Origin of the sequence: Streptomyces sp. NPDC007157, from assembly GCF_040634235.1 — a bacterium.
Classification (GTDB): domain Bacteria; phylum Actinomycetota; class Actinomycetes; order Streptomycetales; family Streptomycetaceae; genus Streptomyces.
This window is the reverse complement of sequence record NZ_JBEYFE010000031.1, coordinates 56,503-111,182: the sequence shown is the minus strand read 5'-3', so window position 1 is coordinate 111,182 and position 54,680 is coordinate 56,503. Positions and strand designations below refer to the sequence as shown.

At 71.9% G+C, this 54,680-nt stretch carries 56 protein-coding genes and 2 pseudogenes (1 of these 58 running past the window's edge); 26 read left to right on the top strand and 32 right to left on the bottom strand.

The genetic code is table 11. From position 1 onward, the window contains the following. Positions 1 to 1,074, top strand: the end of a protein-coding gene (locus ABZ642_RS39270; protein ID WP_360494001.1) for a SpoIIE family protein phosphatase. Its footprint begins 1,308 nt before the window's first position; the window shows 1,074 of its 2,382 coding nt (coding positions 1,309-2,382); its start codon lies off the left edge, out of view; it ends in the stop codon at positions 1,072 to 1,074. On the opposite strand, the gene helR is transcribed toward ABZ642_RS39270, so the two are convergent. The 3 genes from helR to ABZ642_RS39255 form a co-directional block, all read right to left on the bottom strand. Further along, positions 1,071 to 3,245 carry an RNA polymerase recycling motor ATPase HelR gene (helR, locus tag ABZ642_RS39265; RefSeq protein ID WP_360493998.1) on the bottom strand — a complete coding sequence of 725 codons (2,175 nt, stop codon included), beginning with the start codon at positions 3,243 to 3,245 and terminating at the stop codon, positions 1,071 to 1,073. The two genes, ABZ642_RS39270 and helR, sit on opposite strands and share 4 nt — an antisense overlap. A 371-nt stretch (positions 3,246 to 3,616) precedes the next feature. Continuing rightward, a complete protein-coding gene (locus ABZ642_RS39260; RefSeq protein WP_360493995.1) occupies positions 3,617 to 4,900 on the bottom strand; it encodes a glycosyltransferase in 1,284 nt (427 codons plus the stop codon). A gap of 194 nt (positions 4,901 to 5,094) precedes the next feature. After that, a complete protein-coding gene (locus tag ABZ642_RS39255; protein WP_360493992.1) occupies positions 5,095 to 5,643 on the bottom strand; it encodes a sigma-70 family RNA polymerase sigma factor in 549 nt (182 codons plus the stop codon). A gap of 46 nt (positions 5,644 to 5,689) precedes the next feature. Here ABZ642_RS39255 and ABZ642_RS39250 point away from each other — a divergent pair, with 46 nt between their 5' ends. The 5 genes from ABZ642_RS39250 to ABZ642_RS39230 all read left to right on the top strand — a co-directional run bounded on the left by ABZ642_RS39250 (position 5,690) and on the right by ABZ642_RS39230 (position 11,225). After that, a complete protein-coding gene (locus tag ABZ642_RS39250; protein WP_360493989.1) occupies positions 5,690 to 7,087 on the top strand; it encodes a serine/threonine-protein kinase in 1,398 nt (465 codons plus the stop codon). Between the two features lie 126 nt (positions 7,088 to 7,213). After that, complete coding sequence (locus ABZ642_RS39245; protein WP_360493986.1) at positions 7,214 to 7,924, top strand: DUF4232 domain-containing protein; 711 nt, start codon at positions 7,214 to 7,216, stop codon at positions 7,922 to 7,924. 221 nt (positions 7,925 to 8,145) lie between these two features. Next, positions 8,146 to 9,399 (top strand): hypothetical protein, encoded by a 1,254-nt coding sequence (locus ABZ642_RS39240; protein ID WP_360493983.1) that lies wholly within the window; start codon positions 8,146 to 8,148, stop codon positions 9,397 to 9,399. Positions 9,400 to 9,457: 58 nt separating this feature from the next. Continuing rightward, on the top strand, positions 9,458 to 10,717 hold the full coding sequence (locus ABZ642_RS39235) for an arsenic transporter (RefSeq protein WP_360494046.1): 1,260 nt from the start codon (positions 9,458 to 9,460) through the stop codon (positions 10,715 to 10,717). Positions 10,718 to 10,733: 16 nt separating this feature from the next. Beyond that, positions 10,734 to 11,225 (top strand): universal stress protein, encoded by a 492-nt coding sequence (locus ABZ642_RS39230; RefSeq protein WP_360494043.1) that lies wholly within the window; start codon positions 10,734 to 10,736, stop codon positions 11,223 to 11,225. A 12-nt stretch (positions 11,226 to 11,237) separates the two neighbouring features. Here the strand turns inward: ABZ642_RS39230 and ABZ642_RS39225 are convergent, their stop codons facing one another. Further along, a complete protein-coding gene (locus ABZ642_RS39225; protein WP_360493980.1) occupies positions 11,238 to 13,103 on the bottom strand; it encodes a ricin-type beta-trefoil lectin domain protein in 1,866 nt (621 codons plus the stop codon). Positions 13,104 to 13,555: 452 nt separating this feature from the next. Beyond that, positions 13,556 to 14,452 carry a helix-turn-helix domain-containing protein gene (locus ABZ642_RS39220; protein WP_360493977.1) on the bottom strand — a complete coding sequence of 299 codons (897 nt, stop codon included), beginning with the start codon at positions 14,450 to 14,452 and terminating at the stop codon, positions 13,556 to 13,558. 69 nt (positions 14,453 to 14,521) lie between these two features. Here ABZ642_RS39220 and ABZ642_RS39215 point away from each other — a divergent pair, with 69 nt between their 5' ends. Then, the gene (locus ABZ642_RS39215) at positions 14,522 to 15,301 is read left to right on the top strand and encodes a phytanoyl-CoA dioxygenase family protein (protein ID WP_360493974.1); all 780 of its coding nucleotides are present in this window, start codon (positions 14,522 to 14,524) and stop codon (positions 15,299 to 15,301) included. 63 nt (positions 15,302 to 15,364) lie between these two features. Here ABZ642_RS39215 and ABZ642_RS39210 read toward each other — a convergent pair whose 3' ends face one another. From ABZ642_RS39210 to ABZ642_RS39200, 3 genes are all read right to left on the bottom strand, one after another. Continuing rightward, entirely contained in the window at positions 15,365 to 16,333 is a 969-nt protein-coding gene (locus ABZ642_RS39210) for an aldo/keto reductase (RefSeq protein WP_360493971.1), read from the bottom strand. Positions 16,334 to 16,427: 94 nt separating this feature from the next. Then, positions 16,428 to 16,961, bottom strand: coding sequence for a flavoprotein (locus ABZ642_RS39205; RefSeq protein ID WP_360493968.1), 534 nt, complete (start codon positions 16,959 to 16,961; stop codon positions 16,428 to 16,430). Positions 16,962 to 16,981: 20 nt separating this feature from the next. Continuing rightward, positions 16,982 to 17,440, bottom strand: coding sequence for a nuclear transport factor 2 family protein (locus ABZ642_RS39200; protein ID WP_360494040.1), 459 nt, complete (start codon positions 17,438 to 17,440; stop codon positions 16,982 to 16,984). Between the two features lie 94 nt (positions 17,441 to 17,534). Here ABZ642_RS39200 and ABZ642_RS39195 point away from each other — a divergent pair, with 94 nt between their 5' ends. Then, entirely contained in the window at positions 17,535 to 18,086 is a 552-nt protein-coding gene (locus ABZ642_RS39195; protein ID WP_360494037.1) for a TetR/AcrR family transcriptional regulator, read from the top strand. A gap of 215 nt (positions 18,087 to 18,301) precedes the next feature. Here ABZ642_RS39195 and ABZ642_RS39190 read toward each other — a convergent pair whose 3' ends face one another. Together ABZ642_RS39190 and ABZ642_RS39185 are read right to left on the bottom strand one after the other, a co-directional pair. Next, positions 18,302 to 18,502 carry a ferredoxin gene (locus ABZ642_RS39190; protein ID WP_360493965.1) on the bottom strand — a complete coding sequence of 67 codons (201 nt, stop codon included), beginning with the start codon at positions 18,500 to 18,502 and terminating at the stop codon, positions 18,302 to 18,304. 12 nt (positions 18,503 to 18,514) lie between these two features. Continuing rightward, on the bottom strand, positions 18,515 to 19,756 hold the full coding sequence (locus ABZ642_RS39185) for a cytochrome P450 (protein WP_360493962.1): 1,242 nt from the start codon (positions 19,754 to 19,756) through the stop codon (positions 18,515 to 18,517). Positions 19,757 to 20,049: 293 nt separating this feature from the next. On the opposite strand from ABZ642_RS39185, the gene ABZ642_RS39180 reads away from it, so the two are divergent. Continuing rightward, the gene (locus ABZ642_RS39180) at positions 20,050 to 20,682 is read left to right on the top strand and encodes a LysE family transporter (protein WP_360493959.1); all 633 of its coding nucleotides are present in this window, start codon (positions 20,050 to 20,052) and stop codon (positions 20,680 to 20,682) included. A gap of 24 nt (positions 20,683 to 20,706) precedes the next feature. Here ABZ642_RS39180 and ABZ642_RS39175 read toward each other — a convergent pair. Beyond that, a pseudogene (locus tag ABZ642_RS39175) lies at positions 20,707 to 20,884 on the bottom strand (ketosteroid isomerase); the annotation flags it as partial. Between the two features lie 159 nt (positions 20,885 to 21,043). Here ABZ642_RS39175 and ABZ642_RS39170 point away from each other — a divergent pair. Continuing rightward, positions 21,044 to 21,493 (top strand): nitroreductase family deazaflavin-dependent oxidoreductase, encoded by a 450-nt coding sequence (locus ABZ642_RS39170; RefSeq protein ID WP_360493957.1) that lies wholly within the window; start codon positions 21,044 to 21,046, stop codon positions 21,491 to 21,493. Positions 21,494 to 21,588: 95 nt separating this feature from the next. Here ABZ642_RS39170 and ABZ642_RS39165 read toward each other — a convergent pair whose 3' ends face one another. Then, positions 21,589 to 22,506, bottom strand: a complete 918-nt coding sequence (locus ABZ642_RS39165) for a cation diffusion facilitator family transporter (RefSeq protein WP_360494034.1) — start codon at positions 22,504 to 22,506, stop codon at positions 21,589 to 21,591. A 285-nt stretch (positions 22,507 to 22,791) separates the two neighbouring features. Between ABZ642_RS39165 and ABZ642_RS39160 the strand changes: the two genes are divergently transcribed. Both ABZ642_RS39160 and ABZ642_RS39155 read left to right on the top strand, forming a co-directional pair. Next, positions 22,792 to 23,808: a glutathione S-transferase C-terminal domain-containing protein gene (locus ABZ642_RS39160; protein WP_360493954.1), complete on the top strand. Its 1,017-nt coding sequence runs from the start codon at positions 22,792 to 22,794 to the stop codon at positions 23,806 to 23,808. Between the two features lie 16 nt (positions 23,809 to 23,824). Continuing rightward, positions 23,825 to 24,130 carry a DUF4235 domain-containing protein gene (locus tag ABZ642_RS39155; RefSeq protein WP_360493951.1) on the top strand — a complete coding sequence of 102 codons (306 nt, stop codon included), beginning with the start codon at positions 23,825 to 23,827 and terminating at the stop codon, positions 24,128 to 24,130. Positions 24,131 to 24,136: 6 nt separating this feature from the next. Here the strand turns inward: ABZ642_RS39155 and ABZ642_RS39150 are convergent, their stop codons facing one another. Then, positions 24,137 to 24,529, bottom strand: coding sequence for a VOC family protein (locus ABZ642_RS39150; protein WP_360493948.1), 393 nt, complete (start codon positions 24,527 to 24,529; stop codon positions 24,137 to 24,139). Positions 24,530 to 24,609: 80 nt separating this feature from the next. After that, positions 24,610 to 25,335: a TetR/AcrR family transcriptional regulator gene (locus ABZ642_RS39145; RefSeq protein WP_360493945.1), complete on the bottom strand. Its 726-nt coding sequence runs from the start codon at positions 25,333 to 25,335 to the stop codon at positions 24,610 to 24,612. A gap of 126 nt (positions 25,336 to 25,461) precedes the next feature. On the opposite strand from ABZ642_RS39145, the gene ABZ642_RS39140 reads away from it, so the two are divergent. From ABZ642_RS39140 to ABZ642_RS39125, 4 genes are all read left to right on the top strand, one after another. After that, complete coding sequence (locus ABZ642_RS39140) at positions 25,462 to 26,955, top strand: APC family permease (protein WP_360493942.1); 1,494 nt, start codon at positions 25,462 to 25,464, stop codon at positions 26,953 to 26,955. Positions 26,956 to 26,967: 12 nt separating this feature from the next. Beyond that, positions 26,968 to 28,605 (top strand): amidohydrolase, encoded by a 1,638-nt coding sequence (locus tag ABZ642_RS39135; RefSeq protein WP_360493939.1) that lies wholly within the window; start codon positions 26,968 to 26,970, stop codon positions 28,603 to 28,605. A gap of 178 nt (positions 28,606 to 28,783) precedes the next feature. Continuing rightward, entirely contained in the window at positions 28,784 to 29,101 is a 318-nt protein-coding gene (locus tag ABZ642_RS39130) for a hypothetical protein (protein ID WP_360493936.1), read from the top strand. A gap of 373 nt (positions 29,102 to 29,474) precedes the next feature. Continuing rightward, positions 29,475 to 31,205 carry a hypothetical protein gene (locus ABZ642_RS39125; protein WP_360493933.1) on the top strand — a complete coding sequence of 577 codons (1,731 nt, stop codon included), beginning with the start codon at positions 29,475 to 29,477 and terminating at the stop codon, positions 31,203 to 31,205. A 57-nt stretch (positions 31,206 to 31,262) separates the two neighbouring features. Here the strand turns inward: ABZ642_RS39125 and ABZ642_RS39120 are convergent, their stop codons facing one another. From ABZ642_RS39120 to ABZ642_RS39100, 5 genes are read right to left on the bottom strand one after another with little or no spacing between them, the layout of a single operon-like run. Continuing rightward, positions 31,263 to 32,513 carry a cytochrome P450 gene (locus tag ABZ642_RS39120; RefSeq protein ID WP_360493930.1) on the bottom strand — a complete coding sequence of 417 codons (1,251 nt, stop codon included), beginning with the start codon at positions 32,511 to 32,513 and terminating at the stop codon, positions 31,263 to 31,265. Further along, on the bottom strand, positions 32,510 to 33,115 hold the full coding sequence (locus tag ABZ642_RS39115; RefSeq protein WP_351697096.1) for an ATP/GTP-binding protein: 606 nt from the start codon (positions 33,113 to 33,115) through the stop codon (positions 32,510 to 32,512). Before ABZ642_RS39115 ends, ABZ642_RS39120 begins: the two co-directional genes overlap by 4 nt. Next, complete coding sequence (locus ABZ642_RS39110; protein WP_355709351.1) at positions 33,096 to 33,467, bottom strand: DUF742 domain-containing protein; 372 nt, start codon at positions 33,465 to 33,467, stop codon at positions 33,096 to 33,098. Before ABZ642_RS39110 ends, ABZ642_RS39115 begins: the two co-directional genes overlap by 20 nt. Continuing rightward, positions 33,464 to 33,874 carry a roadblock/LC7 domain-containing protein gene (locus ABZ642_RS39105; protein WP_046733906.1) on the bottom strand — a complete coding sequence of 137 codons (411 nt, stop codon included), beginning with the start codon at positions 33,872 to 33,874 and terminating at the stop codon, positions 33,464 to 33,466. Before ABZ642_RS39105 ends, ABZ642_RS39110 begins: the two co-directional genes overlap by 4 nt. A gap of 5 nt (positions 33,875 to 33,879) precedes the next feature. Beyond that, a complete protein-coding gene (locus ABZ642_RS39100) occupies positions 33,880 to 35,667 on the bottom strand; it encodes an ATP-binding protein (RefSeq protein ID WP_360493925.1) in 1,788 nt (595 codons plus the stop codon). 348 nt (positions 35,668 to 36,015) lie between these two features. On the opposite strand from ABZ642_RS39100, the gene ABZ642_RS39095 reads away from it, so the two are divergent. Beyond that, positions 36,016 to 36,378 (top strand): DUF1304 domain-containing protein, encoded by a 363-nt coding sequence (locus ABZ642_RS39095; RefSeq protein WP_360493922.1) that lies wholly within the window; start codon positions 36,016 to 36,018, stop codon positions 36,376 to 36,378. Positions 36,379 to 36,386: 8 nt separating this feature from the next. Continuing rightward, positions 36,387 to 36,950, top strand: a complete 564-nt coding sequence (locus ABZ642_RS39090; protein WP_360493919.1) for a TetR/AcrR family transcriptional regulator — start codon at positions 36,387 to 36,389, stop codon at positions 36,948 to 36,950. 4 nt (positions 36,951 to 36,954) lie between these two features. Here the strand turns inward: ABZ642_RS39090 and ABZ642_RS39085 are convergent, their stop codons facing one another. Then, positions 36,955 to 37,800 carry a hypothetical protein gene (locus ABZ642_RS39085; RefSeq protein ID WP_360493916.1) on the bottom strand — a complete coding sequence of 282 codons (846 nt, stop codon included), beginning with the start codon at positions 37,798 to 37,800 and terminating at the stop codon, positions 36,955 to 36,957. Between the two features lie 154 nt (positions 37,801 to 37,954). On the opposite strand from ABZ642_RS39085, the gene ABZ642_RS39080 reads away from it, so the two are divergent. Then, entirely contained in the window at positions 37,955 to 38,905 is a 951-nt protein-coding gene (locus tag ABZ642_RS39080; RefSeq protein WP_360493913.1) for an NADP-dependent oxidoreductase, read from the top strand. A gap of 28 nt (positions 38,906 to 38,933) precedes the next feature. Here the strand turns inward: ABZ642_RS39080 and ABZ642_RS39075 are convergent, their stop codons facing one another. Beyond that, a complete protein-coding gene (locus ABZ642_RS39075) occupies positions 38,934 to 40,040 on the bottom strand; it encodes an NAD(P)-dependent alcohol dehydrogenase (RefSeq protein ID WP_360493910.1) in 1,107 nt (368 codons plus the stop codon). A gap of 25 nt (positions 40,041 to 40,065) precedes the next feature. Next, a complete protein-coding gene (locus ABZ642_RS39070) occupies positions 40,066 to 41,523 on the bottom strand; it encodes an aldehyde dehydrogenase family protein (protein WP_360493907.1) in 1,458 nt (485 codons plus the stop codon). A 143-nt stretch (positions 41,524 to 41,666) separates the two neighbouring features. Here ABZ642_RS39070 and ABZ642_RS39065 point away from each other — a divergent pair, with 143 nt between their 5' ends. Both ABZ642_RS39065 and ABZ642_RS39060 read left to right on the top strand, forming a co-directional pair. After that, positions 41,667 to 42,095 carry a MarR family transcriptional regulator gene (locus ABZ642_RS39065; protein ID WP_360493904.1) on the top strand — a complete coding sequence of 143 codons (429 nt, stop codon included), beginning with the start codon at positions 41,667 to 41,669 and terminating at the stop codon, positions 42,093 to 42,095. A 174-nt stretch (positions 42,096 to 42,269) separates the two neighbouring features. Further along, positions 42,270 to 42,662, top strand: a complete 393-nt coding sequence (locus ABZ642_RS39060; protein WP_360493901.1) for an anti-sigma factor antagonist — start codon at positions 42,270 to 42,272, stop codon at positions 42,660 to 42,662. A 28-nt stretch (positions 42,663 to 42,690) separates the two neighbouring features. Here the strand turns inward: ABZ642_RS39060 and tuf are convergent, their stop codons facing one another. The 3 genes from tuf to ABZ642_RS39045 all read right to left on the bottom strand — a co-directional run bounded on the left by tuf (position 42,691) and on the right by ABZ642_RS39045 (position 45,682). Further along, positions 42,691 to 43,884, bottom strand: coding sequence for an elongation factor Tu (tuf, locus tag ABZ642_RS39055; RefSeq protein WP_360493898.1), 1,194 nt, complete (start codon positions 43,882 to 43,884; stop codon positions 42,691 to 42,693). A 65-nt stretch (positions 43,885 to 43,949) separates the two neighbouring features. Beyond that, positions 43,950 to 44,906: a ribose-phosphate pyrophosphokinase gene (locus tag ABZ642_RS39050; RefSeq protein ID WP_360493895.1), complete on the bottom strand. Its 957-nt coding sequence runs from the start codon at positions 44,904 to 44,906 to the stop codon at positions 43,950 to 43,952. A gap of 59 nt (positions 44,907 to 44,965) precedes the next feature. Continuing rightward, complete coding sequence (locus ABZ642_RS39045; RefSeq protein ID WP_360493893.1) at positions 44,966 to 45,682, bottom strand: SDR family oxidoreductase; 717 nt, start codon at positions 45,680 to 45,682, stop codon at positions 44,966 to 44,968. Between the two features lie 74 nt (positions 45,683 to 45,756). Between ABZ642_RS39045 and ABZ642_RS39040 the strand changes: the two genes are divergently transcribed. Further along, the gene (locus tag ABZ642_RS39040; RefSeq protein WP_360493890.1) at positions 45,757 to 46,572 is read left to right on the top strand and encodes a helix-turn-helix transcriptional regulator; all 816 of its coding nucleotides are present in this window, start codon (positions 45,757 to 45,759) and stop codon (positions 46,570 to 46,572) included. Positions 46,573 to 46,938: 366 nt separating this feature from the next. Continuing rightward, entirely contained in the window at positions 46,939 to 47,571 is a 633-nt protein-coding gene (locus tag ABZ642_RS39035; protein WP_360494031.1) for a DUF4230 domain-containing protein, read from the top strand. A gap of 14 nt (positions 47,572 to 47,585) precedes the next feature. Here ABZ642_RS39035 and ABZ642_RS39030 read toward each other — a convergent pair whose 3' ends face one another. Genes ABZ642_RS39030 through ABZ642_RS39005 form a run of 6 tightly spaced genes read right to left on the bottom strand, consistent with a single transcriptional unit; the run spans position 47,586 to position 51,310 of the window. Continuing rightward, a complete protein-coding gene (locus ABZ642_RS39030) occupies positions 47,586 to 49,337 on the bottom strand; it encodes a complex I subunit 5 family protein (protein ID WP_360493887.1) in 1,752 nt (583 codons plus the stop codon). Beyond that, positions 49,337 to 49,684: a sodium:proton antiporter gene (locus tag ABZ642_RS39025; RefSeq protein WP_360494028.1), complete on the bottom strand. Its 348-nt coding sequence runs from the start codon at positions 49,682 to 49,684 to the stop codon at positions 49,337 to 49,339. Before ABZ642_RS39025 ends, ABZ642_RS39030 begins: the two co-directional genes overlap by 1 nt. Positions 49,685 to 49,694: 10 nt before the next feature. Further along, the gene (locus tag ABZ642_RS39020) at positions 49,695 to 50,435 is read right to left on the bottom strand and encodes an MnhB domain-containing protein (RefSeq protein WP_360493884.1); all 741 of its coding nucleotides are present in this window, start codon (positions 50,433 to 50,435) and stop codon (positions 49,695 to 49,697) included. Then, on the bottom strand, positions 50,432 to 50,686 hold the full coding sequence (locus ABZ642_RS39015; RefSeq protein ID WP_360493882.1) for a hydrogenase subunit MbhD domain-containing protein: 255 nt from the start codon (positions 50,684 to 50,686) through the stop codon (positions 50,432 to 50,434). The genes ABZ642_RS39020 and ABZ642_RS39015 overlap by 4 nt, the downstream gene beginning before the upstream one ends. After that, a complete protein-coding gene (locus ABZ642_RS39010) occupies positions 50,679 to 51,131 on the bottom strand; it encodes a monovalent cation/H+ antiporter complex subunit F (protein WP_360493880.1) in 453 nt (150 codons plus the stop codon). Before ABZ642_RS39010 ends, ABZ642_RS39015 begins: the two co-directional genes overlap by 8 nt. Beyond that, complete coding sequence (locus ABZ642_RS39005; protein WP_360493877.1) at positions 51,128 to 51,310, bottom strand: hypothetical protein; 183 nt, start codon at positions 51,308 to 51,310, stop codon at positions 51,128 to 51,130. Before ABZ642_RS39005 ends, ABZ642_RS39010 begins: the two co-directional genes overlap by 4 nt. 325 nt (positions 51,311 to 51,635) lie before the next feature. On the opposite strand from ABZ642_RS39005, the gene ABZ642_RS39000 reads away from it, so the two are divergent. Together ABZ642_RS39000 and ABZ642_RS38995 are read left to right on the top strand one after the other, a co-directional pair. Continuing rightward, positions 51,636 to 52,355 (top strand): VanZ family protein, encoded by a 720-nt coding sequence (locus tag ABZ642_RS39000; RefSeq protein WP_360494025.1) that lies wholly within the window; start codon positions 51,636 to 51,638, stop codon positions 52,353 to 52,355. A gap of 196 nt (positions 52,356 to 52,551) precedes the next feature. Beyond that, positions 52,552 to 53,793, top strand: a complete 1,242-nt coding sequence (locus ABZ642_RS38995) for a family 16 glycosylhydrolase (protein WP_360493874.1) — start codon at positions 52,552 to 52,554, stop codon at positions 53,791 to 53,793. A gap of 30 nt (positions 53,794 to 53,823) precedes the next feature. Here the strand turns inward: ABZ642_RS38995 and ABZ642_RS38990 are convergent, their stop codons facing one another. Next, positions 53,824 to 54,072 carry a hypothetical protein gene (locus ABZ642_RS38990; RefSeq protein WP_360493871.1) on the bottom strand — a complete coding sequence of 83 codons (249 nt, stop codon included), beginning with the start codon at positions 54,070 to 54,072 and terminating at the stop codon, positions 53,824 to 53,826. Positions 54,073 to 54,139: 67 nt separating this feature from the next. Between ABZ642_RS38990 and ABZ642_RS38985 the strand changes: the two are divergent. After that, positions 54,140 to 54,394: pseudogene (locus ABZ642_RS38985) on the top strand (histidinol phosphatase); the annotation flags it as partial. Positions 54,395 to 54,680: the final 286 nt, after the last annotated feature.

Sequence of the window (54,680 nt, the reverse complement as noted above, 5' to 3'; positions counted from 1 at the left end):
CCGCACACCGCGGCCCTGCAGGCCGCCTCCCGTTATCTGCCGGCCGCCCGGGCCGGGGTGGGTGGCGACTGGTTCGACGTGATCCCGCTGTCCGGGCTGCGGGTCGCCATGGTCGTCGGGGACGTCGTCGGCCACGGTGTGCAGGCCTCGGCGACCATGGGCCGGCTGCGCACCGCGGTACGCACCCTGGCCGACATCGACCTGGCCCCGGACGAGCTGCTCACCCACCTCGACGACCTGGTGGTGCGGCTGTCGGAGGAGCTGGGCGGCGAGGGCAGCCCCGGCGAGCTCGGCGCGACCTGTCTGTACGCGGTCTACGACCCGGTGTCCCGGCACTGCACCATGGCCCGCGCCGGTCATCCGCCCCCCGTCGTACTGCGCCCGGGCCACCGCCTCCACGAGGTGGACCTGCCCGCCGGTCCCCCGCTGGGCCTGGGCGGGCTGCCGTTCGAGTCCATCGAGATCGAGCTGCCCGAGGGCACCGTGCTGGCCATGTTCACGGACGGCCTGATCAACTCCCCGCACCGCGACCCGGACACCGGCCGCCGGCTCCTCCACGAGGCGCTGGCGGCGTACAGCGACTCACTGGACGAGACCTGCGACCGGATCCTGCACGCCCTGCTGCCGTCGGGCGGAGCAGCCGACGACGTGGCCCTGCTGCTGGCCCGTACCCAGGGCCTGCCGCCGTCCCGGGTGGCGAGCTGGGACGTCCCCGCCGACCCCGCCCTGGTCGCGCCGGTCCGCAAACAGGTGGTGGAGCAGCTGGAGGTGTGGGACCTGACCATGGCCGCCTTCACGGCGGAGCTGGTGGTCAGCGAACTGGTCACCAACGCCATCCGCTACGGCGCCCGTCCCATCCGGCTCCGCCTGATCAACGACACGACCAGGCTGATCTGTGAGGTCTCCGACACCAGTCACACCGCCCCGCACCTGCGCCGGGCCAAGACCTGGGACGAGGGCGGCCGGGGCCTGCTGCTGGTGGCGCAGCTGACCCAACGCTGGGGCACCCGGCACACCGGCGAGGGCAAGACGATCTGGGCCGAGCTGTCCCTGTTCCCCGAGGACCTTCCCTAGGGGGTGCTGGTCAGAACGACCAGCTGCCGGGTCGCCCGGGTCATCGCGACATAGCGGTCGACGGCGCCCTCGACGCCCGTACCGAAGTCCTCCGGGTCGACGAGGACGACCAGGTCGAATTCGAGCCCCTTCGACAGCTCCGGGGTGAGCGAGCGGACCCGGGGTGTCCCGGTGAAGGCGGGATCGCCGATCACGCAGGCGACGCCCTCGGCGTGCGCGTCGAGCCAGCCGTCGAGGATCGGGGCCAGCCGGTCGACGGTTCCGTGGACGACGGGCAGGCCGCTGCCGCGGATCGAGGTCGGCACGTTGGCGTCCGGGAGCGCGGCCCGGATGACCGGCTCGGCCTCCGCCATGATCTCCTCGGGTGTGCGGTAGTTGATGCTGAGCGAGGCCAGGGTGATCCGGTCGAATCCGACCCGCTCCAGGCGTTCCCGCCACGACTCCGCGAACCCGTGCCTGGCCTGGGCGCGGTCCCCGACGATGGTGAAGCTCCGGGACGGGCAGCGCAGCAACAGCATCTGCCATTCGGCGTCGGTGAGTTCCTGGGCCTCGTCGACGACGATGTGCGCGAACGGGCCGGCCAGCAGGTCCGGGGTGAGGGTGGGCAGTTCGGACTCGTCGACCAGGCTGACCTTGGCGTCCTCGCCGCGCAGCATCCGCACCAGGCCCTCCCCGTCGTCCCCGTCGGCGCCGGAGTCCACGGCGGCCCCGATCAGGTTGTCGACGACCTGTGCCATGCGCTCGCGCTGGGCGGCGAGCGCGGCCTCCTGCCGCTGCCTTTGCCGGGCCGCCGCCGGGTCACCGAGCCGCTGCCGGGCCGCGTCCAGGAGCGGCAGGTCGGACACGGTCCAGGCCTGGGCGTCGGCGCGCTGGAGCAGCCGTACGGCGTCGCGGTCGAGCCAGGGGGCGCACATCCGCAGATAGGCGGGCACCGACCACAGGTCGCCGACCAGATCGGCGGCCTCCAGCAGCGGCCAGGCGCCGTTCAGGGTGTCGGCCAGCTCCCGGTCCTGCTGGAGCGACCTGCGCAGCCGCTCGGGCGGGACGTCGCCGCCGGTGTGCTTGTCCAGCAGGATGGTGGCGAGTTCCTCCCAGATCTGCTCACGGCCCTCGTTGTGCGGTGTGCCCGGTCCCGGTGCCCGGAACGCGTCGGCCCAGTCGTCGGCGCTCAGCCACAGGTCGCCCCAGTCGGTGGCGACCGTCATGCCCGTGGCGGGCGGCTCCTCGTAGAAGCGGACGGCCGTCTCGATCGCCCGCACCATGTCCGCGGACGACTTCAGGCGGGCCACCTCCGGGTCGGCCTCGGGCGTCGCCGCGGCTCCCTCGTCGACGAGGTCGGCCAGGACGCAGGTCTGGACGCCCTCCTCGCCGAGGCTGGGCAGCACGTCGGAGACGTAGTTCAGGTAGGGCCGGTGCGGGCCGACGAACAGGACACCGCCCCGCCGGTGGCCGAGGCGCGGGTCGGAGTACAGGAGATGGGCGGTGCGGTGCAGGGCGACGACCGTCTTGCCGGTGCCCGGGCCGCCGTCGACGACGAGGGCGCCGCGGGATCCGGCGCGGATGATCGCGTCCTGGTCGGCCTGGATGGTGGCCAGCACGTCCCGCATCCGCTCCGACCGGTCGGCACCGAGGCTCGCGATGAACGCGGACTGGTCGTCGAGCGCGGCATGCCCCTCGAGCCCGTCGGCGGTGAACACCTCGTCCCAGTAGTCGCTGATCAGGCCGTCCGTCCAGCGGTATCTGCGGCGGCTGCGCAGCCCCATCGGGTCGGCGTGGGTGGCCGCGAAGAACGGCTCGGCCGCGGGTGAGCGCCAGTCGAGCAGCAGGCGGCGGCCCTCGCTGTCGGTGAGGCCCAGCCGGCCGATGTACACGGGCTCGGGGTCGTCCGCGCCCACGATGCGGCCCAGGCACAGGTCCAGGCCGAAACGGCGCAGGGTGCGCAGCCGTCCGGTCAGCCGGTGGACCTCGATGTCCCGGTCCATCGCGGCCCGGCCGGTGCCGCCCGGCGCCTTGAGTTCGGTGTCGAGCCGGTCGGAAAGTTCGGCGATCGTCTCGTCGAGACACCGGGCGATGGCAACGAAGTGCCGCTCGTCGTGGGCGACCAGGACCGGGTCGGCCTTGGCGGACAACTGCTCGGGGAGATCGAAGACACGGGTGGTCAGGGGGTTCACTGGATCAGCTCCGTTGAGGTGCCGGCCACGCGGCGGATGCGGCTGGCTCCGCTTCCGTGCGGGGTGCCGGGCTCGGCGACGGTGGGGACGGCTCTGGTTCTTTGACGGATGGGGGCACACCCGCTGGTGCGGGCGGCACCACAGCCCTGCGGGGTGCCGGGCTCGGCGACGGTGGGGACGGCTCTGGTTCTTTGACGGATGGGGGCACACCCGCTGGTGCGGGCGGCACCACTGCCCTGCGAGGCGCCGGGCTCGGCGGCAGGTGGGGCGGTTCTGGTTCCTTGTCGGCTGTGCGGAGACGGGTGGTGCTTCCGGCCGGTCTCGTCCGGTGGTGGCGGGAGCGGGTGCGGGCGGGTCTGCTTCCGCACGGTTCACGCGGAGACGGGCGGCGTCTCCCCGTCAGCCCCATCGGCCCCATTGGCCCTGTCGGCCCCATTGGTCCCGTCGGTCCCGTCGGCCCCGTCGAGCAGGAGGCGCGCGGCTACCGTCGCGCCGTCGGTGCGGATGTCGGCGGCCACGGCGGTCGCCCGGGCTCGGGTCCCGGGGGCGAGGGCGGTCGTGAGCGCGGCGGAGAGGGAGTCGGTGGTCGGGGTCGGGCCGTCGTGGGCCGCGCCGATGCCCAGCTCGGCCACCCGGGCGGCCCAGTGCGGCTGGTCCACGATCTGCGGGACGATCACCTGGGGCACGCCGGCCAGCGCGGCGGTCGTCGTGGTACCCGCGCCGCCGTGATGGACGACGGCGGCCACTTGGCGGAACAGCGCCTGGTGGTTGACCTCGCCGATCGCGAGGCAGTCGGCCCGGCCGTCGACCGGGGCGAGGTCGGCCCAACCGCGCCCGACGAGCACCCGGCGGCCCTGCGCGCGCACCGCCTCGACGGCCGTACGGGCGGCGTCCGGCGCGCCGCGCATCGCCATGCTGCCGAAGCCGACGTACACCGGCGGCTCACCGGCCGCCAGGAAGGCCGCCAGCTCGTCCGGCAGCGGGCGTTCGTCCGGCAGCAGCCACGCGCCCGTCTGCACCAGGTCGTAGTCCGTCAGGTCCTGCCACGGTCCCAGGACCGGGTCCGCCGCGAGCCACGGCCGGCCGGTGAGGACATGGGCGCGGACGTCGTCCACCGGAGGCAGCCCGATCGCCGCTCGATGGGTGTTCAGGGCCTCGCCGTACAGCGCGTCCACCCGCTCGGCGTCCACCTTCCACAGCGTCCGCAGGTCGGCGTCGGGCGGAGCCGGGCGGCCCGGGCGGCCGGCCGGCGGGAAGTGCGGGGACGGCATCCCGAAGGGATGGGGGCACGCGAACACGTAGCGGATGCCCAGCTTCTCGGTCACGGACCGCACGCCGGCCGGCATCAGGCCGCTCGCCACCACCACGTCGCACCCCTCGGCCGCCGCGGCGACCGCGTCGAAGTGCGCGGCGACCAGCTCGGCGGCGAGCCGGAACGCGTCCGACGGCTGCGGATTCGGCCTGGTCACCACCGAGCGCACCGACGGCCCGAACGGCACATGCGCCACGCCCGCCCGGGCCAGCAGGTCCGCGAACTCCTGGTCCGGCGGGGCACACACCCGCACCTCGGCGCCGAGTTCCCGCAGCGCCAGCCCGAGTCCCGCCATCGGTTCGACGTCCCCGCGCGACCCGTATCCCATCAACAACACACGCACGTGGTGAATCCCCCAAATACCGCTGGATCTGGCTTCGGCCTGCGATTTTGCGGGACGAGGGGGGCCTTGCCGCAAGCCCCCCTGTGCGCTATAAGTTGAGAGTGGCGAGGAGCGGCTGAACTCCTTGCCCTATTTTTTTGCCGCTCCCGTCACGGCGCGCCTGCCGTTCCTGCTCACGGCGCGCTCGGCCAGGCTCACGGCGCGCTCAGCCAGGGCCGGACCTGCTTGCGCGCCTCGTGCAGCCGCGACTTCAGCGTCCCCAGCGGAATCCCCACCCGTTCGGCGACCTCGGCGTAGTCCAGCTGGCAGATGTCCCGGTAGACCAGCGGCGCGACCAGCAGCGGGTGCTCCCGCTCCAGCCGGTCCAGCGCCTCCAGCAGATCGATCCGGGAACCGGCGATCACGCTGGTGGTGCGTGGATCGACGTGCTCGGCCGGTTCGATGTCCGCCGGCTGCTCCGCCGCCCGCCGCTTCAGGTCCCGGTACTTCTGCCGGGAGCAGTTGGCGACGACCGTGTACAGCCAGGTGCTGAAGCGGCTGCGGCCCTCGAACGTGGAGATCTTCCGGGAGATCTGGAGCAGTACGTCCTGGGCCGCCTCCTCGGCGTCTTCCCGGCACGGCAGAAACCGTCCGCAGCGTCGGACGACGTCGGGCCAGACCTCGGTCAGCAGCTGGTTCAGGGCCAGCTGGTCGCCGGCGGCGGCCCGCCGGGCGAGGTCTTCGGTCAGCGCGGCGTCCGGCACGGGAGGTCCCCCTCGAAGTCGATCTCAGGCCAGGCATGATAGTCGTATGCAACCCCTGGAGCGGATCGGCCGCTATCGCCTCGAACGGCGCCTGGGCACCGGTGCCTTCGGGACGGTCTGGCTCGCCCACGACGACCAGTTGGACGCCTCGGTGGCCGTGAAGGTGCTCGCCGACAACTGGTCCCACCGTCTCGACATCCACGACCGCTTCCTGTCCGAGGCGCGGCTGCTGCGCCGGGCCGACTCGAAGCGGGTGGTGCAGGTCTACGACATCGGTGAACTCCCGGACGGGCGACCGTACTTCGTGATGGAGTACGCCGACGCGGGCACCCTCGCCGATCTGCTCGGGGCGGGCCCGCTGCCGATCCCCGACGCACTGGTGCTGACCGCGCTGGCGGCACGCGGCGCGGCGGACCTGCACGGGGCCGGGATCGTGCACCGGGACATCAAGCCGACCAATGTGCTGCTGCGCACCGCGCAGGACGGCACCCGGCGGGTGCTGCTGGCCGACCTGGGGCTGGCGAAGAGCCTGGCGCAGGCGTCGGGGCTGACCCTGGCCGCCGGTTCGGCGGGGTACCAGCCGCCGGAGCAGGCCCAGCCCGGCGAGGGCATCGACGCCCGGGCCGACGTGTACGCGCTGGGTGCGGTGGGCTACGAGCTGGTCACCGGCACGGTGCCGGCGGCGCCCGGGCAGGTCGTCCGGCCGGAGCGGTTGCGGCCGGACCTCGGGGACGACGTCCAGCGGGCACTGATGCGGGCCCTGGAGCCGGACCGGCAGCGGCGCTGGCCGTCCGCGCAGGCCTTCGCGGACGAGCTGGACCGGCTGGCGGCGGCCGCGGCGGCGCGCCGACCACGGCGCCTGGACGGCGTCCGCAGACGGCTCAACGTCATCACGCTGACGGTCGCCGCGGTCCTCGCGGCCGGAGGTACGGCCCTCGCGGTCACGCTGGTCGACCTGAACGGCTCGGCGGGCGACGGGACGAAGGTCACCGACTCCACCGGACGGGTGGTGGCCGAGGTGCCGTCCGGGTGGGCGGGCGAGCTGCGGAACTCCGGCTGGAATCCGAAGGCGCTGGGGCTGGCCTCGGGACACGAGCCGGGGCTGGAGGTCGCCGACGACGTGTCGGAGTGGCAGGACCTGACCACGGCGGTGAACGGCGTGTTCATCGGCCTGAGCGAGCACGGCGACGTCACGGCCAAGGTGAACGCCCTGTCCCACGGGCAGTGCCACTACGACGGCAGCCGTGCCTTCACGAGCAGCACCTGGAAGGGCCGGGTCCGGACCTGGAGCGACTGTTCCGGCGCCGGCGGCTCGATCCAGGAGGCGGCCCTCGCCCCGGCCGACGGCGACGACCAGCCCCAGGTGTATGTGCAGGTACGGCAGAAGGGATCCGTCGAGAACACCGCCACGGACGGCATACTCCGGTCGATCCGGGTCACCTGACTCGACGAATCACGGCGTGCCCCCGAACTTTTCCGCCGTTTCTCGCATCGGATGGGAGTGACGGCGCACGGAGCGCCTCGGGCACGCCTCGCAGCGTGCCGCGAACATCCAGGAGTGTGGAGAGACATGGCGCACACGTCCCAGTCCTTGCGGCGCGGGGCGGCCCTGCTCGCGAGCACGGTCGCCGCCCTGGGCCTCCTGACCGCCTGCGGCAACGACAGCCCGGGCAAGTCGCCGGAGTCGGTGTCGGGCACGGCCGCGCCCGCGACCGGCGACTCGGCGGGTTCGAGCGCGTCGGACACCGGTTCCGCGTCGTCCGGCACGGCGTCCTCCCCGGCGTCCCAGAGCACCGGCTCGTCGACAGGTGGCGGCTCCTCGACGGGCGGCGGCACGACGACCGCCAGCGCCGCGTCCGGCAGCCGCTGTCACACCTCCGAGCTGACCGCCTCGGTGGGCGGCAACGACCCGGGGGCCGGCCAGGAGAACTTCCCGATCGTGTTCACCAACAAGTCGGGCCGCACCTGCACGGTCCGCGGCTTCCCCGGCGCCGCCTTCGTGAACGCCGCCGGCACCCAGCTCGGTCCCGACCCCGAGCGGGAGTCCGGCAGCACCCCCGCGACGGTCACCCTCAAGCCCGGCAAGAGCGCCTGGGCCGGGCTGACCTTCTCCAATCCGGAGATCAGCGGCGCCAAGACGGCGACCCCGGCCGCGCTGGAGGTCACCCCGCCGGACGAGCGTGACTCGCTGAAGGTCACCTGGAAGGGCGGCACGGTCCCGGTGTCCGGGAACGCCTCCTCGGTACGGCTGACCGTTCTCAACGCCGGTACCGGTGTCTGACCTGCCGGAACGCCGGCCGCCCGGGGCCTGATCCCCCGTACCCGGACCCCGCTGCCCACTCCCCCGGGCAGCGGGGTTCGTCATGTCCGGGCCACGACTGTCACAGGCGTGCAACACGCGCCCCCGGCTCCGATCTTTTTCGCCTGCCCGCCCATCGAACCCGTCGACCACACAGGAAGAAGGCCCCGCGAGGGGCCGGGACGACGGAATCGGGGACGGACATGAGCGGCATCTCCCGCAGGCGGATCCTGACGGCGGGCGCGACGGCGGGCGCCCTGGGTGCACTGGGCGCGGTGTCGGGGTGCTCGAACGGCGAGTGGACGGTGGGCGGCGGCGGTTCCGCAGACAACGGCAAGAGCAGCGGCGTACCGACCAAGCCGCTGAAGCTCATCGGGGACGGGTCCACCGCCGACACCGGCGCCCAGCCGCACCAGCCGAAGCCGACCCGCCTGGCGGCCGGTGCCAAGCCGCCGCAGTTCGTGGTGTTCTCCTGGGACGGCGCCGGCGAGCTCAGCAACCAGCTGTTCTCCCGCTTCCGCAAGGTCGCCGCGGACCACGGCGCGAAGATGACGTTCTTCCTGTCCGGCATCTACACGCTGCCGGAGTCCAAGAAGGACCTCTACCGGCCGCCGCAGCACGAGGTCGGCGCCTCCGCGATCGGCTACCTCTCCGACCGGCACATCCACAACACGCTCCAGCAGGTGCGCGCCGCCTGGCTGGAGGGCCATGAGATCGGCACCCACTTCAACGGGCACTTCTGCGGCAGCGACGGCGTGCGCAACTGGTCCCCGGCCGAGTGGCGCAGCGAGATCGACCAGGCGATCGACTTCGTCACCAAGTGGAAGACGAACACCGGCTTCACCGACCTGGACCCGCTGCCCTTCGACTACCGCAAGGAGCTGATCGGCGGCCGTACCCCGTGCCTGGAGGGCCAGACCAACCTGCTGCCCACGGCGGCCGCACTCGGCTGGAAGTACGACGCCAGCTCCCCCGGCGGCCTGCAGATCTGGCCGGGCAAGGTGCAGGGCAACCGCATCTGGGACTTCCCGCTGCAGTCCATACCGTTCTCCGGGCACTCCTTCCAGGTCCTGTCGATGGACTACAACATGATGTTCAACCAGTCGGCCGGCAACCCGCTGGGCGACAAGTCCCAGTACGACGCCTGGCGCACCCAGGCCCGCGACACCTATCTGGCCGGCTTCGAGCGGGCCTACTCCACCAACCGGGCGCCGTTCTTCATCGGCAACCACTTCGAGCGCTGGAACGGCGGCATCTACATGGACGCCGTCGAGGAGGCGATCGGCAAGATGGCCGAGTACGACGACGTGCGCTTCGTGTCGTTCAAGCAGCTGGTGGCATGGCTGGAGGCGCAGGACCCGGCGGTGCTGCGCACCCTGCGCACCCTGAACCCGGGCCAGGAACCGACCGGCGGATGGTCTGAGTTCCTGGGCGCGGCGGGTACCCCGTCCTCGTAATCGGGTCCGTCTGCTTTCATGGGCGGGCCGCACTTGATCACGCCCCGAGGAACGCGCCCTGAACACCCCGATCGCCGAGACCCTGTCCGTCCTGCTGCTCGCCGCCGTCCTCGCCTGGGCCGTGATCCGGCCCCGCGGCTGGCCGGAGGCGGTGCTCGCGGTACCCGCGGCGGGGGTGGTGATCGCCACCGGGGCGATCTCGCTGGACCATGCCCGGGAGGAGGCCGAACGGCTCGGACCCGTCGTCGGTTTCCTCGCCGCCGTCCTGGTGCTCGCCCACTTCTGCGATGTGGAGGGGCTGTTCCAGGCCTGCGGGGCATGGATGGCCCGCTGGGCCGACGGGCGGCCGGTACGGCTGCTGACCGCGGTGTTCGCGCTGGCCTCGGTGATCACCGCCGTGCTGAGCCTGGACGCGACGGTGGTGCTGCTGACGCCGGTGGTGTTCGCGACGGCGGCCCGGTCCGGGGTGCGGGCCAAGCCGCACGTCTACGCGTGCACGCATCTGTCGAACACCGCCTCGCTGCTGCTGCCGGTGTCCAATCTGACGAACCTGCTGGCGTTCGCGGCGAGCGGGCTGAGCTTCACCCGGTTCGCGGCGCTGATGGTGCTGCCCTGGCTGGTGGCGATCGGCGCCGAGTACCTGGTGTTCCGGCGGTTCTTCGCCCGGGACCTGTCCTCGGCGGCCCCGGGGACGAAGGACACCGGCGAGCCGCCCCGGCTGCCGCTGTTCGCGGTGGTGACGGTGGCCTGCACGCTCGCCGGGTTCGTGGTCACCTCCGCTTTCGGGATCGACCCGGCGTGGGCCGCGTTCGCCGGCGCGCTGGTGCTCGCCGGGCGGGCGCTGGTACGGCGGCAGGCGAGCCCGCTGTCGGTGGTGAAGGCGGCTGCTCCGGCGTTCTTGGCGTTCGTGCTGGCGCTCGGGATCGTGGTGCGGGCGGTCGTCGACAACGGGCTGTCCGACGCGCTCGGTCATGTCCTGCCCGGCGGATCGGGGCTGCCTGCACTGCTCGGTATCGCCGCGCTGGCCGCCGTACTGGCGAATGTCGTCAACAACCTGCCGGCGGTGCTGGTGCTGCTGCCGCTGGCCGCGCAGACCGGGCCGGCCGCGGTGCTGGCGGTGCTGCTCGGGGTGAACATCGGCCCGAACCTCACCTACGCCGGTTCCCTGGCGACGCTGTTGTGGCGCAGGATCGTGCACCAGCACGATCACGGGGTGGACCTCGGGGAGTTCACCCGGCTGGGGCTGCTCGCCGTGCCGACCGCGCTGGCCGGTGCGGTGGTGGCACTGTGGGGGGCGCTCCAGGTGGTCGGGATCTAGACGGGAGGCCATGGACATGCGGGTGATCGTCTGGCTGGTCGAGGGGACCTGGCCCGCCTGTGTGGACGCGGCGCGCGGCTACGCGCGGGACGCGTCCGAGGTGGTGCTGCTGCATGTGACCGAGCCGGGGGTGGCCGGGCTGGCGCACGGCGCCTTCGCGGGGCTGCTGGGCCGGGCGGGTTCGGAACCGGACCCGGAACAGCGGCTGGTGGAGCTCGGCGGCACGTCGGCGGCGGAACTGCTGGACGCGGCCGAGGAACGGCTGGGGCGGCCGTGCACCCGGCTGGAGCGGACCGGGCGCGTCGAACGGGAGGTGGTGGCCGCCGCCGAGGGCGCCGGCCTGCTGATCGTGGCCCGGGACGGCGACCGGTCCCGGCTGGGGCCGCACAGCCTGGGCAAGGCGGTGCGGTTCGCCGTCGACCACGCGCCCTGCCCGGTACTGCTGGTGTGGCCGGAGGGGGCGCCGGACCTGACGACGATGCCGCCCCCGCCTCCGCACCACCCCTGAGCCCGTTCCGGCTCAGTGGCCGTGATGACCGCCACCGCCGCCGTAGCCACCACCGCCGCCGTAGCCTCCGCCGTCGCCGTACTGGCCGCCGCCGTAGCAGTAGCCCGGGTACTCCTCGCACGGGTTGTAGGCGGGGGCGCTGCTCGACGCGGTGGGCTGCGCTGTCGTCCGCGACGCCGACGGGGCGGGCGTCGACGCGGGGGGCTTCGCGGCCTTGGTCGTGGCGGTGGCCGAGGAGGACGGGGCCGACGTCGGCGTCGGCGTGGTCTCGGCGTCCCAGTTGACGATCTGCATCTGCAGGTCGGGCTGGGAGGTGTCCATCACCCAGCGCTGCGAGGCGACGTTCGCCCGGGTCTTGACCACCAGGGAGCCGCCGCCGTCGGTGGCGGCCGGGGCGAGCGCCAGGTCCTGGTCCCAGCGGGGCACCAGGGCGCCCTGGAGGGTGAAGTCGTAGCGGATGCTCCGGCCGCCGGTCCCGGAGGCGGCCGAGCACGGGGCGAGCTGGACGGAGTAGCCGAGGTGCGAGTCGAGGCACAGGCCGGGGTCGGCGCCGTTGCGCAGCAGCCCGTCGTTCTCGTACGTCCACTGCTGGCCGGCGGCCGAGGAGCACTCGGCGAGTTCGGTCTCGGCACCCTTGACGGGCTTCTTGCCGACCACGCCGATGCACAGGCCGGAGGCGATGTTGTGCAGGCGTCCGCGCAGGGTGCCCTGGGTGGTCTGGCTGGTGCCGATCCAGGACGGGCCCGAGCTGACGGTGCCGGTGCCGGGCGTGGCGGAGGGCTTGCCGGAGGCGGCCGAGCCGGAGCCGTCGCCGGAGCCGAGCACCGACCACAGCACCAGCGGCAGCACGACCAGCCCGCTGACCGTGCCCACGGCCACGGCGAGGTTGCGGCGGCGCACCCGGCGGGCGGCCCGCTGCATGGCGCGACGGGAGCGGGCGGGATGCACGACCAGGTCCTTGCCCGACGCGGCCGTCGCCGGTCCGAAGGCCTCGCCGCCCGCGGGGCGGCCGTCGGGCGTGGCCTCCTGCTCGGCGGGCTGCTCGGTGAGGCCGGCCCGCGACTCGAGATAGGCGCGGGCACCCCAGCCGAGCACGGCCTCGGCCAGGGCGAGGCCGAGCGCGCGGCCGCCGTTGAACTGGTGGAGCTGGTCGGCGGTGTACCGGCAGTGGATGCAGCCGTTGAGGTGCTGCTGGAGGTCCCGGTCGACGTCGACGCCGCCGCGCCGGAAGGTCACGTCGATCATCCGGACGTACCGCTGGCACTCGTCCTCGTGGGCGAGTTCGCGGTGCACCTGGAGGCACTCCTCGCGCAGCCGCTCGCGGGCCCGGCGCAGTTCGACCCGCGTGTCCTGCTCGTCGAGGCCCAGCAGCCCGGCGGGTGTCGACAGCGGCTCCGACTCGACCTCGGCGTGCCACAGCACGGCCCGTGAGGACTGGGTCAGGCGCTGGAAGGCGCGGGAGAGCAGCCGCCGGTTGGCGGGCGGGAGCAGCCGGGAGGCGGCCCGCTCCCCCTCGGCGACGCGGAGTTCGGGGTGCAGCAGTTCACCGCGGCCGTCGTTGTCCCATTCGGCGGCGATACGGCGGACGGTGACAAGGAGTTGGGGGCGCCAAGCAGCAGTGGGGCCGGTCTGACGGAGGGATTCACCGAAAAGCCGGGTGAATGCGGCGGTGGTGAGCATTCCCGCGCCGCGGGTCCCGTCGGTGCACAGACGGGCGTAGGTGAAGGCCGCTTCCCAGTGCCGGTCGAGGAGTTCACCGACGGGGTGCAGCGCGGGGGTGGCGCCCGTCCATTGCTTGAGCTCGGCGCTGAGCTGCTCGTCGGTGACGTCGAACGGCCGGTCGGGGGTAGGGGAATTCCCCAGGCCTGCGTCATTCACGGCGGCATTCCTTCCAGACGCAACGCGGAATGTGGTCCATACCAGCTGGTATGTGACCGGAGCGCGACCCCGCCGATGCGATGACCGGATGGGCCCGTTGGGGGTTCGGCGCTCGAACGTCCGCCGTCGGCAGCTCTTTTGAAGCGTGGGGGGCGAACGGGAGCGGCCTCGCGCATGCGGGGAAAACAATTGTCCGCATGCCGACACGGCACACCTTTGCACAGGCCAGCAGGACAGAACAAGGGATCTCAGGGTTTTGCGCATTGCCTGGAGCCTGCGCTAATTTGACGCATCGTCAATGAGCGCGTTCGCGGTTTGTCGTTGTATCGACATCGCAATTGGCACGAGGATTCGGGCCGGACCGTCACGCCCTCCGCACCAACCATTGAACCACGGCCCGACCTGCGCGAGCCGCCCGGCCGACGGCGTCCGTGAACCAATAACCGCGAGCATTAAGGACGTTCACCGGAACGGTAGGCGCCGGGCGGGACACCGTATCTTTCGCGGAAAACCCGGTTGAAATGGAACGGGCTGGGAAATCCGGACGCGGCCGCGACCCGCTCGACGGTCAGGTCGGTGCTCTCCAGCAGTCGGGCGGCGTGTCGCAGCCGCGCCTCGCGCAACGCGCGCATCGGGGGCACGCCGGTCTGCCGGCTGAAGAGGTGGGCGAACCGGGACGGCGAGAGCGCGACACGCGCGGCGAGCGAGTCGACGGTGTGCGGGGCGCCCGGGTCGGCGGCGATCAGCTCCTCGGCTCGGCGCACGCGTCCGTCCCGGGCGTCAGGACCCGGCGGCGCCCGGTGCGCGCCGGCCGTGGCGAGCAGGACCACCTCCTCCAGCGCGCACAGCGCGAGTTCACGTGCCGCACTGCCGTACGCGACGGCGACGGACGCTTCGCCGGTCTCCGGAGCGGGCGGCGCGCCGCTGCCGGTCCAGCGGGAGTCAGCCAGCAGGCGGTGGAACGCGGCCCCGATCCGGGCGTGCGTGTCGTCCGGGGCGCCGACGGCGTACACGCCGTCGCCCACGGCGCACGGGCCCAGCCACTGTGCCCAGCCGGGGCGGGCCTGGCAGTGCGTCCACCAGAACCGCCAGCGGGTCGCGCCGGGCCCGACCGTGTAGTGGTGCGGGACGCCGGGGGCGAGGACGACCAGGTCGCCGGGGCGGGCCCGGGCCTGTGCGGTCCCCTGCCGGAGCAGGCCGAGGCCGTCCGTGGTCCAGGTGAACAGCCAACTACTCGAGCCCTGCGGACGGGTGATCCGGTAGCCGGGGCCCTGGTCGTAGTGGCCGGTGACGACCGTGCCCGGTGGCGGGGCCGGGACAGCGGTCCCGGGCAATCCCTCAGCGGTCATGGACATCCTCTCCGCGGACGCGTCGGCCTAGCGTGACAGGCCCAGGGCACCGGACCGAGGAGCGCGGGCATGACAGTCACGGGCATCGACACCACCATGGTGCGGCAGTTCGAGGAGGACGGGTTCACCGTCGTACGAGGGTTGTTCGGGTACGACGAGATCGACCGGTTGTGCGCGGAGTTCGCGGCGCTGCACGCGGCGGGGCGGCCAGTGCCGGGCCACTTCCAGCCGGGGCCGACGGCGGATCCGCTGCACCGGTACCCCCGCGTCATGCAGCCGCACGAGATCAGCGCGCTCGCCCGGCGGTTCCTGCTGGACGCGCGGCTGCGGGTGATCCTGGAGGGGTTGTTCGGGGAGGAGGTGCTGGCAGCGCAGAGCATGTTCTACTTCAAGCCGCCGGGGGCCCGGGGGCAGGCGCTGCACCAGGACAACTTCTATCTGCGGGTGGAGCCGGGGACGTGCGTCGCCGCGTGGGTCGCGGGCGAGGAGATCGGCCGGGAGAACGGCGGCCTTGAGGTGGTGCCGGGGACGCATCGGATGGAGCTGTTCTGCCCGGAGGAGTCCGATGCGGAGCTGTCGTTCGCGCGGGAGTACGTGGCACCGCCCGAGGGGCTGGTGGCGGTGCCGGTCGATATGGGGCCGGGGGATGTGCTGTTCTTCAACGGGAGTCTGGTGCACGGGTCACAGCCGAATCGCTCCGCCGGGCGGTTCCGGCGGTCGTTCATCGGGCATTACGTGGGGCGGTCGGCGGTGCGGATCGGGGAGTACTACCGGACGTTGAGCATGAGTGGGGACAGGGTTGCGCTGTTGGAGAGTGAGGGGGCGGGGCCTTGCGGTACGGAGCGGTAGTCGCTCGAGTGCGGGTGGACGGGGGCTTGTCGCGCAGTTCCCCGCGCCCCTCTGGGGCGCGCCTCAGTGACCCGCGATCGAATGGGGAACGTACGGCTGCTCCAGCTCTTCGAGTTCCTTGTCGCTGAGTTCCAACTCCACGGCCGCCACCGCGTCCTCGATGTGCTGGGGCTTGGACGCGCCGATGATCGGGGCCGTCACCGTGTTCTGGTGCAGGAGCCAGGACAGGGCCACCTGGGCCCGGGGGACGCCCCGGTCGCCGGCGATGCGGGTGACCGCCTCGACGATCGCGCGGTCGCCGTCCTGGTAGAGGCGGTTGCCGAAGTTGTCGGTGGTGCTGCGCTCGGTGACCGTGCCCCAGTCGCGGGTGAGGCGGCCCCGGGCCAGCGGGCTCCACGGCAGCACGCCCACCCCCTGGTCGGCGCAGAGCGGCAGCATCTCGCGCTCCTCCTCGCGGTAGAGGAGGTTGTAGTGGTTCTGCATGGAGACGAACTTGGTCCAGCCGTTGCGCTCGGCCGTGTACTGGGCCTTGGAGAACTCCCAGGCGTACATCGAACTCGCCCCGATGTAACGCGCCTTGCCCGCCTTCACGACGTCGTGCAGCGCCTCCATCGTCTCCTCGATCGGCGTGTCGTGGTCGAAGCGGTGGATCTGGTAGAGGTCGACGTAGTCGGTGCCGAGCCGCCCGAGGCTGTGGTCGATCTCCGTGAGGATCGCCTTGCGGGACAGACCGCCGCCGTTGGGACCCTGGCGCATCCGGCCGTGCACCTTGGTGGCGAGGACGATCTCGTCGCGCTGGGCGAAGTCGCGCAGCGCCTTGCCTACGATCTCCTCGCTGGTGCCGTCCGAGTAGACGTTGGCGGTGTCGAAGAAATTGATGCCCGCCTCGAGCGCCTGCCGGATCAGCGGGCGGGACGCCTCCTCGTCGAGGGTCCACTCGTGGGTGCCGCGGTCGGGCAGGCCGTAGGTCATGCAGCCGAGGCAGATCCGGGACACGTCCAGACCGGTCCGGCCGAGCTTCGCGTACTCCATCGTCGTCTCCCACCGTCGAGATCACGTCGTACAGAACCGAGCGTACGTCGGTCCGCTGTCCGGTTCCGGGTGACGGCGGCCGCAATCGGACGCGTCAGCCCCGCTCCAGCAGGTCGAGCGCCCGTTCCCAGGCGAACTCGGGGCGCCGGCCGTCCACTTCGGTGCCGCCGGTGTGCGGGTCGCCGAAGCGGACGCCCAGCGCGCGCAGCCGGGTCAGGCTCTCCTGGTAGGCGGGGTGGGCGCCCAGCGCGTCCGCGACGCAGGGCAGGACGGCGATCGGCACGCCCAGGCCGAGGGCCTCGCAGAGGGTGCCGACGGCGAGGGTGTCGGCGAGCCCGGCGGCCCACTTGTTGACGGTGTTGAAGGTGGCGGGGGCGACGGCCACCGCGTCCGGCGCCGGGAAGGGCCGCGGGTCGGAGGGCCGCCGCCAGGCCGACCGGACGGGACGGCCGGTGCGTGCCTCGGCCTCGGCGGTGTCGAAGAAGCCGTTCATGGCGACCGGGGTGGCGATGACCCCGACCTCCCAACCCCGTTCCTGGGCCGCGGTGATCAGCCCGCCGACGCCTGCGGCGATGCCGGCCCCGCAGACGACGAGGTAGAGGAAGGGCTTCGAGGGCGCATCGGTCATCCGGGAACCCTATGCGGGTGCTACCGGAGCGGGAACGACAGGCCCCGCTCGGACTCCGGGCGTGGACCGTGGAGCCGGCGTTCGTGCTCCTCGATCCGGACGTCGTTGATGCCGGCCTCGCGCCGGGTCATCAGCCCGTGCCGGTCGAACTCCCACAGTTCGTTGCCGTACGACCGCCACCACTGGCCGGCCGCGTCGTGGCACTCGTACTGGAAGCGGACCGCGATGCGGTCGCCGTCGAAGGCCCACAGGTCCTTGCGGAGCGCGTAGTCGAGTTCCCGGGCCCACTTGGCGGTGAGGAACTCGACGATCTCGGCGCGGCCGGTGACGAAGGTGTCCCGGTTGCGCCAGACCGAGTCCTCGGAATAGGCGAGCGCCACACGCTGCGGGTCACGGGTGTTCCAGGCGTCCTCGGCGGCCTGGACCTTCTGGGCGGCGGTCTCGCGGGTGAAGGGCGGCAGGGGCGGACGGTCGGCCATGGTCTCCTCGTCAAGCGGAGAACGAGCGTTCTCCAGGTCGCTGCTAAGGTAGGAGAACGCACGTTCTCTCGTCAAGGAGCCATCGGAAGTGGTCATGGACAGCGCGGTCGCACGGGAGCAGGCCCTGGACGCCGCCGAGCGGCTGTTCTACGGACGGGGGGTGCAGTCGGTCGGCATGGACGACATACGCGGCGCCTCCGGGGTCTCCCTCAAACGGCTCTACCAGCTCTTCCCCGCCAAGGAACAGCTCGTGGTGGCCTACCTGGAGCGCCGGGACGTGCGCTGGCGGCAGCGGCTCACCGCGCATGTCGAGCGGCGGCCGGACCCCCGGGAGCGGCTGCTCGCCGTCTTCGACTGGCTGGCGGAGTGGTTCGGCGAGGAGGACTTCCGGGGGTGCGCGTGGATCAACGCGTACGGCGAGCTGGGTGCCACCTCCGAGCGGGTGGTGGCCCAGGTACGGGGCCACAAGCAGGCGTTCCGGGACTACCTCGCGGGCCTGGTGGCGGACGCCGGGCTGGACGCCGGGCTCACCGGGCCGCTGTTCCTGCTGGCCGAGGGGGCGATGGTGACCGCGGGCATCACCGGGAGCAAGGAGCCCGCGCTCGAGGCGCGCGAGGCGGCCCGGGCATTGCTGCGCGACCGGTGAGCTCAGGCCGCGGCCGGCGCCGAGAGCGCAGGCCCGGGCCTGTGGGAGCGAGGCGGCCGCCGCCGCCTCCCGGCCGGACAGGACAGCACGTCGGCGCGGGTCGGCTCGGCGGCCGCACGATGCAGCCGACCGGGTGGCGACCTACGAGGTGATCGCCGACCCGGCGCGGCTGCGCGGGCTGGAACCGGCGGTGGTGGGGGCACCGCCGGTCGTCGCTATCCCGTCGGCTCCTTGACGGTGATGGCGTGCACCGGGCAGGCCCGGGCCGCCTCCCGGACCAGCGGGTCGCCGCCGCCGTCCTCCATGCCGGGGAGCAGGGTGCTGAAGCCGTCGTCGTCCTGGGTGAACACGTTCGGGGCCGTCATGGCGCACTGGCCGGCTCCGATGCAGACGTCCGTATCGATCTCGATGTGCATGGCAGGAGCCTCTTACCAGGTCACGGGGAGTTCCAGCATCCCCTGGATCGTGTCGCCGGGTTTGAAGGGAATCTCCTCCGGCTGCGCGGCCAGCCGCAGGCCCGGGAGCCGCTCCCACAGGGTGCGCAGGGCGATCTCCAGCTCGGTGCGGGCCAGGTTCTGGCCCAGGCACTGGTGGATGCCGAAGCCGAAGGCCACGTGGTGGCGGGTCGGGCGGTGCCAGTCGATGGTGTCGGGGTCGTCGTACACGGACTCGTCGCGGTTGATGACCGAGGTCGCGAAGAGCACGCCGTCGCCCTTGCGGATGGTGGTGCCGGCCACCTCGATGTCCTCCAGGGCGACGCGCAGCAGCCCGTCGGCGATGGACAGCATCCGCATCAGTTCCTCGACGGCGGCGGGCACCAGCGCGGGGTCGGCGCGCAGTTCGGCCAGCCGCTCGGGCTGCTGGAGCAGGGTGAAGGTACCGAGCGAGATCATGTTGGCCGTGGTCTCGTGGCCGGCGACCAGCAGGATGAGGGCCAGCGAGACGACCTCGTCGCGGTCCAGGGCACCCTCGCGCAGCCGCTCGTGGACGAGGTCGTCGAGGACGCCCTCGCCGGGCGTCTGGTCCCGGCTCTTGCGGTCGGCCAGGTCGCCCAGATAGGCCTCCAGCCGGTCGCGCGCGTCCAGGGAGTCCGCGGGCGCCGGACCGCGCAGCAACCGCCGGGACTGCGCCTCGAAGAACTCGTGGTCGGCGTACGGCACACCGAGCAGGTCGCAGATGACCATGGACGGCACGGGCAGGGCGAAGGCGCTCACCAGGTCGGCCGGCGGCCCCTGGGCGATCATCCGGTCGAGGAGTTCGTCGACGATCCGCTGGATGGCCGGCCGCATCCCGGTCGCCCGTTTGAGGGTGAAGTCCGAGATCAGCATCCGGCGCTGGGTCTGGTGCTCGGGATCGTCGAGGCCGAGCAGGGCGACCTTGCGGCGCTCCCGGGCCGCCGCGAACCGGGCGTTCGGCATCGGGAAGTCGTCCCGTCGGCGGTCGCTGGAGAGCCGGGGGTCGGAGAGCAGCGCCCGGGCCGTGCCGTGGCCGGTGACCGCCCAGGCGGTGCGGCCGTCGTAGAGAGTGACGCGGGACAGCGGGGTGCCGTCGCGCAGCGGGTCGTAGCCGGTGGGCGGGTGGTAGGGGCACGTGCGGTCCTGCGGCCAGGCCACGGGGTCGGCCGGGTGGGCCGGAACAGTGGGTTCCGTCAGGTCCGTCAGTTCGTTCATGGAAGACCTCGCAGACGAATGTCGTACGTCGTGCCGATCTTCATTAGATGCCCGGGGCATCTATGGGACGACCGCAAGTTCAGCCAGATCGGTGAATCGGGTGATCTGGCCGAACCGCACGCGGTCGGGGGACGATTCCGCGCCGAAATTCGCTTGCCGGGGAGACGAGGCGGACCACAGGATCTGCGCATGAACACTCCTGACGCCGTGGTGCCGCTGACCTTCGCGACCGTCCATCGGGTCCGGGTCCAGCAGCAGCCGATGCGCCCCTGGAGGCCCGAGCCCGCACGCCCGTGACGGCCGCGCTCGTCGCCGGCCTGCTCGCCGGGTACGGGATCGCCGTCCCGGTCGGCGCGGTCGGCACATACCTAGTGTCCCTCACGGCCCGTACGTCACTGCGGACCGGCGCCTGCGCCGCGCTCGGCGTCGCGAGCGCGGACGGCCTCTACGCCCTGCTCGCCGCGGTCGGCGGCGCCGCGCTGGCGGCCGCGCTGCTGCCGGTGCTCGGGCCGCTGCGCCTGGTCTCGGCCCTGGTCCTGGTGGCGCTCGCGGTACGCGGTGCGGCGGTGGCGCTGCGCCAGTACCGGGAGCGGCGTCTTTCGACCCGGGCCGAGCGGCCGGTACCCGGTCCCGGACGGGCGTATCTCGGCCTGCTCGGGATCACGCTGCTCAACCCCACGACGGTGATCTACTTCGCGGCCCTGGTGGTCGGCACGCGTTCCGCCGAGCCGGTACGGCCGCTGCAGCAGGGCGTCTTCGTCCTGGCGGCCTTCGCCGCCTCCGCCAGCTGGCAACTGCTTCTGGCGGGCGGCGGCGCGCTGCTCGGCAGGGGCCTGACCGGCCACCGGGGACGCCTGGTCACGGCGCTGCTGTCGAGCTGCGTGATGCTGGGGCTGGCGGCCCGGATGGTCCTGTCGCCGGGCTGAACCCCCGGCCCGCGGCCAGGGCGCGAAGGCACGGGTCACGGCGAGGCTGTCCTCGTCGACGTGGTGCCGTACGACCGGACCGTCCCGGACGGTGAGGTGCAGGGCGAACCTGGCGTGATACGTGCGTCCCGTGGGCTTCGTGGTCTGCCGGATCTCGCCGGGCACCACCGCGTCGTCCCCGTCGACCGGCACCCACCCGTTCGAACCGAGGGTCCGCCCGCTCGGGGACGTGGTGCGCGGCCCGCGGTACGTACGATCACCCGTGAGGCAAGGAGGGCCCGGTGTCGTGAGGATGATCCGGGGCGCTCGCGGTGTTGAATCGTGGCGTCAGTCTTGGAAGCGATGAGGGGACGGACCTCACATGCCTCTTGAGGGCGAGTACGAGCCCAGCCCGACAGCCTGGGTGCGCGAGCAGGTCGAGCTGTACGAGAGCTCCGGTGGGACGAAGGGCACCACCCTGCTGGACACCGGGTTGCCCGTCATCCTGCTGACCACCCTGGGGGTGAAGAGCGGGAAGATCCGCAAGACGCCGCTGATGCGGGTGGAGCACGACGGGAAGTACGCCGTGGTCGCCTCGCAGGGCGGCGCGCCCAAGCACCCGGTCTGGTACTTCAACATCAAGTCGCAGCCGCGGGTCGAACTCCAGGACGGTCCGGTCAAGCAGGACATGACCGCCCGTGAGATCACCGGCGCGGAGAAGGCCGAGTGGTGGGAGCGGGCGGTCGCCGCGTATCCGCCGTACGCCGACTACCAGAAGAAGACCAGCCGGGAGATCCCGGTGTTCGTGCTGGAGCCGCAACAGAGGAACTGACGGTTCCGGGAATCCTTTCCGGCCGGGGAACGTCGGAATTTAGAAAAATCTGTTTCTCGGAGGCATGAACCGGCATCGTGCCGGGCAGCCGAATGTCAGGCCCCGCCGCGTTCCCCCGTCGCGGCGGGGCTTTCTCCTGCCTCCCGCGCCGAGCGGTCGGTCACGTCCAGGAAGATCTGGTCGGTCTCGCCGAACTCCCGGTCCAGGGACCCCTTGATGCGCACCAGGACCTCCTCGACCTCTTCGCTGTCCAGGCCGGGCACCAGGTCGATCCGGGCCGCGACCAGGGTCGAGTCGAGGCCCAGCTTCATCGTGAACAGCGCTTCCACGCTGTCGATCTCGGGTTCCTCCGCCAGCCGCTGCCGGATCGTGCGGCTCAGCTCCGGGTCCGCGGCCTCCCCGATCAGCTGGGCGCGGGCGTCGGCTCCCAGCCGGTAGGCCACGAACACCAGCAGGACGCCGATGGCCAGGGAGGCGGAGGCCTCCCACACGACCTGTCCGGTGACCATGTGCAGCACCATGCCCGTCATCGCCAGCAGCACCCCGAGCACCGCGGTGCCGTCCTCGGCGACGACCGTACGCAGTGCCGGATCCCGTAGCCCCCGGTCCTCCCGGCGGGCCTGGTGCAGCGCCCGGACCAGCGAGGCGCCCTCCGCGAGCAGGGCGACACCCAGCACGATCAGGCCCGTGACATAGCCGCTGAGCTTCTCGTCCGCGCCGTTGCGCAGCGCCTCGACGCCCTGGAAGACGGAGAAGCAGCCGCCCATGACGAAGATCCCGACGGCCGCGAGCAGCGACCAGAAGAAGCGCTCCTTGCCGTAGCCGAAGGGGTGCCGTTCGTCCGGCGGGCGGCGGCTGCGGCGCAGGGCGGCCAGCAGGAACACCTCATTGAGGCTGTCGGCGACGGAGTGCGCGGCCTCGGACAGCAGCGCGGGCGAGCCGGCGACGACTCCGCCGACGGCCTTGGCCGCGGCGATCACCAGGTTGGCGGCGAGCGCCACCCACACCGTCAGCCGCGTCCTGCGATCGGCGTTCGACCGCTCCGCATGCCCTTGCGACTGCGCCTCCGGCCGCTCGTCCGGCTTCGCTTCCGGCGGCTCGTCCGGCCTCTCTTCCGATGGCCCTTCCTGCTGTTCTCGCAGCTCTTCTTCCGGCTGTTGTTTCGGCTGTTGTTGCGACGAAGTCCCACTCACGACGGCCGACTGCCCCGGCACGGACTGATCACACCGTACGGGAGGAGCGAATCGGGCAACATCGGGGAACACGGTCCATCGGGCGCGTATCGGCAAGGAGGCACCATGAGCGGTGACAGCGGCAACACCTCGCTCGGGCACAAGGCGTTCGCCCGGTCCCCCAGTCACTTCGCGGACCGGATCACGGCGGACGGCCGGGACGGCTGGCCGGTGGCGGCCGGGCGTTACCGTCTGGTGGTCAGCCGTGCCTGTCCATGGGCGAGCCGGGCGCTGGTGTCACGGCGGCTGCTCGGCCTGGAGGACGCCCTGTCACTGGCCGTCACCGACCCGATCCAGGACGACCGCAGCTGGCGCTTCACCCTCGACCCCGACGACCGCGACCCGGTGCTCGGCATCCGGTTCCTCAGCGAGGCCTACGACCGCCGGGAGACCGGTTACCCGGGCGGGGTGAGCGTGCCCGCGATCGTGGACGTACCGAGCGGGCGGCTGGTCACCAACGACTACCAGCGGCTGACCCTCGACCTGGCCACCGAGTGGACGGCACTGCACCGGGACGGGGCGCCGGACCTGTATCCCGTCGAGCACCGGGACGAGATCGACACGGTGCTGGCCGAGGTCTACCAGGACGTCAACAACGGTGTCTACCGGGCCGGGTTCGCGCACGAGCAGAAGGTGTACGAGGAGGCGTGCGCGGCGGTGTTCCGGCGGCTCGGCCTGCTCGCCGAACGGCTGGCCGGGCAGCGCTACCTGGTGGGGAACACGATCACGGAGGCCGACATCCGGCTGTTCACCACGCTGGTGCGGTTCGACGCCGTCTACCACGGCCACTTCAAGTGCAACCGCTGGAAGGTGACGGAGAACCCGGTGCTGTGGGCGTACGCCAGGGACCTCTACCAGACGCCGGGATTCGGTGACACCGTCGACTTCGACCACATCAAGCGGCACTACTACCAGGTGCACGCCGGGATCAACCCCACCCGTATCGTTCCCCTCGGCCCGGATCTCGCCGGGTGGCTGACGCCCCATCACCGGGAACAGCTGGGCGGCCGCCCCTTCGGGGACGGGACACCGCCCGGCCCGGTGCCGGCGGCCGAGGCGGTCCCGGTCGCGGGGCGGCCCTGACAACGCGGAGGCAGGCATGGCCAAGCGCAGGAAGAAACAGAAGCTCCCCCTCGTCTACGCGCCGCTCGGCTTCCTGCTGAGCTGGGCCGGCGGGGCGCTGGGCGCGCTGGTCTTCCGCCGGACCTGGATGGCGCTGCGTGGCGAGGAGGACGCGCCGGACGCCCTGGACCGGGACCGCGGCTGGGGCGAGGTGCTGCTGGCCGCGGCCCTCCAGGGGGCCGTCTTCGCGGTGGTACGCAGTGCCGTGGACCGCACCGGCGCCACCGCCATAGAGCGCTCCACCGGGGCGTGGCCGGCGACCCGCAAGGGCGGCCGGGACTGAGCGGTCTCAGCCCAGCTTGGGTGCCACGGGCGGCACCAGGCGCAGGGTGAAGGAGTGTCCGGCCGGGTCCGCGTACCCACGTTCCTCGAAGGGCCCGGCCGCATCCCGTGCCTCGATCGGGCGGCCGCCGAGCCCGACCACCCGGCGCTCGGTCTCGTCCAGGTCCTCGACGAGGAAGACGAGGTGGGCCTGGAGCGAGTTCTCGGGGCGCGGCCAGCTGGGCGGGGTGGCGTTGACGTCCCGCCGGAAGGCGATCCGGCCACCGTCGGGGGCGCGCACCTCGACGAGGTCGGCGGACGCCTCGCTCTCCTCGCCCTCCAGCAACTGTCGGTAGAAATAGGCGAGTTTCTCGGGTTCGGCGCAGTCGAGCATCACGACGGCCGCGGTCACCAGTGCCATGCTTCCTCCCTGGGAAGGTCCTTGCCGTCCGTCTGTCCCCCATCACCGGATTCAGTCGGCCCGGCTGCTTCCCGGCACCGTCATGGCCGCGCGTCCTCGGCGGCACGGATCTGGGTGAGGCGGGCCTCGGCAGCCGTGAGCAGCAGGTCCAGGGCGGCCGGGTAGGAGCTGACGCGCATCGAGGCCACGAGGTGGCGGGCGGTGGCCGCGATGTTCGGGTGGGTGGCGGCGGGCAGCCGGGCGTAGGTCGTCTGCCACACGTCCGCCTCGGCCTCGCGGGCGGGCCTGGGCAGGGCGGTGTTGGCGGAGTCGAGGGCGCTGTAGGCGAGGGCCTGGTCGACGAAGGCGTGATAGACGCGGACCGCCTCCGCGTCCGGGAATCCGGCGCTCCGCAGCACCCCGAGGATGGTCTCCACGGCCTGGATCTCGTACGTCCGCCCGGTCACCCGGTGGGCGCTGAGCACCGCCGCCCGGGGATGGGCGAGGGCGCCTGCGTGCATGCGCAGGCCCAGGTCGCGCAGGTCGGCGCGCCAGTCGCCGGTGGGCCGCCAGACCCGCAGGGTGCGGCCGATCAGCTCGTCGGCGACGGCCAGCATCAGGTCGTCGGTGTGCCGGAAGTACCGGTAGAGGGAGCTGGGGTCGGCGCCCAGGGCGCGGCCGAGGCGGCGTACCGACAGGGCTTCGGCGCCGTGCTCCTCGATCAGCCGCAGCGCGGTCTCGACGATCAGCTCCTCGGAGAGGACCACGCCCTGTTTGGTGGGACGCCTGCGCCGCCGGTCGGCGGCCGGGACGACTCGTTCGCTCATGAAGCCTCCCTTCCTGGTGGCGCACCTTATGACAACACCGTTGACCTGTGAAGTGCCCGGGCAGTTTCATGTGCGGTCACCGGGGCCGACCAGGTCCGGCCCCCAGGTGCGAGCGGAGCGCTGGCCATGACCGACAAGCCCTACACAGTCGACCCCCCTGAGTTGCGCAGGTCCCTCGGCGTCCTCGACGGCGTCGCGGTCGCCGCGTCCAGTACGGCCGCGACCACCAGCATCGGTATCGGTCTGGGGGTGACGGCCGGGGTGGTCGGGCTGCATCTGCCGGCCATCATGCTGTTGGCGTTCCTGCCGGTGCTCGGCATCGCGGGCGCCTACTCCCGGCTGAACCGGGTGGAGCCGAACGCGGGCAACGGCTATGTGTGGGTGGGTCGTTCGCTCAATCCCTGGCTCGGCTTCATGGTCGGCTGGGTGAACATCGTGGCGACGATCGCCTTTCTCGCGTACACCACGGCGGTCACCGGGTCGGCGATGCTGCAACTGGCGGGCGAGGCCGGGGTGCACCGCGTCGGCGGGCTCGCCCTGGACCCGGGTTCGACGGCGCAGACCACGGCCGTCGGCGTCGTCGTCCTGGTCGCCGTCACCCTGACCGCGGTCACCGGCATCCGCACCGCCGCCCGCCTCCAGACCGGGCTGCTGGTCTTCGAGTACGTGGTGCTGCTCGGGTTCTGCGGCTACGGCATCGTCACCGGCCCGCACCCCTTCAGCCTGAGCTGGTTCGACCCGTTCGCGATCCCCTCGGCGACGGCGCTGGCGCAGGGTCTGCTGCTGTCGGTGTTCTGCTACTGGGGTTTCGACGCCGCGTTCACCGTCAACGAGGAGGTCCGCGACCCGCGGGACGCCTCCCGGGCCGGGCTGATCACGCTGGTGACCATGCTGGGGCTGTTCCTGCTGGGCTCGGTGGCCTTCCAACGCGTGCTGTCGGAGAAGGAGTTGGCCGGGCACGGGGCCGAGGGGCTGGCGTTCTTCGGCGACCGGCTCGCCTCCCAGCCGTGGGCCGCGCTGCCGCTGGTGGCGCTGATGTTCTCGGCGATGGCCTCGCTCCAGGCCGGGGTGATCCCGACGGCGCGGGGCATGTTCGCGATGAGCCGGGACCGTACCCTCGGGCCGGTGTGGGCCAGGGTCAGTCCCCGGTACGGCACTCCGGCGGCCGGGACGCTGCTGATCGGGGCGCTGGCCACGGCGGTCGCCGCGCTCGCCCTGGTGATCCCGAGACTGGCCGACATGATCATGGCGACGGTGAACGCGGTCGGCATCGTCGTCGCCCTGTCCTACGCGCTCACCGCGCTGGCCGCCGCCGTGCGCTTCCGGGCGCTGCTGCGCGAGGACCGGCGGCAGGGCGTCCGGGCGGTGGTGCTTCCGGCGCTGAGCGCCTGCGCGCTGCTGGGGCTGGGCGGCTACCTCGGCTGGTCCTTCTACACCTCGACCGACCACTTCGAGGTCAGCGCGGACAACGGCTGGTTCCTGCTGACCACCCCGCTGGTGATGATCGCCTCCGGGTTCGTCGCGGCCGGATGGGCGAAGTACGTGCGCCGCTCGCCGTACTTCCGCACCGGCGAGGGCACGGACGCCGACGCACCCCAGCTGCTCACGACCCCCAACTAAGGAACAGGAACGATGCACGCAGATCTGCTCTTCACCGGTGGCCCCGTCCTCACCCCCGAGGGACCGACGGCAGCCTCCGCCGTCGCCATCACCGGTGAGCGCGTCACCGCCGTCGGCTCCGCCGAGGAGCTGCGGGAGCTGGCCGGGCCGCGCACCGAGGTGGTCGATCTCGCCGGGCGGCTGCTGCTGCCCGGTTTCCAGGACGCGCACGTCCATCCGGTGCCGGCCGGGCTCGAGTTGAGCCAGTGCGACCTGACGGGAGTGCGGACCGCCGCGGAGTCCGTGGCCGCCGTGCGCGCCTATTCCGAGGCGCGTCCGGAGCGGGAGTGGATCCTGGGCGGCGGCTGGTCCATGGAGGCGTTCGAGGGCGGTACGCCGACCCGGGAGCTGCTGGACTCCGTCGTACCGGACCGGCCGGTGTATCTGCCGAACCGGGACCATCACGGGGCCTGGGTCAACAGCCGGGCCCTGGAGCTGGCCGGGATCGACCGCGACACGCCCGACCCGGCCGACGGGCGGATCGAGCGGGACGCCTCCGGCGCGCCGAGCGGCACGCTCCAGGAGGGGGCGATGCGGCTGGTCGGCCGGCTCGCGCCGCCCGCCACCCCGGCGGACCGGCTCGCGGCCCTGCTGCACGCCCAGCGGTATCTGCACGCGCTGGGTATCACGGCCTGGCAGGACGCGCTGGTCGGGGACTTCCTCGGCATGGACGACCCGGCGCAGGCGTACCTGGCGGCGGCCCGGGACGGTTCGCTGACCGCGCGGGTGGTGGGCGCGCTGTGGTGGGACCGGGAACGCGGCGCCGAGCAGATCCCGGAACTCGTCGAGAGGCGGGCCGCGTTGAGCCACGGCAGGTTCCGGGCGGGCACGGTGAAGCTGATGCTGGACGGGGTCGCCGAGAACGGCACGGCCGCGCTCCTCGACCCGTACCTCGACAAGTGCGGCTGCGCCACGGCCAACCGGGGCAAGAGCTTCATCGACCCGGCGCGACTGCCCGAGTACGTGACGGAGTTGGACGCGCTCGGATTCCAGTGCCACTTCCACGCGCTGGGCGACCGGGCCGTACGGGACGCGCTGGACGCCGTCGAGGCGGCGCGGACCGCCAACGGCCCCAGTGACACGCGGCCCCACCTGGCGCATCTCCAGGTCGTGCACCCCGCCGACATCCCGCGTTTCGGCCGGCTCGGCGCCACCGCCAACATCCAGGCGCTGTGGGCCGCGCACGAGCCGCAGATGGACGAGCTGACGATCCCCTTCCTGGGGTCCGAACGGGCCGGATGGCAGTACCCGTTCGGGGCGCTGCTGCGCTCCGGGGCGCGGCTCGCGGCCGGCAGCGACTGGCCGGTGAGCAGCCCCGACCCGATCCAGGGCATCCATGTCGCGGTGAACCGGGTCGAACCGGGCGGCGACGCGCCGGTGTTCCTGCCCCGGGAGCGGCTCGGGCTCCGGGACGCGATCACGGCGTACACGGCCGGATCGGCGTACGTGAACCACCTCGACGACACCGGCCGGGTGACGGTCGGGGCGCTCGCGGACCTGGTGGTCCTGGACCGCGATCCGTTCGCCGGGGACCCCTGGCGCATCGCGGACACACGTGTCGCGCACACATACGTGGGGGGCGCGCGAGTGTACTCGGCTCAGGAGGCGTGAGCAGTAACACACATCACGGTGAGGTCACGCGTAGATCATTTACGCTCTGGGCAGCCTCGTACCGCTTCACGACTCAACTTTCGAGCCACGAAGGCCAGTTCGAGTGCGCGGGTGGCCGACAGGCCACCCGTTCGCAGGGACGGGGGGACTCTGCGCTCTGTCTCCCGAAAGGAAACACATGCCTCAGGACGTCACCTTCGACCTGCCCTTCGAGACCTCCGTCAGTGATCATCCGGAGTTCGCGCGCACCCAACGGCCTTGCCGGATCCGGGACATGGACCCGGTGACCGGCAAAGTCGGGTTCGAGAAGTACACGTCCTGGGACCTGCCGCAGACCGTGGGTGCCCTGCCCGATCGAAGCAGGGCGGGCGCTGATCGGGCATACGGGGCGGCCGGCGTCGGATCCTCGGGCCTTGCCGGAGAGGCCGCGCACCTCGGATCCGGGGGTCGCGCCACGCCTGACGGGCCGCGAGCGCTTCCTGATCGACACAGCTGAGGCGGCGCCGCAGGCGCTCGTCCGGTAGCAGGAGTGCTTCGACAAGGCGGGCCGGTCACGGAAGGCCCGCGGTGTCGAGGGCGAATCCGCCATGGACGAGCGGGCCGCCGCGTTGGCGAACCCGGGCGGGCACGGGCGGGCACGGGCGGTTCGTCCTCGGAGGGCGGGTAGGGCGACCCGCTCCACTTCCTGGGCCGTCAACGCAGCAGTAGTGCCCCTCACGGTCGTTCGCAGCAGGAGCCGGAGCCGGTCGTGTGAGTCCGGCTGTTCGGCGAGGCCGTCGCGGAAGAAACAGAAGATTCCCGGACCCGACCGGCCAACGACGACGGTCGGTCGATTCCGTTGCCAGGACCACAGCTCGAAGGAGACCGGTGTGACATCTCAAGGCGTAGGTGCTGTTCAGAAGGCGTCCGCCGACAGCCTGCTCCCGGCGCAGCCCAGCGCCCAGCTCCGGCCCGCGGAGGCGGGGAACACCCTGGCCGGCCTCTTCGTGAAACGCATCAACGGGAGCACCGAGGAGTACCGAAGGGCCCAGAACACCGCTCAGCAGCGGCTGGACGCACTCGGATCCCCCCGCGCCGGCACCACGCTGCATGTGGAGGGAGCCCTCCAACTGGCGCCACGCGCGTTCCTCCCGCCCGACGAGGAGGGCTACGCCAGGTTGAAACGACTCGACACCAGCCTGCGCATGATCGAAGCAGCCTTCCCCCAGGTCAGCACCGATATCGAGATCTGCCGACTGACCTGCACGATGCTGGAAGGGGCCTGGCGGAGCCGGGCACTCGCCCCGCCGCGCAAGGAGGAGGCGGCAACCGCCTGCGCCTGCCCGCTGTGCCGTCGGCTGCCCACGCCCCCCGCACGCACGCCGGGTGACTACAGTTGGCGGCAGAGCGCCGGTCGTCCCCTCGCGGTCAAGACCTGGCCGTACCGCCGGGAACTCGACAGCGTCCTGACCGGTGGCTGGTCCTGGACCCGTCAGATGAACGACCTGGAACGGGACCTCGGCCACCGGCACCGCTTCGAGGACGACATCCTCGTCTTCCACGAGTACAAACGCGTGATCGACACCATCGACACCACGCGCCTCACCCAGCACGTCAAAGGCCGCCTGGCCGAGAGTTTCAGCACCAACAGCGCACGGGCCCTGGTCTCCGGACTCTTCGCGGCCCACAAGCGGTCCGTCGACGAGTACTGGCTCCAGCAGCACGACGCGGGCAGCGTCACGCTGCCCCAGACCAACCCGCTCGGGCACGGCACCTACTCACTCCTGCAGATGCTGGACTGCCTGTTCTGGCACGTCGCGCCCGACACCGAACTCTGGCAGGAGGAGAACCTCGCCTCCCTGCTGCTGTGCCGGGTCATCGACGACATGGCCGACGTCCGAGCCGACGCCCTCACCGGCGAGATCAGCAACTTCTGGCTCGCCGAGATGCCCACCCACACCAAGGCCTTCTACGCTGCCTGCGCCATAGCCCTCGTCAAGTACGGCTGCACGCCCGAGGCGCATCACCCGATGTGGAACACCTGGCTGCTGACCACCACCGTCGTCTGGATGGGGCTCACGGGACGGCACGCCCTGTGGTTCGACGGCATCACCGAGGGCCTCCCCCCGGCCGACGGATGCCCGCTGTGCGACCTGCAGCCCAACCCGTGCACCGGCATCCTGACCAACGGCACCACCCTCACCATCGCCCCCCGGCCCACCGTACCGGCACTGAGCGCCCGGACCGCCGAGCTGTCCGCACGCTGCCGGGCCCAGCACCCCGGGGCATGGCCCCTCTTCGACGCCGAGCTGCATGCCTTCGAGGCGGTGCACGGCCCTTGGCACGGCAACACCGACAGCACCTGGGAGATCCTGCGCCGCACCTACATCGCCGCCGTGGAGGCGTCCAGCACCGATCCGTCCCCGGCCCGCGCCCGTGAGGTCCAGCAGGACGCCGGCGTGGTCGGATCCGAAAGGTTCCACACCCTGCATGACCCTCTGACCGGGCGGGAGGACACCACCCTGCTCGCCTACATGTTCGGCTGCGCCCACCCGCACTTCCTCTGGAACGCCACGGGATACCGTCCCACGGGCGTCGCGGGCGACTGGCTCGACGGCTGACGCCTCAGCTCCTGTTGCCCGGTCGGGTAACCCGACCGGGCAACGGCGTGTCCGGGTCTATGCCGCGAACTCGACCGGCAGGCTGTTCAGCACGGACATCCAGGTGGACGCGGTCGAGGTGAGCTCCTCCGGCGGCACGGCCAGGCGCAGGCCCGGCAGCCGGTGCAGCAGGACGTCCACCGCGATCTCGATGATGGACAGCCCGATGCTCTGCCCGGGGCACTCGTGCGGGCCGGCGCTGAACGCCAGGTGCGACTCGTTGCCCTGCACCGAGACGTCCGGGTCGGGCCGGACCTCGGGGTCGAGGTTGCCTGGTGCGAGTCCGAGGACGAGCAGGTCGCCCTCCTCGATGCGGTGCCCGCCCAGTTCGACGTCGCTGACGGCAAAGCGCCCCGGCAGGACGGACAGCGGCGGGGAGTTCCACATGACCTCCTCCACCAGCGCGGTGATGGTCAGCTGACCGCTGGTCAGGCCGGAGAGCCGCGAGGCGTCCGTGAGGACGAGCTGCAGCACCTGGGCCAGCAGATTGCTGGTCGTGCTGTGCCCGGCCACCAGCACCAGGCGCAGATGGCTCACGACCTCGTCGTGGTCGAGGGCCGCGTGATGCTCCAGCAGGCCGGTGGTGAAGTCGGAGCCGGGCTCGGCCCGCTTGCGCTCGACGAGTGCGCCGAGGATCTCCCGGATGATGCCGTCGTGCACGATCGCGTCCTCGCCACCCTGGAACAGCAGGGCGCTGGACTCGACGAGCCGGCGCCCCTCCGCCTCGGTGAGGCCCAGAATGCGGGCGAGGATCAGCATCGGCAGGTAGCCGGCGTAGTCCGCGACCAGGTCGGCGCGGCCGTTGTCCGCGAACGCGTCGATCTGCTTGTTGGCGAAGTGCGTGGCGTGGCGCCGGATACCGCGGCCCACGGCGGCCTGGAGCCCGTCGTTGACGGCACCGCGCAGCCGGCGGTGCGCCTCGCCGTCCTGGGACACGCAGTCGGGGCGCCAGGCGACCATCGGAACCAACGGATGGTTCTCCGCGACCCGACCCTCCTTCCAGTCCCGCCAGATCCGCGCGTCCCGGGCGAACTGACGGGGATTGTCGAGCACCCGGCGACCGTCCCGGTAGCCCAGCACCAGCCAGGCGTGGATGTCGCCCTCCAGCAGCACCGGCGCCACGGAGCCGTGCTCCTTGCGCAGCCGCTCGTAGATGCCGAACGGGTCGGTCGCCGCCTCGGACCCGTACAGCCGGGTCAGTTCGGGCGAACCGTGCGCGACCGGGCAGCCGCGCGGGGCGTCGGGGCTGTCGGGGTTCTGGTCGTTCATCGGGGCTCCAGTGCGACGGCGGAGCGTTCCTTCAAATGACGTATCAGGGCGATCAGTACGTCACGGCTGGAGGCCCGGTCACGGGCGTCACAGGCCACGATCGGAGTGTGCGGGGAGATGTCGAGGGCGTCCCGGATCTCCTCGATGGGGTGTTCCTTGCAGTCCGGGAAGACGTTCAGGGCGATGACGAAGGGCACGTTCTGCCGCTCCATCTCCTCGATCGCCCGGAAGCTGGAGGCCAGCCGGCGCGTGTCCACCAGGACGATCGCACCGAGCGCGCCCTTGAACAGGCCGTTCCACAGGAACCAGAACCGTTCCTGTCCGGGGGTGCCGAACAGGTACAGCATCAGGCCCTCGTTGAGGCTGATCTTGCCGAAGTCGAGGCTGACCGTGGTCTCGGCCTTGTCCGCGACGCCGATGAGGTTGTCGACGCCGACGGTCGCCTGGGTCAGGGTCTCCTCGGTGGTGAGCGGCTTGATGTCACTGACGGAGCGGACCATGGTGGTCTTACCGGTGCCGAATCCCCCGGCGATCATCACCTTGACCGAGCGGGTCCCCCCGGCACCGGGGTCGCCGGGATGGTCAAAGCCTTTCAAGTCCACTGAGTACCTCCTGGAGGAGCGCGAGGTCGGGCCCGCGGCCGGCGTGGTGGGCCGGAATCGGATCACGGGCTTCAATACGGCCTGCGTCCAGCAGATCCGCCAACAGCACCGCGAGAATGTTGAAGGGCAATCCGAGATGGGCGGTGAGTTCGGCCACCGACAACGGATCGCGGCAACGCCGGACTATCTCCTCGTGCTCGTGCTGCATCCCCGGGACCGGGGCGGTGCGGGAGACGACGAGGGTCGCCACGTCGAGGCTCGACGCCGACCCGCCCGGTCCGCTGCGTCCCCCGGTGAGGACGTAATAACGCTCTAGACCGGACGGGTCTGTTGGCCGACGGGGAGCACTCATCCAGAGTGCTCCTCCAGACGCGGAGAGGTGCCGAGCAGCTCGCCCATCCGCCGCGACAGGTCCCTCATCTGATGCCCGAGCAGCCCCTGGTCGAGCCCTTCGCGCGCGAGGACCCCGAGGTACGTCTCCACACCGGCCCGTACGACGAAGAGGTGACCGCCGTCGACCTCGATCATCGCCAGCCGCAGCTGCCCCGCGTACTTGGGGAACTGCTCGGCAACCGGCTGGGCGAGCGCCTGCAGTCCCGCCACCACGGCCGCGAAGCGGTCCACGTCGTCCGGGTCTTCGGCGCCGAAGGAGGTGATGGCCTTGCCGTCGCTGGAGGCCACGAGGGCGAAGCGGATCTCCGGGATGCTCTCCACCAGATCACGGAGCGCCCAGCTCACGTCGGTTCCCTGTTGCGTCATGTGGACTAGTCGCTCTCTTCAGTGCGGTGCTCGGCGGACTCGCTTCCGGCGGCGGCGTCATCGGCGCCGGCCGGGGTCGCGGGTGCCGCGTCGTCTACGTCTCCGGTCAACTCGGCCTCGCTGTCCGCGGCTTCGTCCGCCACGGGCGCGCGGCCCGCGGTGGCGAAGGCGGCCAGGCCCGCGAAGGACTCCTCGGGCGGGACCGCGGGGAACGCGGCGCCCTCCGTGCGGACGGTGCGCTCCTCGGGCTGCTCCTCCTCGCGGCGCCGGCTGCGCCGCCGGGGCAGTCCGCCCGGGGTGGTGTCCGGGGCCTCGCCGGACTCCGGCTGAGTGACGGTTTCGACGGCGACCGGGCCGTGCGCCTGCACCGGGGACGCGGCGGCCGGAGCGGCCGACGCGGATACCGGGGCCGGGCCGGCCGCGGGCAGCGGGCTGAAGAACTTGTGCGGGACCACGACGACCACCGAGGTACCGAGCCAGGGCGAGTCCGCGAAGGTGACCCGGATGCCGTAGCGGCGGGCGAGGATGCCGACGACCCGCAGGCCGATGTTGGCGTCCTCGGAGATGCCCCCGATACCGGGTCCGGCCTCGGTGCCCGCCAGGGAGTGCTCGGCCTCGCGCTTCTTCTCCTCGCTCAGGCCCTTGCCGGAGTCCTGGATCTCGATGCCGACGCCGTTGGGTACCTCCTTGCCGGAGACGACGACCGGCTCGGTGGGCGGCGAGTAGCGGGCCGCGTTGTCCAGCAGGTGGGAGAAGATCAGCGTGAGGTGGTCCACCAGACCGCCGTCGACGCCGAGTTCGGGCAGATGGCGGACCTCGACGCGGTGGAAGTCCTTGATCCGGCCGATGCCGCCGCGCACCACGCTGAGCAGGCGCTGCGGCTCCTGCCACTGGCGGCCGGGCCGGTCCGAGCCGCCCAGCACGCCGATGCTGCCGGCGAGCGAGTCGGCGGGGCCGAGCTCCTGGTCGAGCTCCATGAGACCGCGGGCCACGGCGGGCAGTCGGCCGTGCTCGCCCTGCATCTCGTGCAGTCGGCCGCGCAGCTTGCTGGTCAGGACGTGGATGCGGTTGCCGATGCTGATCACGGCCTGTTCCGCGGAGGTGGAGCGGTTGAACTCCGTCTCCACGCCGATCAGCGAGGTGCGCAGGATGCGGCGCAGGTCGGCCTGGACGTCCTTGCCGACCTTGGCACACTGCTCGGTGACGGGCAGCAGGTCGTCGATGGCGTCGCCGTCGCGCAGCCGCTTCAGCGCCTCGGGCAGCTGCTCGTCGGCGAGCCGGGAGATCGCGGCCCGCTGGTGCGAGAGCTGGTCCTGCCAGACCTCGGCCTGGTCGGCGAGCTGGGCGTCGGAGGACTTCAGCTGGTCGGCCAGCCGCTCCTCGTACGCCCTTGCCTGTTCGGCCAGTTGGGCGTCGTAGTGGGCGGTCCGCTCGCCGAGCCGGGACTCGAAGGCGGCGGCCTGCTCGTTGAGCTGGCCCTCCAGCGTGGCGCGCTCGGCGGAGAACTTGCGCTCCAGGCCCGAGACATGCTGCTGCCACTGCTGGGAGTGCTCGGCCTGCGAGCTGCGGAACGACCCTTCGGCGCTGCGCAGTTGACGCTGCGAGCGGATCAGGAGCCGTACACACACGGAGCTCGCGACGGTGGCCGCGGCGCCTGCGACGGCCGCGGTTATTCGCTCGGAGCTCATGAACGTGGCGGCGACCGTCCCTCCCCCTAAGGCCAGCGGCATCAGCCACCAGCTGTACCAGGCGACAGGGGCCCGCGCCGCCGGCGGCGGAGTGGCGAGTTCCATCTGCATCCTTCGAAGCAACACAATCGAACAACAGTGAACAGGGGCAGTGTGCGAAGGCCGCACTCATGAGTACACACGGCGGCACGGACCCACCGCGGGGTGCGTCAACCGGCCGTGACGGAAGGGAGCTTATCGGGTTTGAACCCGAAAGGATCAACCTCGGCGAGCAGAGGAAGTGAGGGTTCCGTCACGCTCCGCCAGTTGGTGGCAAATCAACAAATACCCATTCCTGCCTGTGACTTGCCGACATGTTCGCCTAGGCCGGGCGCCGGGCGGCCGGATCACCTCCTGGACATCTGTCCAGCTATAGTGGACACCTGTCCAAGTGAGTGGGAGGGTCCGTCGATCATGGAAATCCTGGCGAACGTGCTGGTCGGCCTGATAGCCGCGCTGCACGTGTACATCCTGGTGCTGGAGATGCTCCTGTGGCAGAAGGGGCCGGGCATGCGCTTCCACGGCTTCGACGCGGAGCTGGCCCGGCGGACCGCGCCGTTGGCCGGCAACCAGGGCCTGTACAACGGTTTCCTGGCGGCCGGCCTGGTATGGGGGCTGGTGGCGCCCGACCCGACGGGCTTCCGGGCCCAGGTGTTCTTCCTGTCGTGCGTGGTGGTCGCGGGGGTGTACGGCGCGGTCACCGCCAACCGGCGGATCCTGTTCGCGCAGGCGCTGCCGGGTGCCCTCGCCCTGGCCGCCGTCCTCGCCGCCCGGTGACCGGCCCGGTGCCCCGCCCCGCGGTCGAGGACCCGCGCACCGCCCGCACCCGGGCGCGGCTGCGGGCGGCCCTGCTGGCGGAGTGCGCCGAGCGGCCGCTGGCGGAGGTGGGGGTGGCCGCGCTGGTGCGCCGCGCCGGGGTGGGCCGGGCCACGTTCTACGTCCACTACGACGGCCTGGAGGCGCTGGCGGTCGACACCTGCGCGGACGTCGTACGGGACGCGGTGGACGCGCTGCACGCCTGGCGGGGCCGGCCCGATCCGGTCCATGCGCCGCCGGCGCTGCTGGAGTTCTTCGCGGGGCTGGTTCCGCACACGGCCCTGTACCGGGAGCTGCTCACGCCGGGCGGCGGGGGCCCGCTGGGCCAGGTGCTGCACCGGGACCTGCGGGCCCGCAGCCTGGCCGAGCGCGAGCTGGCCGGCGCGGCGGACGCCCCGCTGGTGGCCTCGGCGGTGGCCGCCACCTTCGCGGGGGTGCTGGCCGACTGGCTGCACGGCCTGCTCGACGCCGGCCCCGACGAAGTGGCCGACCAGGTCTGGCAGTTGCTGGTCGCCCTGCACATGAGCCGCTGAGCGGTCAGCCGCAGGCGAAGCCGCGCCGCTCCTTGGGCCAGGCCTCCACGCCGTACGAGGTGCGGACGTACGCCGTGTCGCCGTCGTCCGTCAGCCACAGGCGCCAGTCACGGAAGCGGTATCCGGTGTCGTGCGCGTCGGCGGGCATCGTGGTGTCACCGTCGTAGCGTCCGGCGAGTTCGGAGCCCTCGGTGAAAACGCCCTGCGGATCGCGGACGTAGGTCGTGCCGCCGAGCGTCAGGAAGTGTGCCGACTGCCAGCCGCAGTGCTCGGGGCCGGAGGAGCTGGTGATCTTCGAGACCGGTGCCCGGCGGCCGCCGGAGTCGGTCCAGATCTCGGGCCATCCCGGTCCCGACGTCACGCTCGCCGGGAGTTCGGAGGGATCGCAGGTGGCGTTGGTCTCCGGCCCCCAGCCGGGCCTGCCCTTCTGGTCCCTGGCGACCACGACGGCCACTTTCGTGCGCCCGCCGACGTCGTAGGAGTAGAGCACCCGGTCCGCTTCCCTGCGCTCCACGCGGTAGCCGCTGCGCGGCACCTCCGGTTCGAACATGTCGAAGAAGAGCCGCAGACCCGCCTCGGGAGAGTCGCCGCCGTCGCCCTCGCTCCAGCCGTCGGGCCCGGTCCCCCAGTAGATCTCCCCGTCGCACTCCAGCGCACGGCCGGCCGCGCCGGAGGCGGTGCGCATGGCCTGCGGGGTGCTCTCGTCGACCTCGTTCGTGGGGATGTCCAGCGGCCCGCGGTACGGCGTCGCAGGCGGCGTCCCCTCGACCACGAGGGCCGGCCCGCCCGCGCCGTCGCAGCCCACCGCCGCGGCCGCCACCAGTACCGTCGCCGCCAGCCCTCTGCGCATGCCCGCCCCCGCTGCTCGTCACCGTTGCCGTCCTTGGACGGCGGAGCGGGTCGGAACGTTCACGCTCGCCGGGAGCGAGCACTGGCACGATTCCATCGAAGGTTGGCCATCGTGCCATTTCCCGGGCGGGCACATCCCGGCAGGCTGGGTGACCATGAGCAATGTGAACACGATGCGTGTGGTCAGTCAGGACGTCCTCGGCGGCCCCGAGGTACTCAAGGTGATCGAGGTGGCGCGGCCGCAGCCGCGCCCCAACGAGGTGCTGGTCCGGGTGCGGGCCGCCGGCCTCAACCCGACCGACTGGAAGCACCGGGAGACCGGTGGCTTCCTGGGCAAGCCGCCCTTCGTCCTCGGCTGGGACGTCTCCGGCACGGTCGAGGAGACCGGGATCGGTGTCGCCGCCTTCAAGCCCGGTGACGAGGTCTTCGGCATGGTGTCGTACCCGTTCGGCCACGGCACGCACGCCGAGTACGCGATCGTCCCCGCCCGCGCCCTGGTGCCGAAGCCTGACGTGGTCGACCACGTCCAGGCGGGCGCGCTGCCGCTGGTGTCGCTCACGGCCTGGCAGGCATTGGTGGAGAACGCCGACGTACAGCCGGGGCAGCGGGTGCTGGTGCACGCGGCGGCCGGCGGGGTCGGGCATGTGGCGGTGCAGATCGCCAAGGCGCGTGGGGCGTACGTGATCGGCACGGCGAGCGCCGCCAAGCACGACTTCCTGCGCGAGATCGGCGTGGACGAGCCGGTGGACTACCGGTCCGTGGACGTCACGGAGACGGTGCGGGACGTCGACGTCGTACTCGACACGATCGGTGGTGACACCTCCGTCGATTCGCTGCGGGTGCTGCGGCCGGGCGGGATCCTGGTGTCGATCCTGCCGGTGGGCTCCGCGGAGCTGTACGAGGAGGCCGAGCGGCTGGGGGTGCGGGCGGTGCGGATGCTGGTGGACGCCGACCGGGCCGGGATGCGGGCGGTGGCCGGGCTGGTGGCGGAGGGGAAGCTGCGCGCCACCGTCGCGGGGACCTTCCCGCTGGCCGATGCCGCCAAGGCGCATGAGCTGGGCGGCACCGGCCGGACCACCGGGAAGCTGGTCCTCGTGGTGGACTGACCCCCAGGGGCGTCAGAGGCCCCGGGAGTCAGAAGGTGAGCACGGGCTTGATCGCCTTGCCCGTGCTCATGTCCCGCACCGCCCGGTCGATCTCGGCGAACGGGTAGGTGCTGATCAGCCGGTGCAGCGGGAGGCGCCCGTCCCTGACCAGCCGGACCAGGGCCGGGATGAAGGCCTGGGTCTCGCTGTCGCCGAGGGTCAGGCCGACGATCCGTTTGCCGGCCAGCAACCCGTTGACGTCCAGGGGGACTTCGGTACCGAAGGGCGGGGCGCCGACGACGACCAGGGTGCCGCGGGCGGCCAGTGCGTCGACGCCCTGGCGGAGCACGGCGACGCTGCCGGTCGTCTCCACGATGCCGTCGGCGCCGTGGCCCCCGGAGAGGCGCTGGACGGCTTCCGGCACGCTCTCCCGGGTCGCGTCGACGGTGTGGGTGGCGCCCACCTCCCGTGCCAGTTCGAGGCGTTCGGCGACCCGGTCGACGGCGACGACCGTGGTGGCCGGGGTGAGCGCGGCCGCCATGACCGCCGACAGCCCCACCGCGCCGGCGCCGAGGACGACGATCGTGCTGCCGGTGGCCGGCTCCAGTACGTTCCACACGGCGCCGACCCCGGTCTGCACCCCGCAGCCGAGCGGGGCGATCGTCTCCAGCGGAACCTCGGGGTCGACCTTGACCAGGCTGCGCTCGTCCGCCAACGCCCGTTCGGCGAAGGAGGACTGGCCGAAGAAGTGGCCGCCGAGCGGCTCGCCGTCGCGGACGACCGTGCCGGTGCCGTCGGCGCGGCGGCCGCCGATCAGGTTCAGCGGCAGCCAGGTGGCGCAGTAGGCGGGGTGGCCGCCGTGACAGTTGCGGCAGTTGCCACAGGAGGTGAAGGACAGCACGACATGGTCGCCGGGGGCCACGGCGGTGACGGCGGAGCCGACGGCTTCGACGACTCCCGCGCCCTCGTGGCCCAGGACCCCGGGCAGCGGGAAGGGAAGGGCACCGCTCGCCACGCTGAGGTCGGTGTGACACAGGCCGGTGGCCACCATGCGGACGACCGCCTCGTACGGCCCCGGCTCGTCGAGTTCGACGTCGCTGAGGGTGAAGGGCGCGCCGCCGGACTCGACCACGGCGGCTCGGGTGGTGATGGGCATCGTGCGGACTCCTGGTGGGCGGGGCTCAGCCGAGCGAGACGACGACGGACTTGACCTTGGTGTAGGCGGCGAGGGACTCGGGGCCGTACTCGCGGCCGAAGCCGGAGGCCTTGACGCCGCCGAAGGGGACGGCGGGGTCGAGCATCGCCCAGTCGTTGATCCAGACGATCCCGGCCTGGAGGCGGGCGGCGACCCGGTGGGCGCGGGTGAGGTCGCCGGTCTGGATACCCGAGGCCAGGCCGTAGGGCGTGGAGTCGGCGAGGGCGACGGCCTCGTCCTCGGAGTCGAAGGGCTGCACGGTGAGGACCGGACCGAAGATCTCGTCCTGGATCACCCGGGAGTCGTTCGGCAGGTCGGCGATGACGGTCGGCTGGTAGTAGAAGCCGCCGTTCAGGTCGAGGCGTTCGCCGCCGCAGACGATGCGGCCGCCCTCCTTGCGGGCTGTCTCGACGTACTCCTCGACCTTGCGCAGATGCTTCTCCGCCGCCATCGGCCCGACCACGGTGGCCGGATCGCGAGGGTCGCCGACCGGGACGCCGGGGACGGCGCCGGCGAGTATGCCGAGCAGGGTGGCGTGGACGGGGCGGGCGACAAGGAGCCGGGGGCCGCCCATGCAGAACTGGCCGGTGTTGAAGACGAACGCCTTGATGACCGCGCCGACCGCTTTCTCCAGGTCGGCGTCCTCGAAGACGAGGTGGGCCGCGTTGCCGCCGAGTTCCATGGTGACCGGCTTGAGCGCCTCCCCGGCGGTGCTCGCCACATGCCGGCCGACGGCGGTGGAGCCGGTGAACGCGACCTTGTCGACGCCCGGGTGGCGCAGCAGGGCCTCGCCGGCGACCGGTCCGGCGCCGGTGACGACGTTGACGACACCGTCGGGGACGCCCGCCTGCCGGAACAGCCGGGCCATGTACAGGGCGCTGAGCGGGGTCTCGTCGGCCGGCTTGTGGACGACCGTGTTGCCGGCCGCGAGGGCCGGGCCGATCTTCGAACCGGCCAGGACCAGGGGGAAGTTGAACGGGGTGATGGCGGCGACGACGCCGATCGCCTCGCGCCGGGTGTAGGCGAGGGCGTGCAGCGGGGTGTCGCGGACGGCGCCGTCCAGGGAGTGGGCGAGAGCGGCGAAGTGCTCGTAGTCGTTGGCCGCGTTGGTGACGTCGACGGCCCCGGCCAGTGTGATCGGCTTGCCGACGTCCAGGCTCTCCAGGGCGGCGATCTCCTCGGCGTTCTCCCGGATCAGCTCGGCGATCCGGTGCAGTACCCGGCCGCGCTCCCGGCCGCTGAGCCCCGACCACTCCCCCGCGTCGAAAGCCTCCCGGGCGGCGCGCACGGCGGCGTCGACGTCACCGGCGCCCGCCTCCGCGACGGTGGTGATCACCTGGCCGGTGGCCGGGTCGATCACCTCCGTGCGGGCGCCGTCGGCGGCGTCCCGCCACTGTCCGCCGATGAACAGCTGCCCTGGTCCGGTCTCGAAGGTGGTCGTCATTGCCCACTCCCCAGCGTCGATGGCGCGGCCGGCGTCGACCGCTTGGTCGCCAAGATTTCAACAAACAGGATTCCTGTTGGTTCAGCACCTGGTCCGCAGTCTGATTACAGACAGGATTCCTGTCAATGGTCTAGGGTGCACGCATGGTCGGTACAAAGACACGCCCCTCGCTGCTCTACATGGTCAAGCAGCTGGAGCTCGTGGTGCGCTCACACCTCGACGAGCTGGTGAAGCCCGCCGGGATCACGGCGCTGCAGTACACGGCCCTGACCGTCCTGGAGCGCCATGACGGCCTTTCGGCCGCCCAGTTGGCACGGGACTCCTTCGTGACCGCCCAGTCGATGGCCGACCTCGTACGGTCGCTGGAGAGCCGTGGGCTGATCCGCCGGGAGCGGAACCCGCACAACCGGCGCGAGCTGCTGATCCTGCTCACGGACGAGGCGCGCGAGCTGCTCGCCGGCGTCGCCGGGCCGGTGCGGGAGCTGGAGGAGCGGATGGTCCGCGAGCTCACCGCACACCAGGAGGAGCAGTTCCGCCAGACGCTGGGCAAGGCCTGGCACGCGCTTTCGTAGCGCAGCGGCAGCGCTCCCACGTGCCCGTTCGTCGACTGTCGCGCACGCCACAGAAAATGACGCACCGAAGCAGCAGACATATGTCAATCGAACATGCTCAAATTCCCTCCATCGAGGGTAACTTGCAAGGCGGGGAACGGAATTGGACCGGCTGGGGTGGGAGGTGATGCCGTCGTGCGCCAGGAACCCCGACAGGATCCCGGGCCGCTCACCCGGCACCTGCGCATCCACCAGGACCGCGGCTACACGGTGCTGGAGTTCCGGGGCGAGATCGACATCGCGGCGGCGACCGAGATGGCGCCCTATCTGGACCGGGTGACCGGGCGGGAGAGCACCCGGGTGGTGATCGACATGCTGCCCGTCGACTTCTTCGACTGCTCCGGGCTGCGGCTGCTGTACCGGGCACGCGGCCGGGTGCTGGAGCGCGGCGGACAGCTCCAGCTGGTGTGCACACACCCGCTGACCCTGCGGGTGCTGAGGGTGACGGGACTGTCGCAGCTGCTGCCGCCGCTGGCGACGCTGGACGCGGCCCTCGGCCGCCCGGAGGCCACGTCCGGGTCGTTATGACGTCGTGTCAGGCAAGGCTGTGCGGAGCCTACTTGAGGATACTGATCACCTGACCGGCGCCGACCGTCCGGCCACCCTCACGGATCGCGAACTTCAGCCCCTCCTCCATCGCGACCGGCTGGATCAGCTGGACGTGCACGGTGGTGTTGTCGCCCGGCATCACCATCTCGGTGCCCGGCGGCAGCGTGACGACTCCGGTCACGTCGGTGGTGCGGAAGTAGAACTGGGGCCGGTAGTTCTGGAAGAACGGGGTGTGCCGGCCGCCCTCGTCCTTGGAGAGGATGTACGCCCGGGCCTCGAACTCCGTGTGCGGGGTGACCGATCCGGGCCTGATGACGACCTGGCCGCGCTCGACGTCGTCACGCTTGACCCCGCGCAGCAGCAGGCCGACGTTCTCGCCGGCCCGGCCCTCGTCGAGCAGTTTGCGGAACATCTCGACGCCGGTGACGGTGGTCCTGGTCTTCTGCGGGTGGATGCCGATGATCTCGACCTCGCTGTTGACCCGCAGTACGCCGCGTTCGATCCGGCCGGTGACGACCGTGCCCCGGCCGGTGATGGTGAACACGTCCTCGATCGGCATCAGGAACGGCCGGTCCACCTCCCGCACCGGCTCGGGCACGAACTCGTCGACGGCGTCGAGGAGTTCGAGCAGGGACGCGGTCCATTCGGGGTCGCCCGCCAGGGCCCTGAGCGCGGAGACCCGGACGACCGGGACGTCGTCGCCGGGGAACTCGTACTCGCTGAGCAGCTCGCGCACCTCCAGCTCCACCAGTTCCAGGATCTCCTCGTCGTCGACCATGTCGGTCTTGTTGAGCGCGACGACGATGTACGGCACGCCCACCTGCCTGGCCAGCAGGACGTGTTCCTTGGTCTGCGGCATCGGCCCGTCGGTGGCCGCGACCACCAGGATCGCCCCGTCCATCTGGGCGGCCCCGGTGATCATGTTCTTGATGTAGTCGGCGTGGCCCGGGCAGTCGACGTGGGCGTAGTGCCGGCGCTCGGTCTGGTACTCGACATGCGCGATGGAGATGGTGATGCCGCGCTGCCGCTCCTCGGGCGCCTTGTCGATCTGGTCGAACGGGGTGAACGGGTTGAGCTCGGGGAACTTGTCGTGCAGCACCTTGGTGATGGCCGCGGTGAGTGTCGTCTTGCCGTGGTCGATGTGCCCGATGGTGCCGATGTTCACATGGGGTTTCGTCCGTTCGAACCTGGCCTTCGCCACTGGGGGCCTCCCGTCCGCCTCGGTGGAGCCGAGCGCGGGTCAGCGCCGCAACTCCTCCTTCCTGTCTAGACGTTGCGCGGCTCGTCGAACAGGGCGCTCACGGACTCACCGTTGTGAATACGGCGTACGGCCTCGGCCAGTGCCGGGGCGATGGACAGGACCCGCAGCTTGTCGGTGTACTCCTCGACGGGTACCGGCACGGTGTTGGTGCACACGATCTCCAGCACGTCGGGCTGCTCGCTCAGCCGCTTGAGCGCCCCGGCCGCGAACAGGCCGTGCGTGCACGCGATCCGGATCGAGCGGGGCGGCCCCAACTCCCGTAGCCGCTCCAGGAGTTCGACTACCGTGCTGCCCTTGGCGATCTCGTCGTCGAGCACGATGACGTCCCGGTCGGCCACATCGCCGATGACGGAGCTGATGATCACCCGGTCGTCGGCGAACCGCTGCTTGGCGCCGGCCGCCACCTGGGCGCCGATCAGCCGGGCGAAGGCGGCGGCCTCCTTCGCGTTGCCGAGGTCGGGCGAGACGACCGTGGTGCGCGACAGGTCGTACCGCCGGAAGTGCGCGGCCAGCTCCCGCAGGGCGTGCAGATGGTCGACCGGCACCGAGAAGAAGCCGTGCACCTGCGGGGCGTGCAGGGTCATGGCGAGGACCCGGCTCGCACCGGCGGCCACCAGCAGATCGGCGACGAGGCGACCGCCGAGCGAGATGCGCGGGGCGTCCTTCTTGTCGGAGCGGGCGTAGGAGTAGTGCGGCATGACGACGGTGATGCGGCCCGCGGAGGCACCACGGGCCGCGTCGCACATCAGCAGCAGCTCCACCAGGTGCTCCTGCACCGGCCGGACCAGGGGCTGGATCAGGAAGACGTCCCGCTCCCGGCAGTTCGCCTGGAGCTGTACCTCCAGACAGTCGTTGGCGAACCGGCTGACCCGTGTCGGGCTGAGCGGCACCCCGAGGTGCGCGCAGACCTCCTCGGCCAGCTCGGGATGGGCGCTGCCGCTGAAGACGGCGATGTCTCGCACGATCCGCTCCTCGCATGATCAATACGGGCTACGCGTTCATGCTACGGACCGTTGCGCTCTCACCACGGCACGGATGTGCCGTCCCAGGAGAAGAACCCGCCGGTCGGCCCGTCGTCGGGCAGCAGCGCCAGCCGTACGGCCCCGCGTGCCCCCTCGGCCGGATCGCCGCCCCCCGCGGCCGCCCCGGGGACCAGGTCGGTGGCCCGGCGCCCCGGGGCGAGGGCGTTCACCTTGATGCCGTCGTCGGCCAGCTCCTGGGCGTAGAACAAGGTCAGCGCGTTGAGCGCGGCCTTCGAGGAGCGGTAGGCGGCGGACCGGGGGCTGCCGGGGGCGAACTGCGGATTGGGGTGGGTGCTCCAGGTGAGGGACGCGGTGCCGCTGGAGACGTTCACGACGCGCGGGTGGGCGGAGCGGCGCAGCGCGGGCAGGAAGGCGTTGGTGACCGCGACGACACCGAAGACGTTCGTCTCGTAGGTCCGCCGGAGGTCCTCGACGCCGGTCTCGGTGGGCGGGCCGGTGACCGGCTGGACGCCGGCGTTGTTGACCAGGACGTCCAGGCGGTCGAGGCGGGCGGCGGCGCGCTCGATGCTGCCGGGATCGGTGACGTCGAGGGCCAGGAGCCGGGCGTCGCCGCCGATCTCCGCGGCGGCCCGCTCGCCGTGCTCGATGTCCCGGGAGCCCACGTGGACGCTGAAGCCGGCCTCCACGAGGAGCCGGGCGGTATGGAAGCCGATGCCCTTGTTGGCACCGGTGACGAGTGCTGTGCGATCGTTCATGACAGCCACGGTTCCCCGGCCGCGTCCGTCCTGCCAGGGACCACCTGTACCAGGCGGACCGGGGAGGCGGCGGTATGGCGAGGCAGGAACTGGCCCGCTTCCTGCGGGAGCGCCGGGCGGCACTGCGTCCGCGGACGGTGGGACTCGCGCCGGGCACCGTCCCGCGCCGGACGCCCGGCCTGCGGCGTGAGGAGGTCGCGGAGCTGGCCCACATGTCCGTCGACTACTACACCCGTCTGGAGCAGGCCCGCGGCCCCCGCCCCTCCCCGCGCGTCCTGGACGCCCTGGCCGGGGCGCTGCGGCTGGCCCCCGCCGAGCGCAGCCATCTCTTCCGGCTGGCCGGCTCGGCCGCGGCGCCGCCCGCCCCCGTGGCGGTCCGGCGGGTGCGCCCGCACGTGGCCGGAATGCTGGAGCGGCTGCCCGACACCGCGGCGATCGTCACCGACGCCTCCTACGGCCTGGTGGCCTGGAACCCCCTGGCCCAGCTGCTGTTCGGCGGGGACCTGGGACGCGGCACGACCAACCTGGCGCGGCGGCGCTTCCTGGGCCAGGGCCGGATGTACGCGAGTTCCGCTGCCGGGGAATTCGGCCACATCGTCGTGGCCCGGCTGCGGCGGGCCGCCGAGCGGTATCCGCACGACGCGCAACTCGCCGCCCTGCTGGAGGAGTTGCGCGCGGGGAGTGAGGAGTTCCGGCGCATCTGGGCGACCCATCCGGTGCATGCGCCGGGGCATCGCACCAAGGTCCTCGACCATCCGGAGCTGGGGCGGCTCCGGCTGAACTGCGACGTCCTGCTGGTGCCGGAGGACGACCAGGAGGTCGTCCTCGTCACGGCCGATCCGGGCTCGGCGTCGGCACGCCGGCTCGCGGAACTGGCGGCGCGGGTCTAGCCGGCCAGGAAACGGGCCCTCGTGCCCCGGCACACGGCCAGTTGGCGTGCCCGTCGGTGAGGAGGTGGACGACGATGTTGCCGAGCGCGGACATCGGGACACGTCACACGGTGCATCGGACAAAGGGGCCGGGACGTGCCTTCTGCGGTCATCCGGGGCTCCTGGCACGCCGACGGGAGGTCACTCCACGCCAAAGCGTGTATCAGTCCTGCGTCAGCTGTCTCAATCGGCCAACAACACGGTCTGGCAAGGCGTTCGGCGGGCATTCGTCTCGTTGGAAAGGAGGACCGTCACATGGCGAGTTCCACCAAGGAGAGCAAGGAGACCTCCGAGAAGGAGACTCCGGTCAAGGCCCGGCCCCGGCGCATGCCCGGTTGGGCGAAGCTGCTCACCGCGTTCGTGCTGGTGCTCGTGGTGCTGTTCGCCGGGATCAAGCTGGCGGTGCTACCGGGCATCAAGGACCTGTTCGGCACGGAGACCCGTGACAACACGGGCCCCGCGCTGCTCAAGTCCATCCAGGACATGAGCCGTTACGACGCGGCGTCGGGCAACTTCCAGGTCGTCGTGGACCTGGAGAAGGACGCCAAGTACCTGCCGAGCGCGATCCGCGGCACCCGCACCCTGTACGTCGGGGCGGGCAACGTCGATTCCTATGTCGACCTCGGGAAGATCGGCGAGAAGGACGTGACGGTCAACGACGACCGCACCGAGGCCACCATCCGGCTGCCGCACGCGCAGCTCGGCAAGGCCACCCTGGACGCCGACCACTCCTACGCCGTCTCCAAGCAGCGCGGTCTGCTGGACCGGCTCGGCGACCTGTTCTCGGACAACCCCAACAGCGAGCAGGCGGTGCAGAAGCTGGCCGTGAAGCACATCTCGGACGCGGCCAAGACCAGCGGTCTGACCACCCGGGCCGAGACCAACACCACCGACATGCTGGAGGGCCTGCTGCACTCCCTCGGCTTCACGGAGGTGCATGTGTCCTACGGCACGGTCTGATCAGGACTGTGTGATCAGCCGCCCAGCACACCCGGCAGGGCCAGCGCCCCGAGCGTCGCGGCGCCGACCAGCAGCCAGGCCACGTAGTCCCCGACGTGCCCGGACTGCAGGCGGCGCAGCGGCAGCGCCCGGCCCCGGGCCCCCAAGCGGCCGGGGCGGGTGACCGCGAGGGCGGCCAGGCCGACGGCCAGGAGGGTGGAGAGGCAGCCCAGCAGGACCCCGGTGGACGTCCAGTGGACGGCGGCCGGGGTCCTGCCCCTGTCGACGGCACGGGCCAGCGCCGCCGGGAAGCCGGGGGCGAGGCCCATGGCCAGGGCGCCGGCCAGCAGCACGGCGGGGACGGCGGTCATCGTGCCCGGGATCCGCCCGAGCCGGCCCTCGGTCTCGGGCTCCTCGCCGGTCCCGGTGGTCTCGTACGCGTCGCCCTTGGGCGGCCGGTCCCCGAGGCCCAGGAAGACCCGGGCGGCGACCCGCAGCACCGCCCCCGCCGTCACCGCCGACACGATGACGTAGAGCACGGTCAGTGGAGCGCCCACCGCCTCCTCGGCGACCGATTTGCCGAGCGCGGTGCCGAACGGCGGCAGCCCCGCGAGGGCCAGCGCCCCGAGGGTGAACAGGACGCCCACCGCGCGCAGTTCCCGGGCCCGGCCGTGCAGCGCGCGTTCGTCGACGTTGCCGTAGCGGTCCAGGAGGATCCCCGCGCAGGCGAACAGGGCGGCCTTCACCCCGGCGTGCCCGAGCAGGTACAGGGCGACTCCGGAGTCGCCCGCCGGGGTCAGGACGCCGAGGCCGACGAGGAACAGCCCGGTGTGGGCGATCGTGGAGTTGGCCAGCAACCGCTTGATGTGCCGTTGGTGCCAGCACATGAACGCGCCCAGCACGGCCGTGAGCGTGCCGAGGACGACCAGTGCCCGTTCCAGGTCGGCGGCCGGGATGCCGCCGGGTCCGGCGAAGACCGTGCCGTACACCCGCCACACCCCGTAGCCGCCGAGCTCGACCATGACTCCGGAGAGGAGCATGCAGACCGGGGTGGGGGCGACGGCGTGGGCGTCCGGGAGCCAGAAGTGGAAGGGCACGGCGGCGGCCTTGACCAGCAGTGCGGTGAGCACCAGCACGAAGGCGGCCAGGACCAGCGCGTCGGGGCGGCCGTGCGCGTCCAGGCCGCGACCGATCTTCGCCATGCCCAGTTCGCCGGTGCGGGCGTACAGCAGGGCGATACCCGTCAGCATGGCGTACGCGCCGAGGGAGTTGACCACGCCGAAGGTCAGGGCCCCCTGCACCGCCTTCGCCTCGTCGATGCGGTAGCCGGTCAGCGCGTAGGCGACGACGCTCATCAGCTCGAAGAACACGAACGCGTTGAACAGGTCGCCCGCGAGCGCGAAGCCGCACATCCCGGCCTGGAAGACCAGCATCAGCGCCGGGAAGGAACCCGCGTGGCGGCGCGGCGGCTCCGCGAAGTAGTGCCATGAGTAGACCAGCGCGGCCAGGGTCAGCAGTGAGGCGAGAGCGGCCATGCCGAGCGCCGGGCCGTCCCCGGTCAGCACGATCCCGACACTCTCCCCGCCGACCGGCCGCCAGCCGCCGGCCCACTCGACCAGCGGGGGCGAGGAGTTGAGCAGCAGGACCAGCGCGAGGGCGCAGGTGCCCGCGCACACCACGCAGGCGAAGCTCTCGGCGAGGACCCGGTGCAGTCGGCGGCCACCGGCCACCAGCAGGGTGGCACCGAGCAGCGGGACGGCCACGAGCAGCGGCAGCAGGTGGCGCATCAGCCGCGCAGCTCCGTCAGTTCGTCCGGATCGACCGTGCCGTGCCGCTTGGCGACCTGCAGGACCAGCGCGAGCAGCAGCGCGGTGACGGTCGCGCCGACGACCACGTCGGTCAGGGCGAGTGCCTGCACCACCGGGTCGACCAGCGGCCGGGTGCCGGGCCGGAGATCGGAGAAGACGGGTGCGGTGCCGCCGTCGCGGTAGCCGACCGCGAGCAGCAGGACGTACGTCGACGACTGGACGACGGCCAGACAGCCGACGGCGTGGATCAGGTTCCGGCTGGTGGCAAGGCCGTAACAGCCCGTCAGGAAGATCCAGACAGCGACCAGATAGGGGAATACGTGCATCACCGGCGGCTCAACTCCCGTTCTCCTCCTCGATCTCCACGGCCTGGTCGAGGAAGCTCGCGAGCAGGACGACGACCGCGCTCGCCACCTCCATGCCGATGGCCGCGTTCAGCAGGGGGACCAGACCGCCGGAGGAGAGCGTGTTGAACGTCCCGTACGGCAGCAGTGTGTTGGCGAGGACGGCGGTGCCGGCCAGCAGCCCGGAGAGGCCCAGCACCAGGTAGGCGCAGGCGGCCAGGGAGTCGGCGACCTCGAAGGCGCCGATCGGGCGGACGCGTTCCAGGGCGTGGTAGTCGGCGCCGAGGTACAGCAGGTGCAGCGCGGTCGCGGCGACGACCCCGCCCTGGAAGCCGCCGCCGGGGCTGAGCTGCCCGTGCGCGATGACGTACAGGCCGGTGACCAGGGCGACGGGGAGCACCAGCAGGGCGTACCGGCGGACGGGCAGGGCGACTTCGGCGGACCCTGGACGGGCCCGGTGCTCGTCGCGGGTCTGGCGCAGCAGGACCACACAGCCGAGGACGGCGGCGAAGAGGATGCTCATCTCGCCGAGGGTGTCGTAGGCGCGCTGGTCGAAGTTGACGGAGGAGATGACGTTGGCGGTGTGCCGGGCCAGGGCGGCACGGACGGCGCGGTCGCCGTAGGGGTGGCTGCGGCCGCCGAAGGACGGCAGGTCGAGGCCGGCGGCGACCAGCAGGGCGGCGAGGCCAGCGCCGCCGACGGCAAGCAGCCACAGCCGCAGGCGCCGGGTCACCTGTCGTCCGCCTTTCGGCGCCGCTTGACCTTGCGGACCGACAGCATGATCAGCAACGGGGTGAGCGCGGAGCCGACGGCGAGCTGGGAGAGACCGACGTCGGGGGCCTGGAGCACGGTGAACAGGGCACCGAGGAACAGTCCGAGGAGGGACAGCACCAGGGCCTGGCGGGCCGGGTCGCGGGTCGCCACGGCCGCGGTCGCCGAGGCGGCCGTCAGCAGCAGCGCGACGACGATCACCGCGTCAGCCACCGCGCACCCCCCGGAACCCGCCGGACAGCGCCCGTGACGCGACCACGTTCCCGCCGACCAGGAGCGCCCCGATCACCAGCAGTTTCACCGTCGCCCGACCCGGTCCGGTCACCGCGCAGACCACCAGCACGACCACCGCGCCGACCCCGGCCGCCGTCCAGGTCAGGCCCCAGGCGGCGGGCCGTTCGTCCGCCAGGTCGTCGGCGAGCAGCCGGGCGAAGACCAGCGTGCCGACGGGACCCAGCAGCGCGAGGAGCAGCGCGAGATCGACGTAGGACGTACGGCCGTAGCCCTGGGCGAGCAGCAGCAGGCTGGGGCAGACCGCGGAGGTGGCGAGGTTCTGGCCGACCACCCGGCGGCCGAGCGGGCCGGTGGCGACCGCCCACAGAGCGGTGCCCGCTCCCCCGGCCAGCAGCACGGTCGCGGCCAGGATCCAGCCGTTCACCGCCAGGTCACCGCCCGTCGGCCGACCCGGGCCGCGAGGGCGCCGACCGCCGCCGCGCTCGCGCCGACGATCCGCTCCAGGGTGTCGACGCCGCCGATGAACACCAGCCAGAGCAGGGCCAGTCCGGCCCACCAGGTGAGCAGTTCGGCCGCGGCGACGAGCGCCGTACGTCCGGTCATCCGCCGCCTCCTTGGGCCGCCTTGCGACGCTATGCCCGTTTCGCCGTCTCCGGCATCCAAGCACCGCATCCGTCGCGGGGAGCGACGGCACGCGGGAACGGGTCCGGAGTGCCCGGGGAGCGCGGACGGAAACCTCGGGTGCGCTCCGGCCGCCGCCATGGGTGAGGGCATCTCCGGGCGGTTCCTGGGTAACTGGGTCAGCACGCCGGACTGTTGACAAGTGGAGGACCTAATGGCCAGTGCCGCCTCGCGCCTGCGCACGACCAGGGCCGAGAAGAACGAGGGGACGAACACGGACAAGGACACCGGAAAACGGCCCGGGGTACTGACCAAGGCCGCCCGCGCTGTCGGCGTCCGCCGCACCGAGCCGGCCGCCACCACGAAGGCCGGCACCACGAAGGCCGGCACCACGAAGGCCGGTACCGGAAAGACGAAGGCCGGTACCGGAAAGACCGCCGACACCGGGAAGAAGGGCCGCGCCGGCAAGGCGGGGCGTACCGGCAGGACAGGCGGCGCGGGGAAGGCCGGCGGCACCGGCAGAGCGAGCCGCACCGCCGGGGCCACCGGTACCGAACGCCGTCCGCTCCCGCTGCCGTTGCGGGTGCTGGCCATGCTGTGCGCGTTCGCGGTGATGGTGGCGTTCGCCGTCGTGCTGGCCCGGCTGACGCTGGATCCCTCGCCGGCGTCCGTGTCGATCGCGCACACCAATCTGCATCCCGGCCGCTCCCTCAAGATCTATCTGGACCAGCCCGCCTTGCGGGACGCGGTCAAGCAGATCGGCGGGAACATCGTGCTCGGCGTGCCGTTCGGGATCATCGTGCCGGTCCTCGTGCCGCGCGCCCGGGGCTTCTTCGGGGTGCTGCTGCTCACCGCGTTCGTGATGCTGATGGTCGAGACGGCTCAGGGCCTGCTGGTCGAAGGGCGCGCCTTCGACGTGGACGACGTCATCCTCAACACCTCGGGGGCGCTGATCGGCTGGGTGCTGCTGGGCCGCAGGCTCGGCCGGGCGGTCCACGCGCGCAAGCCGAAGAAGGCGAAGGCCTGACAGGTGAAGGCATGACCCGCCCGCGACCGCTCCGCGCGGGGGCCCGGGAGGGTCATCGCCCGATCGTCCGACACTGGTCCGTACCAAGGTATTGACGCACCACTTATCTCATCTCTTAAATCAAGAGGCGACGCCTTCACCCCCCACCTCGGCCGGACGCCTCCCCGCGCCCGGCCGCCGTACGGAAGGACGAGCCGTGGCCTCCCCGCGCCTTATCCGCAGATGTCTGTTCGCCGCCCTGTCCGCCGCCCTCATCGGGTCGGTCGCGGTCGGTCCCGCACACCGGGCCGAGGCCGCCGACGCCGGTGCGGCCGCCGTGACCTTCTCCGACACCTTCGACGGGCCCGCCGGTTCGGCGGTCAACTCCTCGAAGTGGACCCTGGAGACCGGCGACAACGTCAACAACCACGAACGGGAGTACTACACCTCCGGCACCAACAACGCGGCCCTCGACGGCCAGGGCCACCTGGTCATCACGGCCAAGAAGGAGAACCCCGCCAACTACCAGTGCTGGTACGGCACCTGCCAGTACACCTCGGCCCGGATGAACACCTCGGGCAAGTTCAGCGCCCAGTACGGACATGTCGAGGCCCGGATGAAGATCCCGCGCGGGCAGGGCATGTGGCCCGCGTTCTGGATGCTGGGCAACGACATCGGACAGGTCGGCTGGCCGAACTCCGGTGAGATCGACGTGATGGAGAACGTCGGGTTCGAGCCCTCGACCATCCACGGCACCATCCACGGCCCCGGCTACTCCGGCTCGGCCGGGATAGGCGCCGGCTACACGCTGCCGAACGGCCAGGCCTTCGCGGACGGCTTCCACACCTTCGCGGTCGACTGGGCGCCCAACTCGATCACCTGGTCCGTCGACGGGATCGCCTACCAGACCCGCACCCCCGCCGACGTGGGCGGCAACACCTGGGCGTTCAACAAGCCGTTCTTCCTGATCCTGAACCTGGCCGTCGGCGGCTACTGGCCGGGCGACCCCAACAGCTCCACGGCGTTCCCGGCCCAGCTGGTCGTGGACTCGGTGTCGGTGACGACGAGCGACACCGCGGCCGGCGTCGCGATCAAGGGCCTGGCCGGCAAGTGCGTGGACGTGGCCGGGGCGAACTCCGCCAACGGCACCCCCGTGCAGCTCTACGACTGCAACGGCTCCGCCGCCCAGCAGTGGACGGTGGGCAGCGACGGCACCATCCGCGCGCTCGGCAAGTGCCTGGACGTCACGAGCGGCGGCACGGCGGACGGCACGACGGTGCAGCTCTACGACTGCAACGGCAGCGCCGCCCAGAAGTGGGCCGTCTCCGCGGCACACGACATCGTGAACCCGCAGGCGAACAAGTGCCTGGACGTCACCGGCAACAACTCGGCCAACGGCACCCGGCTGCAGATCTGGACCTGCTCCGGCGGCGCCAACCAGAAGTGGACCGTCGGCTGAGAGCAGGACTTGCTGTCCGGCGGTCGCTGTCTAGTGGCGGGGGATCCAGGTGAACTTGTCCCCGCCCACCCAGCAGACCACGGCCGGGTCGTCCAGGTCGTGGACCGTGATCCCGTGGTTCGCGGCGACCGCCAGCACCTCGGTGATGTCCCTCGCCTCACCGACCACCTCACCGTCGATCTCCACGATGCGGAAGGGCATGGTGCCCGGCCTGCCGGTCATGACGCCTAGCACCAGGATCCGCGGCCGGGAGATGAACGGGCTCGCTATCTCGGTCATGCAATCGAGGGTAGATCCCCCCGGGCGGAAGTGACCTGCCTGACTCACCCTGACGGTGGAGGTGGCCATGGGACCCGTCGAGGCGCCGGAGCGGATCACCTTCCTGCTGGAACGGTCCCTGGCACCGGCCTACCGGGGGCGCGCCTTCCGCATCGCCGCACGGGTCCTGGCCGCCCTGCCCGCCGGTGAGATCGCCGAGCGGGCCCGGGCCGGCACCCTCGAATCGCTGCGGGGCCCGGCCCCACAGACGGCCCAGGCGGTCCGGGAATCGCCCGCCGGAGATTTGCCCGGATATTTGCGCACAATTGAGGAAGACACGGGCGAATCCCGGGCGGCCGGAGTCGGAATTCGACGCGGACGAGGTGTTCGCCGCGTGCGCCGGGTCGGTCGGGTACGGCCGTGGAGATCAACAGTCGCCCCGAGCGTCCGGACGGAGAAGTGCGGCGTACCCGCCGAGCGGGTGGTGAACACCTGGCCGGCGGAGCGGCTGTGGCCTGGACCGGGGCCGGGTGACGCTCATCACGTCAGGGCCTGGAACAGCCCGGGGTGGTTGTCCGTTGAACCAGCCGTGGGTGCGGATGGGACAGTGTCCCCGGGCCTCACCTTTT

Bases quoted from the DNA above. Each gene is read 5' to 3' on its own strand.
- ABZ642_RS39250 (WP_360493989.1), top strand. From the start codon at position 5,690: ATGCAACCCCTGGAGCGGATCGGCCGCTATCGCCTCGAACGGCGCCTG.
- ABZ642_RS39245 (WP_360493986.1), top strand. From the start codon at position 7,214: ATGGCGCACACGTCCCAGTCCTTGCGGCGCGGGGCGGCCCTGCTCGCG.
- ABZ642_RS39240 (WP_360493983.1), top strand. From the start codon at position 8,146: ATGAGCGGCATCTCCCGCAGGCGGATCCTGACGGCGGGCGCGACGGCG.
- ABZ642_RS39230 (WP_360494043.1), top strand. From the start codon at position 10,734: ATGCGGGTGATCGTCTGGCTGGTCGAGGGGACCTGGCCCGCCTGTGTG.
- ABZ642_RS39220 (WP_360493977.1), bottom strand. From the start codon at position 14,452: ATGACCGCTGAGGGATTGCCCGGGACCGCTGTCCCGGCCCCGCCACCG.
- ABZ642_RS39215 (WP_360493974.1), top strand. From the start codon at position 14,522: ATGACAGTCACGGGCATCGACACCACCATGGTGCGGCAGTTCGAGGAG.
- ABZ642_RS39210 (WP_360493971.1), bottom strand. From the start codon at position 16,333: ATGGAGTACGCGAAGCTCGGCCGGACCGGTCTGGACGTGTCCCGGATC.
- ABZ642_RS39205 (WP_360493968.1), bottom strand. From the start codon at position 16,961: ATGACCGATGCGCCCTCGAAGCCCTTCCTCTACCTCGTCGTCTGCGGG.
- ABZ642_RS39200 (WP_360494040.1), bottom strand. From the start codon at position 17,440: ATGGCCGACCGTCCGCCCCTGCCGCCCTTCACCCGCGAGACCGCCGCC.
- ABZ642_RS39195 (WP_360494037.1), top strand. From the start codon at position 17,535: ATGGACAGCGCGGTCGCACGGGAGCAGGCCCTGGACGCCGCCGAGCGG.
- ABZ642_RS39190 (WP_360493965.1), bottom strand. From the start codon at position 18,502: ATGCACATCGAGATCGATACGGACGTCTGCATCGGAGCCGGCCAGTGC.
- ABZ642_RS39185 (WP_360493962.1), bottom strand. From the start codon at position 19,756: ATGAACGAACTGACGGACCTGACGGAACCCACTGTTCCGGCCCACCCG.
- ABZ642_RS39170 (WP_360493957.1), top strand. From the start codon at position 21,044: ATGCCTCTTGAGGGCGAGTACGAGCCCAGCCCGACAGCCTGGGTGCGC.
- ABZ642_RS39160 (WP_360493954.1), top strand. From the start codon at position 22,792: ATGAGCGGTGACAGCGGCAACACCTCGCTCGGGCACAAGGCGTTCGCC.
- ABZ642_RS39155 (WP_360493951.1), top strand. From the start codon at position 23,825: ATGGCCAAGCGCAGGAAGAAACAGAAGCTCCCCCTCGTCTACGCGCCG.
- ABZ642_RS39150 (WP_360493948.1), bottom strand. From the start codon at position 24,529: ATGGCACTGGTGACCGCGGCCGTCGTGATGCTCGACTGCGCCGAACCC.
- ABZ642_RS39145 (WP_360493945.1), bottom strand. From the start codon at position 25,335: ATGAGCGAACGAGTCGTCCCGGCCGCCGACCGGCGGCGCAGGCGTCCC.
- ABZ642_RS39140 (WP_360493942.1), top strand. From the start codon at position 25,462: ATGACCGACAAGCCCTACACAGTCGACCCCCCTGAGTTGCGCAGGTCC.
- ABZ642_RS39135 (WP_360493939.1), top strand. From the start codon at position 26,968: ATGCACGCAGATCTGCTCTTCACCGGTGGCCCCGTCCTCACCCCCGAG.
- ABZ642_RS39130 (WP_360493936.1), top strand. From the start codon at position 28,784: ATGCCTCAGGACGTCACCTTCGACCTGCCCTTCGAGACCTCCGTCAGT.
- ABZ642_RS39120 (WP_360493930.1), bottom strand. From the start codon at position 32,513: ATGAACGACCAGAACCCCGACAGCCCCGACGCCCCGCGCGGCTGCCCG.
- ABZ642_RS39110 (WP_355709351.1), bottom strand. From the start codon at position 33,467: ATGAGTGCTCCCCGTCGGCCAACAGACCCGTCCGGTCTAGAGCGTTAT.
- ABZ642_RS39105 (WP_046733906.1), bottom strand. From the start codon at position 33,874: ATGACGCAACAGGGAACCGACGTGAGCTGGGCGCTCCGTGATCTGGTG.
- ABZ642_RS39100 (WP_360493925.1), bottom strand. From the start codon at position 35,667: ATGGAACTCGCCACTCCGCCGCCGGCGGCGCGGGCCCCTGTCGCCTGG.
- ABZ642_RS39095 (WP_360493922.1), top strand. From the start codon at position 36,016: ATGGAAATCCTGGCGAACGTGCTGGTCGGCCTGATAGCCGCGCTGCAC.
- ABZ642_RS39085 (WP_360493916.1), bottom strand. From the start codon at position 37,800: ATGCGCAGAGGGCTGGCGGCGACGGTACTGGTGGCGGCCGCGGCGGTG.
- ABZ642_RS39080 (WP_360493913.1), top strand. From the start codon at position 37,955: ATGAGCAATGTGAACACGATGCGTGTGGTCAGTCAGGACGTCCTCGGC.
- ABZ642_RS39075 (WP_360493910.1), bottom strand. From the start codon at position 40,040: ATGCCCATCACCACCCGAGCCGCCGTGGTCGAGTCCGGCGGCGCGCCC.
- ABZ642_RS39070 (WP_360493907.1), bottom strand. From the start codon at position 41,523: ATGACGACCACCTTCGAGACCGGACCAGGGCAGCTGTTCATCGGCGGA.
- ABZ642_RS39065 (WP_360493904.1), top strand. From the start codon at position 41,667: ATGGTCGGTACAAAGACACGCCCCTCGCTGCTCTACATGGTCAAGCAG.
- ABZ642_RS39045 (WP_360493893.1), bottom strand. From the start codon at position 45,682: ATGAACGATCGCACAGCACTCGTCACCGGTGCCAACAAGGGCATCGGC.
- ABZ642_RS39040 (WP_360493890.1), top strand. From the start codon at position 45,757: ATGGCGAGGCAGGAACTGGCCCGCTTCCTGCGGGAGCGCCGGGCGGCA.
- ABZ642_RS39035 (WP_360494031.1), top strand. From the start codon at position 46,939: ATGCCCGGTTGGGCGAAGCTGCTCACCGCGTTCGTGCTGGTGCTCGTG.
- ABZ642_RS39030 (WP_360493887.1), bottom strand. From the start codon at position 49,337: ATGCGCCACCTGCTGCCGCTGCTCGTGGCCGTCCCGCTGCTCGGTGCC.
- ABZ642_RS39025 (WP_360494028.1), bottom strand. From the start codon at position 49,684: ATGCACGTATTCCCCTATCTGGTCGCTGTCTGGATCTTCCTGACGGGC.
- ABZ642_RS39005 (WP_360493877.1), bottom strand. From the start codon at position 51,310: ATGACCGGACGTACGGCGCTCGTCGCCGCGGCCGAACTGCTCACCTGG.
- ABZ642_RS38990 (WP_360493871.1), bottom strand. From the start codon at position 54,072: ATGACCGAGATAGCGAGCCCGTTCATCTCCCGGCCGCGGATCCTGGTG.